The organism is Massilia sp. MS-15, assembly GCF_020176695.1.
GTDB classification, from domain to species: domain Bacteria; phylum Pseudomonadota; class Gammaproteobacteria; order Burkholderiales; family Burkholderiaceae_D; genus Telluria; species Telluria hydrophila.
In genome coordinates, this window is the sequence record NZ_JAIWIA010000005.1 from 1 (window position 1) to 57,671 (window position 57,671).

General features: G+C 64.4%; 47 protein-coding genes and 1 tRNA gene (1 of these 48 running past the window's edge). 21 read left to right on the forward strand and 27 right to left on the reverse strand.

The features are described 5' to 3' along the window. Nucleotides 1–176 precede the first annotated feature (176 nt). Both LCI23_RS02865 and LCI23_RS02870 read left to right on the forward strand, forming a co-directional pair. Entirely contained in the window at nucleotides 177–860 is a 684-nt protein-coding gene (locus LCI23_RS02865; RefSeq protein WP_374041138.1) for a serine protease, read from the forward strand. A gap of 133 nt (nucleotides 861–993) precedes the next feature. After that, nucleotides 994–1,605, forward strand: a complete 612-nt coding sequence (locus tag LCI23_RS02870) for an XrtA/PEP-CTERM system exopolysaccharide export protein (RefSeq protein WP_224943760.1) — start codon at nucleotides 994–996, stop codon at nucleotides 1,603–1,605. A gap of 204 nt (nucleotides 1,606–1,809) precedes the next feature. On the opposite strand, the gene LCI23_RS02875 is transcribed toward LCI23_RS02870, so the two are convergent. Then, nucleotides 1,810–2,679: a PEP-CTERM sorting domain-containing protein gene (locus LCI23_RS02875; protein ID WP_224943763.1), complete on the reverse strand. Its 870-nt coding sequence runs from the start codon at nucleotides 2,677–2,679 to the stop codon at nucleotides 1,810–1,812. A gap of 205 nt (nucleotides 2,680–2,884) precedes the next feature. On the opposite strand from LCI23_RS02875, the gene LCI23_RS02880 reads away from it, so the two are divergent. Further along, complete coding sequence (locus LCI23_RS02880) at nucleotides 2,885–3,754, forward strand: ThiF family adenylyltransferase (protein WP_224943766.1); 870 nt, start codon at nucleotides 2,885–2,887, stop codon at nucleotides 3,752–3,754. Here LCI23_RS02880 and LCI23_RS02885 read toward each other — a convergent pair. The 7 genes from LCI23_RS02885 to LCI23_RS02915 form a co-directional block, all read right to left on the reverse strand. Next, the gene (locus LCI23_RS02885) at nucleotides 3,747–4,610 is read right to left on the reverse strand and encodes a PEP-CTERM/exosortase system-associated acyltransferase (RefSeq protein WP_224943768.1); all 864 of its coding nucleotides are present in this window, start codon (nucleotides 4,608–4,610) and stop codon (nucleotides 3,747–3,749) included. The genes LCI23_RS02880 and LCI23_RS02885 overlap by 8 nt on opposite strands. 28 nt (nucleotides 4,611–4,638) lie before the next feature. Then, nucleotides 4,639–5,508, reverse strand: coding sequence for a PEP-CTERM/exosortase system-associated acyltransferase (locus tag LCI23_RS02890; protein ID WP_224943771.1), 870 nt, complete (start codon nucleotides 5,506–5,508; stop codon nucleotides 4,639–4,641). Between the two features lie 59 nt (nucleotides 5,509–5,567). Beyond that, nucleotides 5,568–8,345: an XrtA/PEP-CTERM system TPR-repeat protein PrsT gene (prsT, locus tag LCI23_RS02895; protein ID WP_224943774.1), complete on the reverse strand. Its 2,778-nt coding sequence runs from the start codon at nucleotides 8,343–8,345 to the stop codon at nucleotides 5,568–5,570. A gap of 228 nt (nucleotides 8,346–8,573) precedes the next feature. After that, entirely contained in the window at nucleotides 8,574–8,876 is a 303-nt protein-coding gene (locus tag LCI23_RS02900; protein ID WP_224943777.1) for a hypothetical protein, read from the reverse strand. Between the two features lie 145 nt (nucleotides 8,877–9,021). Continuing rightward, complete coding sequence (gene icmF, locus LCI23_RS02905) at nucleotides 9,022–12,321, reverse strand: fused isobutyryl-CoA mutase/GTPase IcmF (RefSeq protein ID WP_224943779.1); 3,300 nt, start codon at nucleotides 12,319–12,321, stop codon at nucleotides 9,022–9,024. Nucleotides 12,322–12,500: 179 nt separating this feature from the next. Next, nucleotides 12,501–16,073 (reverse strand): indolepyruvate ferredoxin oxidoreductase family protein, encoded by a 3,573-nt coding sequence (locus LCI23_RS02910; RefSeq protein WP_224943781.1) that lies wholly within the window; start codon nucleotides 16,071–16,073, stop codon nucleotides 12,501–12,503. A gap of 151 nt (nucleotides 16,074–16,224) precedes the next feature. After that, nucleotides 16,225–17,157 carry a LysR substrate-binding domain-containing protein gene (locus LCI23_RS02915; RefSeq protein ID WP_224943783.1) on the reverse strand — a complete coding sequence of 311 codons (933 nt, stop codon included), beginning with the start codon at nucleotides 17,155–17,157 and terminating at the stop codon, nucleotides 16,225–16,227. 107 nt (nucleotides 17,158–17,264) lie between these two features. Between LCI23_RS02915 and LCI23_RS02920 the strand changes: the two genes are divergently transcribed. Then, the gene (locus tag LCI23_RS02920) at nucleotides 17,265–18,485 is read left to right on the forward strand and encodes an HD-GYP domain-containing protein (RefSeq protein WP_224943785.1); all 1,221 of its coding nucleotides are present in this window, start codon (nucleotides 17,265–17,267) and stop codon (nucleotides 18,483–18,485) included. Between the two features lie 8 nt (nucleotides 18,486–18,493). Beyond that, a complete protein-coding gene (locus tag LCI23_RS02925; protein ID WP_224943788.1) occupies nucleotides 18,494–19,093 on the forward strand; it encodes a 2-hydroxychromene-2-carboxylate isomerase in 600 nt (199 codons plus the stop codon). A 9-nt stretch (nucleotides 19,094–19,102) separates the two neighbouring features. Here the strand turns inward: LCI23_RS02925 and LCI23_RS02930 are convergent, their stop codons facing one another. Beyond that, nucleotides 19,103–20,140 carry a GGDEF domain-containing protein gene (locus LCI23_RS02930; protein WP_224943789.1) on the reverse strand — a complete coding sequence of 346 codons (1,038 nt, stop codon included), beginning with the start codon at nucleotides 20,138–20,140 and terminating at the stop codon, nucleotides 19,103–19,105. A 339-nt stretch (nucleotides 20,141–20,479) separates the two neighbouring features. Between LCI23_RS02930 and LCI23_RS02935 the strand changes: the two genes are divergently transcribed. The 10 genes from LCI23_RS02935 (at nucleotide 20,480) to LCI23_RS02980 (ending at nucleotide 28,950) form a co-directional block, all read left to right on the forward strand. Beyond that, nucleotides 20,480–20,668, forward strand: coding sequence for a Flp family type IVb pilin (locus LCI23_RS02935; RefSeq protein ID WP_224943790.1), 189 nt, complete (start codon nucleotides 20,480–20,482; stop codon nucleotides 20,666–20,668). 61 nt (nucleotides 20,669–20,729) lie between these two features. After that, nucleotides 20,730–21,251, forward strand: a complete 522-nt coding sequence (locus LCI23_RS02940; RefSeq protein ID WP_224943791.1) for a prepilin peptidase — start codon at nucleotides 20,730–20,732, stop codon at nucleotides 21,249–21,251. Nucleotides 21,252–21,405: 154 nt separating this feature from the next. After that, nucleotides 21,406–22,245: a Flp pilus assembly protein CpaB gene (cpaB, locus tag LCI23_RS02945; RefSeq protein ID WP_224943792.1), complete on the forward strand. Its 840-nt coding sequence runs from the start codon at nucleotides 21,406–21,408 to the stop codon at nucleotides 22,243–22,245. Nucleotides 22,246–22,270: 25 nt separating this feature from the next. After that, on the forward strand, nucleotides 22,271–23,833 hold the full coding sequence (locus tag LCI23_RS02950; protein WP_224943793.1) for a type II and III secretion system protein family protein: 1,563 nt from the start codon (nucleotides 22,271–22,273) through the stop codon (nucleotides 23,831–23,833). Nucleotides 23,834–23,845: 12 nt separating this feature from the next. After that, nucleotides 23,846–24,133, forward strand: a complete 288-nt coding sequence (locus tag LCI23_RS02955) for a hypothetical protein (RefSeq protein WP_224943795.1) — start codon at nucleotides 23,846–23,848, stop codon at nucleotides 24,131–24,133. A 27-nt stretch (nucleotides 24,134–24,160) separates the two neighbouring features. Further along, nucleotides 24,161–25,336 (forward strand): AAA family ATPase, encoded by a 1,176-nt coding sequence (locus LCI23_RS02960; protein WP_224943798.1) that lies wholly within the window; start codon nucleotides 24,161–24,163, stop codon nucleotides 25,334–25,336. Nucleotides 25,337–25,363: 27 nt separating this feature from the next. After that, nucleotides 25,364–26,710: a CpaF family protein gene (locus LCI23_RS02965; protein ID WP_224943800.1), complete on the forward strand. Its 1,347-nt coding sequence runs from the start codon at nucleotides 25,364–25,366 to the stop codon at nucleotides 26,708–26,710. An 8-nt stretch (nucleotides 26,711–26,718) separates the two neighbouring features. Then, entirely contained in the window at nucleotides 26,719–27,696 is a 978-nt protein-coding gene (locus LCI23_RS02970) for a type II secretion system F family protein (protein ID WP_224943803.1), read from the forward strand. 15 nt (nucleotides 27,697–27,711) lie between these two features. Beyond that, nucleotides 27,712–28,653 (forward strand): type II secretion system F family protein, encoded by a 942-nt coding sequence (locus LCI23_RS02975; RefSeq protein WP_224943805.1) that lies wholly within the window; start codon nucleotides 27,712–27,714, stop codon nucleotides 28,651–28,653. Nucleotides 28,654–28,770: 117 nt separating this feature from the next. Next, the gene (locus LCI23_RS02980; protein ID WP_224943808.1) at nucleotides 28,771–28,950 is read left to right on the forward strand and encodes a hypothetical protein; all 180 of its coding nucleotides are present in this window, start codon (nucleotides 28,771–28,773) and stop codon (nucleotides 28,948–28,950) included. 48 nt (nucleotides 28,951–28,998) lie between these two features. Here the strand turns inward: LCI23_RS02980 and LCI23_RS02985 are convergent, their stop codons facing one another. Together LCI23_RS02985 and LCI23_RS02990 are read right to left on the reverse strand one after the other, a co-directional pair. After that, nucleotides 28,999–29,766 carry a GIN domain-containing protein gene (locus tag LCI23_RS02985; RefSeq protein WP_224943810.1) on the reverse strand — a complete coding sequence of 256 codons (768 nt, stop codon included), beginning with the start codon at nucleotides 29,764–29,766 and terminating at the stop codon, nucleotides 28,999–29,001. A gap of 227 nt (nucleotides 29,767–29,993) precedes the next feature. Continuing rightward, entirely contained in the window at nucleotides 29,994–30,854 is an 861-nt protein-coding gene (locus LCI23_RS02990) for a family 16 glycosylhydrolase (RefSeq protein ID WP_224943813.1), read from the reverse strand. Between the two features lie 797 nt (nucleotides 30,855–31,651). Here LCI23_RS02990 and LCI23_RS02995 point away from each other — a divergent pair. The 5 genes from LCI23_RS02995 to LCI23_RS03015 all read left to right on the forward strand — a co-directional run bounded on the left by LCI23_RS02995 (nucleotide 31,652) and on the right by LCI23_RS03015 (nucleotide 39,553). Then, complete coding sequence (locus LCI23_RS02995) at nucleotides 31,652–34,630, forward strand: TonB-dependent receptor (protein ID WP_224943816.1); 2,979 nt, start codon at nucleotides 31,652–31,654, stop codon at nucleotides 34,628–34,630. Nucleotides 34,631–34,709: 79 nt separating this feature from the next. Further along, nucleotides 34,710–36,269, forward strand: a complete 1,560-nt coding sequence (locus tag LCI23_RS03000; protein WP_224943819.1) for a tryptophan halogenase family protein — start codon at nucleotides 34,710–34,712, stop codon at nucleotides 36,267–36,269. A 60-nt stretch (nucleotides 36,270–36,329) separates the two neighbouring features. Further along, entirely contained in the window at nucleotides 36,330–37,040 is a 711-nt protein-coding gene (locus LCI23_RS03005) for a SapC family protein (protein WP_224943823.1), read from the forward strand. After that, nucleotides 37,015–38,037, forward strand: a complete 1,023-nt coding sequence (locus tag LCI23_RS03010; protein WP_224943826.1) for a cupin-like domain-containing protein — start codon at nucleotides 37,015–37,017, stop codon at nucleotides 38,035–38,037. The genes LCI23_RS03005 and LCI23_RS03010 overlap by 26 nt, the downstream gene beginning before the upstream one ends. A 10-nt stretch (nucleotides 38,038–38,047) precedes the next feature. Continuing rightward, on the forward strand, nucleotides 38,048–39,553 hold the full coding sequence (locus LCI23_RS03015; RefSeq protein WP_224943829.1) for a tryptophan halogenase family protein: 1,506 nt from the start codon (nucleotides 38,048–38,050) through the stop codon (nucleotides 39,551–39,553). A 65-nt stretch (nucleotides 39,554–39,618) separates the two neighbouring features. Here the strand turns inward: LCI23_RS03015 and LCI23_RS03020 are convergent, their stop codons facing one another. From LCI23_RS03020 to LCI23_RS03060, 9 genes are all read right to left on the reverse strand, one after another. Next, a complete protein-coding gene (locus tag LCI23_RS03020; protein ID WP_224943832.1) occupies nucleotides 39,619–40,923 on the reverse strand; it encodes a sugar MFS transporter in 1,305 nt (434 codons plus the stop codon). A gap of 15 nt (nucleotides 40,924–40,938) precedes the next feature. After that, complete coding sequence (locus LCI23_RS03025; RefSeq protein ID WP_224943835.1) at nucleotides 40,939–41,913, reverse strand: glucokinase; 975 nt, start codon at nucleotides 41,911–41,913, stop codon at nucleotides 40,939–40,941. Next, on the reverse strand, nucleotides 41,910–44,408 hold the full coding sequence (locus tag LCI23_RS03030; RefSeq protein ID WP_224943840.1) for a glycoside hydrolase family 3 protein: 2,499 nt from the start codon (nucleotides 44,406–44,408) through the stop codon (nucleotides 41,910–41,912). Before LCI23_RS03030 ends, LCI23_RS03025 begins: the two co-directional genes overlap by 4 nt. Nucleotides 44,409–44,443: 35 nt before the next feature. Further along, complete coding sequence (locus tag LCI23_RS03035; protein WP_224943847.1) at nucleotides 44,444–45,811, reverse strand: GH1 family beta-glucosidase; 1,368 nt, start codon at nucleotides 45,809–45,811, stop codon at nucleotides 44,444–44,446. Between the two features lie 87 nt (nucleotides 45,812–45,898). Further along, nucleotides 45,899–46,945, reverse strand: a complete 1,047-nt coding sequence (locus tag LCI23_RS03040) for a LacI family DNA-binding transcriptional regulator (RefSeq protein ID WP_224943850.1) — start codon at nucleotides 46,943–46,945, stop codon at nucleotides 45,899–45,901. 77 nt (nucleotides 46,946–47,022) lie between these two features. Beyond that, nucleotides 47,023–48,099, reverse strand: coding sequence for an ABC transporter ATP-binding protein (locus LCI23_RS03045; RefSeq protein WP_224943853.1), 1,077 nt, complete (start codon nucleotides 48,097–48,099; stop codon nucleotides 47,023–47,025). Nucleotides 48,100–48,102: 3 nt separating this feature from the next. Next, the gene (locus LCI23_RS03050; protein ID WP_374041139.1) at nucleotides 48,103–48,987 is read right to left on the reverse strand and encodes a carbohydrate ABC transporter permease; all 885 of its coding nucleotides are present in this window, start codon (nucleotides 48,985–48,987) and stop codon (nucleotides 48,103–48,105) included. A 29-nt stretch (nucleotides 48,988–49,016) separates the two neighbouring features. Beyond that, entirely contained in the window at nucleotides 49,017–49,895 is an 879-nt protein-coding gene (locus LCI23_RS03055; protein WP_224943856.1) for a carbohydrate ABC transporter permease, read from the reverse strand. Nucleotides 49,896–49,900: 5 nt separating this feature from the next. Next, nucleotides 49,901–51,184, reverse strand: a complete 1,284-nt coding sequence (locus LCI23_RS03060; protein WP_224943858.1) for an ABC transporter substrate-binding protein — start codon at nucleotides 51,182–51,184, stop codon at nucleotides 49,901–49,903. Nucleotides 51,185–51,467: 283 nt separating this feature from the next. Between LCI23_RS03060 and LCI23_RS03065 the strand changes: the two genes are divergently transcribed. After that, a complete protein-coding gene (locus LCI23_RS03065) occupies nucleotides 51,468–52,694 on the forward strand; it encodes a cation:proton antiporter (RefSeq protein ID WP_224943860.1) in 1,227 nt (408 codons plus the stop codon). A gap of 66 nt (nucleotides 52,695–52,760) precedes the next feature. Here the strand turns inward: LCI23_RS03065 and LCI23_RS03070 are convergent, their stop codons facing one another. From LCI23_RS03070 to LCI23_RS03100, 7 genes are all read right to left on the reverse strand, one after another. Then, nucleotides 52,761–53,570, reverse strand: a complete 810-nt coding sequence (locus LCI23_RS03070; protein ID WP_224943862.1) for an alpha/beta fold hydrolase — start codon at nucleotides 53,568–53,570, stop codon at nucleotides 52,761–52,763. A 225-nt stretch (nucleotides 53,571–53,795) separates the two neighbouring features. Beyond that, entirely contained in the window at nucleotides 53,796–54,344 is a 549-nt protein-coding gene (locus LCI23_RS03075) for a DVUA0089 family protein (protein WP_224943864.1), read from the reverse strand. 282 nt (nucleotides 54,345–54,626) lie between these two features. Continuing rightward, nucleotides 54,627–54,702, reverse strand: a tRNA-Thr gene (locus LCI23_RS03080). A 27-nt stretch (nucleotides 54,703–54,729) separates the two neighbouring features. Continuing rightward, entirely contained in the window at nucleotides 54,730–55,215 is a 486-nt protein-coding gene (locus LCI23_RS03085) for a ClpXP protease specificity-enhancing factor (protein WP_224943866.1), read from the reverse strand. A 125-nt stretch (nucleotides 55,216–55,340) separates the two neighbouring features. Further along, nucleotides 55,341–55,952 carry a glutathione S-transferase N-terminal domain-containing protein gene (locus LCI23_RS03090; protein ID WP_224943868.1) on the reverse strand — a complete coding sequence of 204 codons (612 nt, stop codon included), beginning with the start codon at nucleotides 55,950–55,952 and terminating at the stop codon, nucleotides 55,341–55,343. A 99-nt stretch (nucleotides 55,953–56,051) separates the two neighbouring features. Further along, the gene (locus tag LCI23_RS03095) at nucleotides 56,052–56,813 is read right to left on the reverse strand and encodes a cytochrome c1 (protein WP_224943871.1); all 762 of its coding nucleotides are present in this window, start codon (nucleotides 56,811–56,813) and stop codon (nucleotides 56,052–56,054) included. 28 nt (nucleotides 56,814–56,841) lie between these two features. Then, nucleotides 56,842–57,671, reverse strand: partial view of a cytochrome b N-terminal domain-containing protein gene (locus tag LCI23_RS03100; protein WP_224943874.1) — the 3' portion only. Its footprint extends 586 nt past the window's final position; 830 of the gene's 1,416 nt are visible here — the last part of the coding sequence; the start codon falls outside the window, past its right edge — the gene reads right to left on this strand; it ends in the stop codon at nucleotides 56,842–56,844.

Consider the following 57,671-nt stretch of genomic DNA (forward strand, 5'->3'; position numbering starts at 1 on the left):
CAAATTCCTATTTTAATGTTGAAGATGCAAAAGAGGCCACACAATTGGATGTTCATCAAATCAGCTTGAAGCGGCCCTCATGGGCCTGTGTGGTCCGCCTGACATGCATCACTTTCATCACATTAGCATGTGCGGGCAGCGCAACCGCGGCGACATCCGACCCCCTGCCAGGAAGTGTGAGCCGTATCAAGCCTTCGGTCGTCGGAGTTGGGACGCACCTCAAGACGCGGCAACCTGCGACGGTGTTCGTTGGTACTGGTTTTGTCGTTGGGGATGGCTTGAGCGTGATCACGAATGCCCATGTCATCCCGGAACGGCTCGACGCCGCGCGCATGGAGCAGATCGGGATCGTCGTCAGCACCGGACCCGAGAGCTTCACCTTCCGTCCCGCACGCCTGGCTGGGCTGGACCGCGAACACGACCTGGCGCATCTGCGCCTGGCCGGACCGCCATTGCCGGCCCTCGCACTCGACGAGGACGATACGGTAGCCGAGGGCCAGCTGCTTGCCTTCACCGGCTACCCGCTTGGCATGCGCCTGGGCCTGCACGCCGCGACCCACCGCGCCACACTCGCGGCGATCGCCCCGGCCGTGCGCCCATCGGCCAGTTCGCGCCAGCTCGATCCGCGCGCCATCAACCAACTCCAGCGCGATGCCTTCGGCATCTTCCAGCTGGACGGCACCGCCTACCCGGGTAACAGCGGCAGCCCCCTGTATCGGCCGGAGGATGGGGCGGTGGTTGGCGTCATCAATATGGTCTTCCTCAAGGGATTGAAGGAGAGCGCCGTCAGCAATCCGAGCGGGATCACCTATGCGATTCCGGTGCGTTATGTGCGTAGTCTGTTGCAAAGAAGCCCATAGTATTTCAACGGTGCACGAGGTTGCCGAAGTGCTATGATATAAAGATAGGCTCGATAATGTAGTAGCCAGCAGTGGCCGGAAAACGGGCCGCCGCCAGCTAAAACCAGGGGACTTTGAAGTGAGCTCGAAAACCATGCACAAGATCAAGCGGACAGCCCAGGCTGTCGCCGTCGGTTGCCTGTTCGCACTAGGCGGCTGCGCTACCCCACCTTCGCCGGTCGTCGACACGGCGGCCGTCAATCCGGAATACCTGATCGGACCGGGCGACAGCATCAACATCATCGTATGGCGTAATCCGGAAGTGTCGATGGCGGTACCGGTGCGCCCCGATGGCAAGATCACCACGCCGCTGGTCGAAGACCTGCCGGCTGCGGGCAAGACCTCGACCCAGCTGGCGCGCGATATCGAAGCCGCGCTCGCCAAATTCATCCAGCAGCCAGTGGTGACTGTCGTGGTGTCGAATTTTGTCGGCAACTACAGCGAGCAGATCCGGGTCATCGGACAGGCGGCACGTCCGCAGGCGCTGCCCTACCGTAAAGACATGTCCTTGATGGATGTGCTGATTGCCGTGGGCGGCGTGACCGAATTCGCAGCCGGCAATCGCGCCAGCATCATCCGGACGGTGGACGGCAAGCAGCAGAAGATGCAGGTGCGCCTCGACGACCTGATCAAGGATGGCGACATCTCCGCCAACCTGTCCATGCGTCCTGGCGACGTCTTGGTGATTCCAGAGAGTTTTTTCTAAGCGCTAAGCTTTTTTACTGAGCATAGCAAGCGGCTGGACCGGGCATCTTCGTGGATGCCTGGCCAGCCGTTTTCTGTTTGGTCCGAGTGGTCCGAAACGGCAGCCTGCGGCAAGCGCGCATAAAGACAAATGGCCGGTACCCTTGCGGGTACCGGCCATTTGCCGGTGACCTGCCTTCCGCACCGGGCGGAAGGCTGCGGTCGCTTACTTGGCAGCGCGGCGGCGGCGCAGGCCAGCCAGGCCGGCGAAGCCCAGGCCCAGCAGGGCCAGCGAACCAGGTTCCGGCACCTTGGCCATCACGTCGCCGCTGGCGTCAACGGTCCAGCCGGCGGCTGCCGATTGGCCGGTCTGGCCGTAGGTGACCTTCAGGAACATGTCGTGTGCCATGTTGTTCGGGTCAAACTGCATGTTGGTGTCGAACATGCGGGCCCACGAGCCACCGGTCACGTCCAGGTAAGCCTGGCTGCCGCCGGAAATGGTGTTGTTGGCGTAGGAAGTGGTATAGGTGTACTCAGGGAAGCCACCCAGCACGCCCTGGCCAAACACGGCCGACAGGGCCAGGGTGCCGCCAACATTGGTAATGCCCTGGTAGCCTTGATCGCCGATGCGGCCGCCCGGACCGAAGGAGCTGTTGTAGTTCTGGCCGGTCAGGTACATGTTCAGCCAGCCGCCGGTGCCCAGCGCCAGGGTCTGCGGCGTGAGGGAGCCGGTGACTTCGACATAGGTATCGCGGATGCCGCCGAACATGCCGGTCATGTACTCACCGTTCTGGCCGGCGGTAAAGATCAGGCTGCCATCGGACACGCGGCTGATACTTTGGACCGAGAAAATACCCCAGGTATCTTCGCCAGGCTGGCTGTTCGGCGCCTGCTCGATGCCGGGCACGGCGTTGCAGGCAGCGACGCTGGTGCACTTCACGCCACTGGTGTCGCCGTAGCGAATGGTGCCGGCGTCAAAGGCGTTGATGGTGATTTTCAGGTCACCGGCAACCAGGGTCACTGCGCTGGCTGGAGCGGACAGGCCTGCGGCCAGGGCGACACCAGCGACGATTCCCGAGATTTTCTTCATGTTCATTTGATCATTCCTCACAAGTTGTTGACAGGACTCCGACACCTAGGTCTATAGCAGGAGTCGTGCCAGCTCTAGAGGAAGAGCGCTAAGTTATTGATCTTATTTCACATTCTCATTAGCAATATTGAAATTGTGTCTTTCATATCTTCAACATGTAAGGCTTACCGACAGTGAGATAGCGCACACAAGCATCGCGTTTCAAGGGAAATTGCACTACGATACCTGCACGTTCACCGACCGAGACTTGCCAATGACCACTTTCAATTACGACACGTTTGTTACGCGAAACAAGGGCTATATTGCCGCCGACACCCAAAACAAAGTAAGCAACGCACGTCTCCTGTTGGCCGGTTGCGGGCTGGGCAGTAGCACGGCGATCTGCGCTGCCCGTACCGGCTTCCAGCATTTCGTGCTCATCGATGGCGATACTGTCGATGCCCACAATCTGAACCGGCAGTTCTTCGATTTCGACGACATCGGCAAGCCGAAGGTGGAGGCGCTCAAGAAGCAGATCCTGCGCATCAACCCGGAGGCGATGGTGGAGACCCATGTCGCCATGCTCGACAAGGACAATGCCGCCAGCCTGGTCGGCAGCGTCGACCTGATCTTCGACACCATCGATTTCGTGGACCTGGAGGCGGTGCTGGCCCTGCATGGCAATGCGGCTGCCCAGGGCAAGCCCATTTTCACGGCCATGAACATCGGTTTTGGCGCAGGCGTGATGTATTTCCCGCCGGGTGGCGGCAATTCCTTGCCGGCCATCCTGCAACGCGACGTGGAAGCGGCCGCCGCTGAAGGCAATCTCAGCTATACGGCAGTGTTCCAGCGTGTGATGGGGCGTATCGGCGCCCACCTGGACCGCCAGGTCATGGAAGAGGTGGCCAAGGCCCTGACGATCATGGAAGACGGCACCGCCTGCCCGGCCTCACAGATCGCCGTCGGCAGCTTCTCGGTGGCGGCACTGGCAATGGCGATGATGCACGACATGCTGGCGGGAATGGAGGTGCCGGCGGCGCCGCAGATGGTGATCCACAGCTTCCGCAATCACGTGACGAAGATGGTCAATATCGCTAGTTGAGATCGACCGGTACCTTGCCCAGTTCCCGCTTGCGCACTACATGCAGGCGGGACGGGTGGCTGTGTTCGACCACGGGCGGCTTCTCGTTGAACCAGGCTGCCAGGGTCGGGTTGCTCTGATTGAGCTTGCGGCTCAGGTCATGCAGGTCGAGCACGTAGGGCGTGACCGCACCATAGTAATTCGCTTCCGGGCCGATCGCCATGAAGCGGAAACCCATTTTCTTCAGGGCGTGCGCGAGCGAGCGTTCCATTGCGGCGTACCAGAAGCGGATGCCGTGCGACTGGCTGTGCCGGAACATTTCACGGTACATCCCCAGCAGCAGCATCGGTGAGCTGCGGTCGCGCCGGTCGACCGCCGGGTCGAAGGGGGGCGGCGCTTCGCTGTGGCCCATGAGGCCGGGAATGCCCAGCACGCTGTCGGCACGCCGGCGCCGGTGGGTCTTCTTGACCACCAGGCGCGAAATCTCGGCCGACTGCCCACGGTCGGGCATGTCGAAATCGCTGAAGACTTCGCAGTGCAGTTCGAAAGGGTAGGGCTTGGGTGCCTGCGGCTGGACCAGGCGCACGGCACCGACCAGCTTTTCATCCATGGTAAAGGCGGCGAAGTGGGTGGAGACGTCGTCGTAGTCGTCGAACTCCATGCCGTCCACGGACTGTTCGGGCTGAAGAAAGGCGCACTCCAGGCAATATACCTGGTGCCTCAGCCTGAAGATATCACCCGGCACGGCACTGCTGTTGCCGCCGCGGTAGGCCCGGAAGATCTTGCGGTTGACGTGGTCGACTGTTTCCTGGTGTGCCCCGAACTCTACGCGGGACAGGAAGGCGTCTGGATCGACGCGTGCTTTTCCATTGTCCATCAGTAATTTCGTCCAGTGTTGGACCCCGTTATTTTTTCCTGAAGCGGCCCTCCACATAGCTGGCGACCATGGTCTTGGCCATGATCCAGAATGGAATCGGTTCGTCGTTGAACCAGGCTGCAAGGAACTTGTTTTCTAATCGTAAACGCTCGAGCAATTCATCGAGGTCCGCCATGTGGGGAGTGACTGGACCGTAGTAATCGACCTGCGGTCCGATCGGTACAAACCTGAACCCCATCTTGTCGAGCGAGCGTGCCAAGGACCTTTCCATCGCGGCATACCAGTAGCGGATACCGTTCTGGCGGCTGTGGCGGTACATCTCACGGTACATGCCGAGCAATAATAGCGGACTATTGCCGCGCTTGTCGCGCCGCACGGTTGAACGCGGCTTGATCGTCTTCGTGCTGCCTTTTTCCACGAAGTCCTTCGAAATACCCTCCATCGAGTCACCACGACGCCGCCGGTAGGTCTTCTTGACCACCAGGCGCGAGATTTCGGCGGCATGGTCCCGGGGAGGATAGTCAAACCCCGGGAAAGGCGCGCAGTGCGTCTCGAAGGGATAGGGCTGACCAGGGTGCGGCTGGACCAGGCGCACCGTGCCGATCATGTCCTTGTCGAGGGTGTAGGCGGCAAAATGGGTGGCGCAGTCGTCATAGGCGTCCGTTTCCTGTCCATCCACGAATTCAGTTGCATCGAGATAATGTCGCTCTAGGCAATACACGTCATACCGTAATTTGTAGATCTGCCTGAGTACCTCGGATTCCATATTTCCCTTCAATACCTTCTGAAAGTAGAAATAGGGAATCAGCACATCCCGCTTGCCCTGCAATTGCGCGGCAAGCCGTGTGAAGAAACCAGCTGGCATGGGGTCGTAGTCTTGTTGGGTAACAGTGGTCATGGTCAGCTACCAGGGCAGCCGTGGCGGGAAGGCGGCGGCCAAGGCCGCCGCCACAAGACTTACAGCTGGCCCATCAAGGCCTTGGCTTCTTCCATGGAGGCGAAAGGCTTGCCCGAAGCGAGGCTCTTTTCAAGCTCCTTGCGCGCATTCGCCTTGTCGCCAGCCTTGGCCAGCCCGGCCGCCAGGTGGAAGCGGATGTCCTGTGCATCCGGCGCGCTGGCGATCGCCTTGCGCAGCAACTCCACGCCGCGCGCGGTTTCTCCCTTCTCCACCAGGATCCAGCCCAGCGTATCCATGACGGCCGGATTGTCGCTCGCCAGCTTGTAAGCCCGCTCGGCGGTCGGCAGGGCGCGCGCATCCTTTTCCTGCTGGTAGGCCCAGGCCAGGTTGTTGAGCGCGGCGGCATTGTCGGGGCTGGCCTTGAGCATGCCTTCCAGGCTGCCGATGGCCTGCTTGAACTGGCGCTTGGCGAGGTAGCTGTCCGCGACGAGCATGCCGACCATCTGGTCGTTCGGGTTGGCCGCATGGTACTTCGCCAGGCGCGCCTGGGCTTCTGCTTCCTTGCCGCTCTGCTTCAGGATTTCGCTGATCTTGATCAGGTGCACCGGTGCCTTGCTCAGGGCATAGGCTTTTTCATAGGCCGCCAGGGCCGGCTCCGTCTTCTTCTGGGCCAGCAGTATTTCCGCCTCCATCTGGAAGCCGAGATGCGATTTCGGCTCATCCTTCTGCAGCTGACGGGCAAGCGCCATGGCTTCGTCCGGTTTACCGGCACGCATCGCCAGTTCGACCTGGGCCAGGCGCGCCTGCACGAACTTCGGATCGAGCGCCAGCGCGCGTTTCAGGTTTTCACTCGCGGCTGCATCATTTTTGGTCAGCATGTTGGCCGCGGCCAGGCGCATCTGCACCATGGGCGACTTCGGCAACACGGCAGCCAGTTTGCCGTAGGATTCACGGGCGCCGGTATAGTCCTTGGTGGCAATCTGCGCCTGGCCCATCAGGTCCAGCAATTCCGGGCTGGATGGATTCACGGCGATCATCTTGCGCGCCAGGGCGAGGGCCTTGTCGGCCTGCTTGTTACGCAGGTAGTGCACGCCGAGGTTGGCGGCCGGGCCGACGGCTTCCGGATTCTCCGACTGCGCTTTTTCCAGCCAGGTGGTCGCGCCTTGCGGACGGCCAGCCTGCAGTTCCAGCGCCGCCAGCGCGCTCATCGCATCGATGTTCTTCTTGTCCTTCGCCAGCATGGCCTCGAAGCGCTTCTTTGCCGCGGCAGGATTCTTCTCTGCCAGGTCGAGTCGCGCGAGGTTCGCCACGGCGGGGAAGAAGGTCGGGTTCAGCGCCACGGCCTTTTCGAAGCTGGCGCGTGCGTTCTTGATGTCCTTCTTGCCGAGGTAGACGCCACCCTTCACGTTCTGCACGGCCGGGTTGTTCGGCTGGGCTTTCTCGAGCGACTGGACGGCGGCCAGCGCCTTGTCGAACTGGCCGCGACGCATTTCCGCCTGGACCAGGGCAAAGCCGGCATCGGCGGATTTCGGATCGAGCGTGGCGGCCTGTTCCAGCTCGCCGATCGCCTTGTCCATGTTGCCCTGGGCCATTTGCGACAGGCCGAGCGAGGTGCGGATGCTGGCCGCGCCCGGGGCCAGCGCACTGGCCTGCTCCAGGTAGGCCGAGGCCTTGGCGAAGTCGCGCGACTGCAGGTAGGACTGGCCCGTCAGCGCCAGCAGTTGCGGGTCCTTGGTATCCTTCATCGCGGGCGCCAGCACGGCGGCTGCATCGTCCGGCTGGTTCGACTTCAGCAGCACCTGGGCCAGCAGCTTGCGGGCATAGATATTGTTCGGCGCCGCTTCCAGGTACTTGCGCAGGTGCTGTTCGGCCTGCTTGTTGCCGCCCAGGTTCATTTCGACCGCGCCTGCCAACAGCAGACTCGGCAGGTGTCCGGGAGCGACCTTCAGGATCTTCTGCAACAGGTCCCGCGCATCGCCATGCTTGCCTTCCGTGTAGTTGAGCAAGGCCTGGGCATAGGTGACGTTCAGGTCGCCACCCCAGTTTTTCTTGGCAGCGTCGAGTTCGGTCTTGGCGGCGGCAAGATTCTTGTCGCCGATGTGGATATAGGCTTTTTCAACATGGGCGCTGCGATGGCCGGGATTGATCGCCAGTGTCTTGTCATAGGCGGCCAGGGCTTCCTTCGGCTTGCCGACGCTGCGCAACATATTGCCCTTCATCATCCACACTTCCGCATTGTTCGGATCGCGGGTGGACGCTTCGTCCATCAGGCGTTCGGCGCCAGCCAGGTCATTGCTGAGAATCGCATGGCGCGCCATGCCGACCAGGGCGTCGCCGGAATTCTGGTTGATCGCCAGCGCGGCTTCATAGGCTTCCTTGGCCTTGTCGCGTTCGCCCAGGCCGAGGAAGGCATCGCCGCGGCGGGACAGCAGTTCGGCCGAGCCCTTGGCTTTCTCGGGCGTGATTTCGTCGATGAGTTCCTGGAATTTCGCTTGCATCATCATCGACTGGGCCAGCTTTGGCAGGGTCTTGTCGGCAGCGGCACCGAGACTGAGCGCCTTGCGGAGCTCCTTGTCCGCGGAAAGTGCGTCACCGAGCGCCAGATGCAGGGTGCCCAGTCGCAGGCGCGCCTCGGCGTTATCCGGGTTCTGGGCGACGGCGTTCTTGAGCTGGATCAGTGCTGCTTTGCGGTCGCCTTTTTTTTCATATTGCTGTGCTTCCGCAATCAGTTCTTCCGCACTCTGCGAGCGGCTGCAGCCGGCCATGCCTGCACTGAGCAGGATGGCACTGGAAACGATGGCAACAGCAAGTTGTTTCTTGGTTAGAGTAACCGGCATTGTCTTTCCCTTTGATGAAGGCGCTTGCGTATAGATTAATTTTGGGTGCAAGCGAAGTTGCCCCACTGTTAATAATACTCTAAGGGATACGCTGGAAACCCCCTCTGCTGAACCGTACGCGCAAATTGCTTTTCTCTGTTGCTATTGTGCGAGCGGAAGCATGCAAAGTGTTGATTTGGGGAAAGATAACAGCTGTTGGCGGCGATTTGCAGCCACCAGGCAGCGGGATCAGGATTTGCGCAGGCGGCTGAGCAGGGCTTCGACGTTGTCGCCGACCGGCAAGCCGTGGCGCCGCAGCAGCTGCACATGCAGCACCAGATTCTCGAGGACCAGTTTGGCCGAGACGGCCAGCAGGGTCATCAACCGGTCTTCGGTACTGAAGTTTTCCATGGCGCCCGCCATTTCGCACAGGTGGGTAGCGACCAGCTCGCGCAGCGCATCTTCAGGGAAGGGCAGGTCGGCGAAGTCGATCGGGTCTTCCTGCTCGACTTCCCGCATCAGGGCGGTAAGTTGGTGGGGCTGGATGGGCATGCATGGACTCCATGGGCATCGGCGCCCTTATTCTAGGGCAGCGATGCACAGGATGGCCACGGGATTGGACAGGGCAAGCGCAGGAACCCGGTCCCGGGAAAAACCACGCCGCCCGCGCAATGAATGGACGCGGGCGGCGCTGGACTTACATATTGCGGCGATACTGCCCGCCGACCTCGAACAGCGCGGTCGTGATCTGGCCCAGCGAGCAGACACGCACGGCGTCCATCAGCCTGGCGAACACGTTCTCGTTGTCGATCGCCGCCTGCTGCAAGGCAGCCAGCGCGGCCGGGGCCCGGTCGGCATGACGCGTGTGGAAGTCTTCCAGGCGGGTCAGCTGCGACTGCTTTTCGTCGTCGGTCGAGCGGGCCAGTTCGATCGTCGCCGGGGCACCAGCGCCGTTCGGGTTGCGGAAGGTGTTCACGCCGATGATCGGCAGGGTGCCGTCGTGCTTCTTGTGCTCGTACAGCATCGACTCTTCCTGGATCTTGCCGCGCTGGTAGCCGGTTTCCATCGCGCCCAGCACGCCGCCGCGCTCGGCGATGCGCTCGAACTCCTGCATCACCTGCTCTTCGACCAGGTCGGTCAGTTCGTCGATGATGAACGCGCCCTGGTTCGGGTTTTCGTTCTTCGCCAGGCCCCATTCGCGGTTGATGATCAGCTGGATCGCCAGCGCGCGGCGCACCGATTCGTCGGTCGGCGTGGTGATCGCTTCGTCGTAGGCGTTGGTGTGCAGCGAGTTGCAGTTGTCGTAGATCGCGATCAGCGCCTGCAGCGTGGTGCGGATGTCGTTGAAGTCGATCTCCTGCGCGTGCAGCGAGCGGCCCGAGGTCTGGATGTGGTACTTCAGCTTCTGGCTGCGCTCGTTGGCGCCGTACTTGTCGCGCATGGCGACGGCCCAGATACGGCGCGCCACGCGGCCCAGCACCGTGTATTCCGGGTCCATGCCGTTCGAGAAGAAGAAGGACAGGTTCGGGGCGAAGTCGTCGATGTGCATGCCGCGCGCCAGGTAGGCTTCGACAAAGGTGAAACCGTTCGACAGGGTAAACGCCAGCTGCGAGATCGGGTTCGCGCCCGCTTCGGCGATGTGGTAGCCCGAGATCGACACGGAATAGAAATTGCGCACCTGGTGGTGGACGAAATATTCCTGGATGTCGCCCATCACCTTCAGCGAGAACTCGGTGCTGAAGATGCAGGTGTTCTGGCCCTGGTCTTCCTTCAGGATGTCGGCCTGCACGGTGCCACGCACGTTCATCAGGACCCAGTCCTTGATCTTCTGCGCTTCGTCGTCGGTCGGCTGGCGACCGTTATCAAGCACGAACTTGTCGATCTGCTGGTCGATGGCGGTGTTCATGAACATCGCCAGGATGGTCGGGGCCGGGCCGTTGATCGTCATCGAGACCGAGGTCGACGGGCTGCACAAATCGAAACCGTCGTACAGCACCTTCATGTCGTCCAGGGTCGCGATCGACACGCCGGAATTACCCACCTTGCCGTAGATGTCCGGGCGCAGCGCCGGATCGGCGCCGTACAGGGTCACCGAGTCGAAGGCGGTCGACAGGCGCTTGGCGTCCATGCCGGTCGACACGAGCTTGAAGCGCTTGTTGGTGCGGAAGGCGTCGCCTTCGCCGGCGAACATGCGGGTCGGGTCTTCGCCTTCGCGTTTGAAAGCGAACACGCCGGCGGTGTAGGGGAAGGAGCCCGGCACGTTTTCCAGCATCAGGAAGCGCAGGACTTCGCCGTGGTCCTCGAACTTGGGCAGCGCCACCTTGCGGATCGGGTTGCCCGACAGGGTCCTCGAGACCAGCCGGGTGCGGATTTCCTTGTCGCGGATTTTCACGACGTAGTCGTCGCCCGCATAGGCGGCCTGCATGTCCGGCCACATGGCCAGCAGTTTTTTCGCGCCGCCTTCCATGGCGTTGTCACGCTCGGTGATCAGGTCGTCCAAGACCACGTCGCGGTTGGCGGCGGCCAGCATGCGTTTGGTCTCGCTCAGCTGCTGGCGCTCGCGGGCGAGCTGCACCTGCTTCTTCACGTTGCGGTGGTAGCCGCGCACGGTGTCGGCGATCTCGGCCAGGTAGCGGGCGCGTGCCGGCGGAACGATCACGTTCTTGCCGCTCGAGTACTTCTGCGACGGGGCAGCGAGCCTGCTTGGCGCGACCTGCAGGCCCAGCTCGGCCAGCTTCGGCAGCAGGCCGTGGTACAGGGCGGTGACGCCGTCGTCATTGAAGCGCGAAGCCTGGGTGCCGTACACCGGCATCTCGTCGGGCTGGCGGCTCCACAGTTCGCGGTTGCGCTGGTACTGTTTGGAGACGTCGCGCAGCGCGTCCTGGGCGCCCTTGCGGTCGAATTTATTGATGGCGATGAAGTCGGCGAAGTCGAGCATGTCGATCTTCTCGAGCTGCGAGGCGGCGCCGAATTCCGGGGTCATCACATACATCGAGGTGTCGACGTGCGGCACGATGGCGGCGTCGCCCTGGCCGATGCCCGACGTTTCCACGATCACGAGGTCGAAACCGGCCACCTTGCAGGCGGCGATCACGCTGGGAAGGGCTTGCGAAATCTCCGAACCGGCTTCGCGGGTGGCGAGCGAGCGCATGAACACGCGCGCCCGCATTTCTCCCTGGTGGTTCCACGGGTTGATCGCGTTCATGCGGATACGGTCGCCCAGCAGGGCGCCGCCCGACTTGCGGCGCGACGGGTCGATCGAGATGACGGCGATGTTGAGGCGGTCGCCCTGGTCGAGGCGGATGCGGCGGATCAGTTCATCGGTCAGCGAGGACTTGCCCGCGCCGCCGGTGCCGGTGATGCCGAGGACCGGCGCCTTGACGCCGTCGGCCGCTTCCATGATCTGCCTGCGCAGGGCGTCGTCGGCCTTGCCGTTTTCCAGCGCCGTGATCAGCTGGGCCAGCGGACGGTGGCGCGCAACGATGTCGCCCTGTTGCAATGCCTCAATCGAGGTGGGGGCGTAGGAAGACAAATCGACGTCGCAGCTTTCCAGCATCGAGCGGATCATGCCGACCAGGCCCATGCGCTGGCCGTCTTCCGGGCTGAAGATGCGGGTGACGCCGTAGGCGTGCAGTTCCTCGATCTCGCTCGGGACGATCACGCCGCCGCCGCCGCCGAATACCTTGATGTGGGCGCCGCCGCGCTGGCGCAGCAGGTCGATCATGTACTTGAAGTATTCGACGTGGCCGCCCTGGTAGCTCGAGATGGCGATGCCCTGCACGTCTTCGGAAAGGGCCGCGGTGACGACTTCGTCGACCGAGCGGTTGTGGCCGAGGTGGATCACTTCGGCGCCGTTCGACTGCAGGATGCGGCGCATGATGTTGATCGAGGCGTCATGGCCGTCGAACAGCGAGGCGGCGGTGACGAAGCGCACCTTGTTGGCCAGCTTCGGCTGCTCCGGCAGGTCGAGTTTCGTGGCGAGGGTGATGTCGTTCATGGATGTGGGTCCTTGGGAATCGGGAGGACAGGAGGTATCTCGGTACGGTATATGACGTTAACGTTAACGTCAAGCCAGGCACGGTGGGGTTTGTAGGGTAGGCGGCTTGACCGCCCACGCGTTCAATCAACACATGCACTGACTGGACGCGTGGGCAGGAAACCTGCCCACCCTGCGACTCACGCGGCGCGGCGCTTGATGTTGCCGGACAGCAGTTCAGCCTTGCGTGCACGGAACTCGGCCACGGCCTTTTCCTTCACGTGGCCGAAGCCCCGGATCTGTTCCGGCAGCGCGGCCAGTTCGACCGCCTGCGCATGGTTGGCCGCATCCAGCTGCGCGACCAGGGCTTCGACCATCTCGCGGTATTCCACGATCAGGGCGCGCTCCATCTTGCGCTCGGCGGTCTTGCCGAAGATGTCGAAGGCACCGCCACGCAGGCCCTTCATCTTCGCCAGCAGCCTGAAGGCGCCGAACATCCACGAGCCATACTGCGCCTTGACCATGTGGCCCTTGGCGTCCTTTTTCGCGAACATCGGCGGCGCCAGGTTGAATTTCAGGGAGAAGTCGCCTTCGAACTGGGTCTTGAGCTGCTCGACGAAGCGGCCGTCGGTGTACAGGCGCGCCACTTCGTACTCGTCCTTGTAGGCCATCAGCTTGGCATAGTTCTTCGCCACCGCCATCGACAGCTTGTTGCCCAGGCCCTTCGCGGTCTCACGCTCGCGCACGCGTTTCACCAGGTCTTCATAGACGGCCGCATAGGCGGCGTCCTGGTAGCCGGTCAGGTGCTCGATACGCTTCTTGATCACGCTGTCCAGGCTTTGCGGCATCTGGATCACGACGGTCTGGCCTGGCGTGGCCTGCTTCTCGACGCGCTTGACGTCGACGGCGGCGCGGCGGCCCCACAGGAAGCTCATCTTGTTGGAGGCGACGGCCACGCCGTTCAGCTCGATCGCGCGCAGCAGGGCGGCTTCCGACAGCGGGATGCGGCCCTTCTGCCAGGCGTACCCCATCAGGAACAGATTTGTAGCGATCGAGTCGCCCATCAGCGCGGTGGCCAGCCTGGTGGCGTCGACGAAATCGGCACCCGACTCGCCGCCCACGGCTTCCAGGATCAGCGCGCGCACGTCCCCAAGCGGGAATTCCCAGTCGCGCTGCTGCGCAAAGGTGCCGGTCGGCTGCTCGTGCAGGTTGACGATGGCCAGGGTGCGGCCCGGACGCATCTTGGAGACCGCATCGGCGGCGCCGGTGGTGAGAATGTCGCAGCCCAGGATCAGGTCCGCTTCGCCGGTGGCGATGCGCTGCGCGCGCAGGCGGTCCGGGGTGGCGGCGATCTTCACGTGCGAGGTGACGGAACCGTTCTTCTGGCTCATGCCGGTCATGTCCAGCACCGAGGCGCCCTTGCCTTCCAGGTGGGCGGCCATGCCCATCAACGCGCCGACCGTGATCACGCCGGTGCCGCCGATGCCGTTGATCAGGATGTTGTACGGATGCTCGACGCTCGGCAGCGTCGGCTCGGGAAGCAGGCCCCAGCCGTCATCGGCGCCTTGTTTCGACACGCCGGCCTTGCTCTTCTTGAGCGTACCGCCTTCGACGGTCACGAAACTCGGGCAGAAGCCTTTCGCGCACGAGTAATCCTTGTTGCACGAGGACTGGTCGATCTGGCGCTTGCGGCCGAATTCCGTTTCCTTCGGCAGGATCGAAACGCAGTTCGACTGGATACCGCAGTCGCCGCAGCCTTCGCACACGGCTTCGTTGATCACCATGCGCTGGTTCGGGTCGGGGAACTCGCCTTTTTTCCTGCGGCGGCGCTTCTCGGCGGCGCAGGTCTGGTCGTAGATGATGACCGTGACGCCCGGCAGTTCGCGCAGTTCGCGCTGGACGTCGTCCATCTGCTTGCGGTCGTGCAGGGTGACCATGGCCGGCAGGTTGGAGCGGTCGGCGTAGCGCGACAGGTCTTCGGTGACGAGCGCGATGCGTTTCACGCCCTCGGCCGCCATCTGCTGGGCGATCATCGGCACCGAGGTCTGGCCGTCCACCGGCTGGCCGCCGGTCATCGCCACCGCGTCGTTGTAAAGAATCTTGTAGGTGATGTTCACCTTGGCCGCCACCGCCGCGCGGATCGCCAGGTAGCCCGAGTGGAAGTAGGTGCCGTCGCCGAGGTTCTGGAACACGTGTGGCACCTTGGAGAACGCGGCCTGGCCGATCCAGGGCGTGCCTTCGCCGCCCATGTGGGTGGTCAGCTTGTTCATCTCGGGGTAGATCGAGGTCGCCATCACGTGGCAGCCGATGCCGGCCAGCGCGAAGGAGCCGTCCGGCACCTTGGTCGAGGTGTTGTGCGGGCAGCCGGAGCAGTAAAACGCTGGGCGGAACGGCGTGGTGACCGCCTTGGCAAGCACGGCGTCCTTGGCTTCGAGGAAGCTCAAACGCGCCTTGATCAGGTCACGCGTCGCTTCGTCCTGGACCAGGCGCGCGATGCGGCCGGCGATCACGCGCGCCACCTGCGCCACCGAGAAGTCGGCTTTCGGCGGCAGCAGCCAGTCGCCGCGCGGCGCCACCCATTCGCCCTTGTCGTCGAACTTGCCGACGATGTGCGGGCGCACGTCGTCGCGCCAGTTGTACAGCTGTTCCTTCAACTGGTACTCGACGACCTGGCGCTTTTCTTCGACCACCAGGATCTCTTCCAGCCCCTGCGCGAATTCGCGCACGCCTTCCGGTTCGAGCGGCCAGATCATCGCCACCTTGTACAGGCGCAGGCCGACCTGCCCGGCCATGGCTTCGTCGATGCCCAGTTCTTCCAGCGCTTCCAGCACGTCCAGGTAGGATTTGCCGGAGGCGATGATGCCGAGTTTTGCGTTCGGGCTGTCGATGGTGGTCCGATTGAGCTTGTTCTCACGCGCGTAGGCCAGCGCCGCGTAGATCTTGTAGTCCTGCATCAGCGCTTCCTGGGCGCGCGCCTGCTGGCCCAGCGGAACGGACGACAGTTTCGTATTCAGCCCGCCTTCCGGCATCACGAAGTCCTTCGGATACCTGACTTCGACGCGGAAAGGGTTGGCATCGACCGAGGCACTCGATTCGACCGTGTCGGCCAGGGCCTTGAAGGCCACCGCGCAGCCGGAGTAGCGCGACATGGCCCAGCCGTGCACGCCCAGGTCCAGGTATTCCTGCACGTTGCAGGGGTAGAGCACCGGGATCATGCAGCTTGAAAAGATATGGTCGGACTGGTGCGGCAGGGTCGACGAATAGGCGCCGTGGTCGTCGCCGGCCACCAGCAGCACGCCACCGTGCTTGCTGGTTCCGGCATGGTTCATGTGCTTGAAGACGTCGCCGCAGCGGTCCACGCCCGGGCCCTTGCCGTACCACATGGCGAATACGCCGTCATACTTGGCCGGGCCGATCAGGTCGACGGTCTGGGTGCCCCAGACGGCGGTCGCGGCCAGGTCTTCGTTCACGCCCGGGACGAACTGCACCTTGTTCGCTTCAAGGTGGCCCTTGGCCTTCCACAGGGTCTCGTCGAGGCCGCCGAGCGGCGAACCGCGGTAGCCGGACACGAAGCCGGCGGTGTTCAGGCCGGCGGCGGCGTCGCGCTCGCGCTGGATCATCGGCAGGCGCACCAGGGCCTGGATGCCGGACAGGAAAATGTTGCCGGTCCTGGCGGTGTACTTGTCGTCGAGGGTGACCGAATTCAAGGCTGAAGAAACGGGGCGGGACGAAACGTCCGGCGTCGCCGCTTGTGGCGTGACGGTATCTGGCATGGGGGTCTCCATTATGTGGTTCGTGCTATGGCGCCGCCAGCCGGGTAGGCGAGGGCGCTTTTTGACCGCGTGGAGTGTAGGGATTTAGGCCAGCGGGGGCCAATAGGGAATGCGGATGGGGGTATAAGAAAAACTGATGGCCGTCATGCGCTCAAGCGATCAAGCGTGCTCCCGGCCAGGCGCCGTGAGCGCACAGGTCTTCCGTCACTTCGCGTACCAGCCTGCCGATCGCCGCCGCCGCATTCGTCAAGGGGATGTTACGCGACGCGCACAGGGTCACCCTTCGCGTCAGCGCCGGCTCGACCACCGGCCAGGCGGCCATGGCACCGCGTTCGATGTCGGCCAGCAGGGGGGCCACCGGCAGCAGCGTGGCGCCGAGGTCGGCCAGCAGGGCCGAACGCAGGATCGCCAGCGAGTTGATCTCGAGGATGGCGCCGAGCGCCAGTCCGGCGCCCTGCGCGGCCTGCTCCACCAGCGGCCGCACGCCATGCTGGCGCGCCGGCAGGATCAAGGTGCTGGCCAGCGCGTCCTGCAAGCCGAGGCGGGGACTCGCCGGGGCCAGGCTGGAGCCTGCGCGGCAGATGAACATCAGGTCTTCCTCGACCAGCGGCGTGGCCGTGAAGTGCCCGGCCGGGACCGGGTCGAACAGCACCGCCAGGTTCAGGCGGCCCGACTTGAGCTGTTCGGTGAGGCTGCCCGAGATTTCCTCGGTCAGTTGCAGGGTGATCTCCGGATACCTGGCGCGGGTGGCCTCCAGCAGCGGCAGCGCCAGCGCGCCCGAGATACTATGCGGCAGGCCCAGCGAGACGCTGCCCGATGGCCGGGTGGTGGACTGGACCACCGCCGAGCGCGCATCGGCCACCTGCTTGAGGATGGCCTGGGCGTGCTCATAGAAGATCTTGCCGGCGTCAGTGCTGACCACGCCGTGCGCTGAACGGTGCAGCAGCTGCGCGCCCAGCTCTTCCTCCAGCTGGCGCAGCTGCTGCGTCAATGCCGGCTGCGCCACATGCAGGACCACAGCGGCGCGTGACAGCGAACCGTGGTCGACAATGGCGACGAAATAGCGGAATTGACGAAGCTCCATCTTTTTGGGTGTATCCTGTGGGCAACAAATTAGCCGTTCGGCGTATTGAAGTTGTTATACTGCAATGCGACCCGGCGCCCCGACATTATTACAGAGCAGAGAACGACATGTTAAAAAAGGTGGATGCCTCACAACTGAAGGTTGGGATGTTCATCCATGACCTCGATTGCGGCTGGATGGAACACCCCTTCGTACGCAACCGCTTCCTGTTGAGCTCTGACGAGGAAATCCTCAAAATCCGCAATGCCCGCATCCACGGCGTCGTCATCGACTGCGGCAAGGGACTGGACGTGGACGATGCGCCGACCCTGGCCCAGGCCGAAGCCGCAACCGAGGCGGAAGTCACGGCGATCGCTGCCCGGCCGCTGGTGGTGACGCGCGTCTCGCTGGGCGAGGAACTGGCACGCGCCGCCAACATCCGCAAGCAGGCCGCCGGCCTGGTGCGCACCGTGATGGCCGACGCCCGCCTTGGCAAGGCAGTCGAGATCGAACGGGTCGGTCCGGTGGTCGAGAGCATCACCGAATCCATCCTGCGCACTTCCGGCGCGCTGCTGGGGCTGTTGCGCATCAAGAACAAGGACGACTACACCTTCCTGCATTCGGTTAGCGTGTGCGCGCTGCTGGTGGCCTTCTGCCGTTCACGCAACATGGATGCGGAGACGATCTACCAGGCCGGCCTGGGCGGCCTGCTGCACGATACCGGCAAGGCCCTGGTGCCCGATGCGGTACTGAACAAGCAGGGCCGCCTGACCGACGAGGAGTTCGAGATCATCAAGCGCCATCCGCGCGATGGCTACGACATCCTGTCGAAGACCCCGGAAATCGGCAGCATTCCGCTCGACATCACGCTGCACCACCACGAGCGGCGCGATGGCAGCGGCTATCCGGACCGCCTGGCCGAGGGCGGCATCAGCGAGCTGGCGCAGATGGCGGCGATCGTCGACGTCTACGATGCCATCACGTCCGACCGCTGCTATCACAAGGGCATGTCGGCGGCGGAAGCGCTGCGCAAGATCTACGAGTGGAGCAAGTTCCACTTCAGCCCCACGCTGGCCCAGGAATTCATGCGCTGTGTCGGCATCTACCCGGTCGGCACCCTGGTGCTGCTCGAATCGGGACGCCTGGGGGTGGTGACCGAACCGCACGAGACCAGCCTGCTCACGCCGAAGGTCAATGTGTTCTTCAGCACCCGCAACCAGTCCTACATCAAGCCGCAGAGCCTCGACCTGTCCAAGCCGCTCGGCTTCGGCGGCGGCGACAAGATCGTGCGCCACGAGTCGCCCGAGAAGTGGAACGTCAACCCGCTGCGCTTCATGCACATCGCCTGAGGTCCGGCATGCCGGCGCCCATCGAATTCTGGTTCGAGTTCGGCAGCAACTACAGCTACCTGGCGCTGATGCGCATCGAAGAAGAGGCGCGCCGCGCCCAGGTGCCGCTGCACTGGAAGCCCTTCCTGCTCGGCCCCATCCTGCGCGAACTCGGCTGGCAAAGCTCGCCCTTCGTCGACCAGAAGGAAAAGGGCGAGTACGTCTGGCGCGACATGGCGCGGCGCGCGGCCAGGTACCGGCTGCCGTTCAGGCGGCCATCGGACTTTCCGCGCCGGGCAGTGCTGCCGATGCGGGTGGCGCTGCTGGGCAGCGCTCAGCCGTGGATGGGCGAGTTCTGTCGCCGCGTCATGCTGCGCAACTGGGCGCAGGACGCCGCCATCGACAACGACGACTGCGTGCTGGCGGCGCTCGCCGGACTGGTCGCCGATCCGTCGGCCATCCTGTTCCAGGCCCGGCAGGAACAGGCCCGGGACGCGCTGCGCGCCCAGACGGCCGAGGCGCGCCGGCTGGGCATCTTCGGCGCCCCGACCTTCATGGTGGCGGGCGAGATGTTCTGGGGCGACGACCGGCTGGAAGACGCGCTCGACCACGCGCGCAGCCTTGGCTGAGGAGCCGGTTCAGAAGAATTCGGCGGTGTCGTTGGTAGCGATGGTCTGCAGCAGGCCCATGGCCACCAGTTCCTCGTAGTGGCAGGCGCGGTTGCGGCCATTCGCCTTGGCGAAGTACAGGGCCTGGTCGGCATGGCCCAGCGTCACCACCGGCGAATCGGCGGCGCTGATGCAGGTGAAGCCGACGCTCACCGTGACCCGTCCCACCTGGGGGAAGGGATGCGCTTCGACGTTGGTGCGGAAGCGGTCGATGATCTTGCGCGCGTTTTCCAGCGTGGTCGAGCGCAGCAGCACGACGAATTCCTCGCCGCCGAAGCGGAACACCCGGTCCTGCGAGCGGAACGAGGACTGCAGCAGGTTGGCGACCAGGATCAGCACCTCGTCGCCGTACAAGTGGCCGAAGCGGTCGTTCACACCCTTGAAATGGTCGACGTCGATCACGGCCAGCCACTGTTTTTCCTCGCCCACGTGCTGGCGCCGCTCGGGCTGGCCCGGCACGCGCAGCTCGGCGTCGCCCGCCTGCAGCATGCGCGCCAGCTGGTCGTCGAAGGTCTTGCGGTTCAGCAGGCCGGTGAGCGAATCACGCTCGCTGTAGTCGAGCAGGTTCTGGAAGTTGCGATACACGCTGACGATCCCGCTGATGGTGTGGATCGATTCGGTCGTGAAACCATGTTCGTGCGTGATCTCGAGGCAGGTATGCGCCTTGTCGCCTACCCAGATCGGCAACCACAGGCGCCGCAGTCCGTTCGGCGCGACGCCTTCGGCGCGCGCATCGTGCGCATCCAGGCAATGTGCCAGTTCGGGATGGGCGCCAATCGGTTCCCCAGGGGTGCTGCCGTCCTGCGCTTCTTCAGGACAGGCCACGCCGCCGGCGCGGATGCAGGCGCGCGAGCGCACGAAACGCTGTCCGCATACGGTGGCGATGCTCAGAACACGGGTCTGCAACGCACCCGACAGTTCCTGCACCGCCGAAATCACGGAAACGTCCAGCATCGTGTGATCGCGGTGGCCAGTCATGTCCACCATGTGTCTCAGCAGGGAATCCATGTCTTTCACAGAAACGAGTCAAGCAAAAAGCACGGCGTGCTTACGCCAGGTGGTGCCGGATTTTCAAGCGCATAAGTGGTATAGGATAAATTGTTTTTGCATTAAAGGCAACTATTCTTAACAGAATTTATCTTTATGCCGGATGAATGAAGCGACCGGCATTGGGCGAACGCATCGAATCGTGATGCAATTTTTGGTGGAAATTGTAGGAGGTCAATTGGCCTCCCGAAGCAGTCGCTACAGTGAATTGGCTTGCAGGCGTGGTTTGCAGAAGTCGAAGACGGGACACCGTCGGCCTGTGGGTACCGTAGCCATCCTCAACCATCAAAAGGAGTTTCAATGGGTATGATCGTTTCCAAAGTAAAAGCCTTCATCGCCGATGAAGACGGTGTGACTGCCATCGAGTACGGACTGATCGCAGCGCTGATCGGTGTCGTCATCGTAGCCAGCGCCGGCGACATCGGCACGCGCATCAAGAAGACCTTCGAGTTCATCCGCGATTCGCTGCCGGCCAACCCGGGCAAGTAAGTGCGGGCGCCCCCTGGAGCTGCATGTCCGGGGGGCTTTTCCTTGTGACGAGGAGCGCACCATGCCTGTCGCACCCTATCTCGATACCCTGCTGCTGCTGATGGTGACGGCGGCCGCGATCAATGACCTGAACAGCCGCAAGATTCCCAACCGCCTGCTGCTGGGCGCATTGTCCGGCGCGCTGCTCTTGCACGCCTTGTCGCCGACTCCTGGCCAGTCCCTGCTGTCCGCGGCGGGCGGGGCGCTCACCGGGCTGGCCATCTTCCTTCCCTTTTACCTGCTGCGCGGCATGGCCGCTGGCGACGTCAAGATGATGGCGACGGTGGGTGCATTCACCGGGCCTGCGACCGTGCTGGACATCGCCGTGCTGGCCTGGTGTGCCGGCGGGGCGATGGCGCTTGCCATCCTCGCCTGCCGCGGCCGTTTGTGGCTGGCCCTGCTGAACCTGTGGCACCTGCTGCGCCTTACCCTGCTGCGACTGCCCGCCACGCTGCCACCGTCCCGCAACAGCGCCGGCTCGATGCCCTATGGCCTGGCGATCGCCGCCGGCACGATGGTTTTCCTGATCGGCCGCTACAGCTGAATTCCCGGCACCGCTTCCTTGGCGGGAGTCAAACGGATGGGAAAGGGCGGTGGCTAGAATCAATTTAATCACGGTAAGGCAATGGGTATCGAGGCCTGGGGCCGCCTGTCAGCTGCCGTGCCGGCAATGCAGTTCGTAACCTGGGAGAGACCCGATGAAAGACAAGCGTGCCGTGATTGTCATGGCGCTCGCGATCCTGTCCGGCCTGGCCGCGGTGGTGCTGGCCGGACTCTGGCTGCTGCGGCAGCCGCCGGCCAAGGCTGGGCGCATCGTGGTGGCGGCCAGCGACATCAGCATCGGACAGCGCCTGACGCCCGAGATGCTGAAGCTGGCCGACTGGCCGGCCAACAGCGTGCCGAAAGGGGCCTTCGACGACCCGCGCAAGCTTGGCGGCCGGGTGCTCCGGACCAGCATCGTCGCCGGCGACCCGGTGAGCGAAGCCAAGCTGGCGCCGGCCGGCACCCTGGGCGGCCTGTCGGCCCTGATCACCGAAGGCAAGCGCGCCATCACGGTACGGGTGAACGACGTGGTCGGGGTGGCCGGATTCGCCCTGCCGGGCAACTACGTCGACATCATCGTCAGCACCGAGACCGAAGCGCAGCCGCAGGACGCCAGCGCACGCGAGCGCAGCATCTCGAAGATCGTGCTGGAGCGGATCCTGGTGCTGGCGGTGGCGCAGGAAGTGAACCGCGACGAAACCAGGCCGAAGGTGGTGAACGCCGTCACGCTCGAAGTCACGCCGGAGCAGGCCGAGCAGCTCGACCTTGCCCGTAGCGTCGGCACGCTCTCGCTGGCGCTGCGCAACCAGGTCGATCCGGCTGCGGCGCGCACCCTGGGCGCCACCAAGCAGGACCTGCTGCCGCCCCCGGCCGCACCGGTCAAGCCGGTCGCGCTGGCGGTGCGCAGCCCGCGGCCCCAGGCGCCCGGGCCGGCGCCGCGACGCGATTGCGTGAAGGTCATCAACGGCCTGCACGCTTCCAGCGAATGCTTCTGACCCCACCGATGCGGAAATGGATGCCATGAACAGACGCCCCACATTCGGCGGGATCGCCGCCGGCCTGATGCTCGCCACCCTCGTGCCGGTGCATGCCACCGCGGCTGCAGCCGCAAAAAAACCTTCCGCTGCGCCGGTCACGCGCAGCCAGCCCGCAGCCGGCTGCAGCAGCGCATCCGCGCGCCCCACCACGCTCTCGCTCGCGATGGGCAAGTCGACCATGCTGCGGTTGCCGGAAAAAGTGGCGCACCGCAGCGTCGGCAATCCCGCCATCGTGCAGGCGATGCTGGTGGCGCCGGACACCCTGTACGTGGCCGGCATCGATGTCGGCACCACCAACATGATCGTGCAGGGCAGGAGCGGCTTGTGCAGCGTGATGGACATCGTGGTGGCGATGGATCCGGCCGCGCTGCAGGCGACCCTGGCTGCCGCGCTGCCGGAGGAGAAGGACATCCGGGTGATGACGGCCGCCGATTCCCTGGTCCTGGCCGGCACCGTCAGCGACGCCGGCGCGATGGCGCGCGCGCTGGAGCTGGCCGGTGCCTATGTGCGGCGGCCGCTGCGCCAGCTGCCATCGGTCGGCACCGACGGCGAGGCCGGTGGCGTCGTCGCCCTCGGCAGCGGTGCTGGCGGTGGTGCCGTCCAGGGCGCGGAAACGCGCGTGGTCAACCTGCTGAGCGTCAGCGCGCCGCAGCAGGTACAGCTCGAGGTCAAGGTGGCCGAGGTCTCGAAAAGCCTGCTCGAACGTCTCGAGACGCGCGCCCGCTTCAGTTTCGGCTCCGGCAACTGGATGACGACCCTGGTGTCGAATTTCCTGAGCGGGCGCGCGCTGCCCGGCGAAGAGACGCTGCGCACCAGGGGCGGCCGGCTGGTGGGCGACACCGACAAGAAGGACAGCCTGGTGCGCGTGCTGGCCGAGCCCAACGTACTGGCCATCAGCGGTCAGGAGGGCAGCTTCCTGGCCGGCGGCAAGTTCTACATCCCGGTGGCCCAGGACGACAATCGCATCACGCTCGAGGAAAAGGAATTCGGCGTCGGCCTGCGCTTCACCCCGACGGTGCTGGCGGGCGGACGCATCAACCTGCGGGTGGCGCCGGAAGTGTCCGAACTGTCGCGCGAAGGGATCGGCGTATCGGCCCTCGGCTTCAACGGCGCCGCGATCCTGCCGGTGCTGACCACGCGGCGCGCCAGCACCACGGTCCAGTTGTACGACGGCCAGAGCTTCGCCATCGGAGGCCTGGTCCGCAACAACCTGGTGGCCAATCTGAAAGGACTGCCGATGCTGGGCGAAGTGCCGATCCTGGGCGCGCTGTTTCGCAGCACCGATTACCAGCAGGACCGTACCGAGCTGGTGTTCGTGATCACGGCGCGCCTGGTCAAGCCGCTGCCTGGCGCCGCTTATTCACTGCCGACCGACAAGGTCGGCATTCCGACCCGCGGCGAGGTGCTGCTCGGAGGACGGCTGGAGGGCGCCCCACCGGCCAGCACCACGGCAGCCGCATCATCCGTGTCGTCCGCGTCGTCCGCATCGTCCGCATCGGCGCCGGCGGCCACCCGTGCCAGCGCGGCCGCCGGCGTCGAACCCTAACCAGGAGCTCCCGTGAGTACCATCCGCAAGATACCGCTGGCGCTCGTGCTGGCATCCTTCGGCGCCTGCCTGCATGGCTGCGCGCACACGACGCCCGAATGGGACCGGCAATTCGGCGCAGCCACGCGCGCCAACCTGGCGGCCCAGGTACTCGACCCCGGGGCGGCGGCCAACCGGCAGCCCGCCACCGGCATCGATGGCCGCGCGGCCAAGGGCGCGCACGACCGCTACCAGCACAGCTTCGCCGAGCCCGAGCGCATGCCACCGGCGATCTTCATCAGCGCTGGCGGCGCGCGCTGAAACCTGCCGTCCACCAGCCTGCCCGCCATGAAAGCCTTGCTCATCAGCCGCGCCAGCCAGCTCCATGCGGAGATCGCCTCCCTGGGCGCTGCGCGCGCGCCGCTGCTGGAGGTCTGCGCCGTACGCGCCAGCCTGCGCGAGGCGCTCGACCGGCCGGAAAGCGCCAGCCTCCAGTTGCTCATCGTCGACGCCAGCGAGATCGAACCCTCGGAAGCGGCATTGCTCGAACGCCTCGGACGCCAGTATCCGGGCACGCAGCTGATGCTGCTGGCCGACCAGCATCACCCGGAACTGCTGATCCGCGCCATGCGCGCGGGCGTGCGCGACGTCCTGCAGCTGCCGCTGGTACAGCGCGCCTTCCATGAGGCACTGGACCGGGCCGCCGCCGCCGCCGGCATCTCGACCCTGCGCGAGGGGAAGGTACTGGCCTTCATCGCCTGCAAGGGCGGCAGCGGCGCCACCTTCATCTCCACCAATTTCGGATACGCGCTCGCCACCCTGTCGGCCAAGCGGGTGCTGCTGATCGACCTGAACCGGCAATTCGGCGATGCCGCGCTGTACGTGTCCGACCAGAAGCCGGCGATGACCCTGTCCGACGTCTGCGCCCAGATCGCGCGCGTGGATGGGCCTTTCCTCGAATCGTGCGTGGTGCACGTGACTCCCGGCTTCGGCGTGCTGGCGGCGGCCGACGACGCGGCCCACGCGAAAGAGGCCAGGCCGGAACACATCGACAGCATCCTGCGCGTGGCGCGCCAGCACTACGATTACGTGCTGCTCGACATCGGCCGCCAGATCGACGCGGTTTCGCTGCGCGCACTGGACGTCACCGACACCATCTATCCGGTGTTGCAGCTGGCCCTGCCCGATATCCGCGACGCGCGCCGCCTGCTCGACATCTTCCGCTCGCTCGGCTACGCGCTGGACGACATCCGCCTGATCGTCAACCGCTACGAGAAGGGCGGCAAGCTGCGCCTGCAGGACCTGCACACGGCGCTCGGCTGCGAAGTCGTGCATACCTTCCCCAACGATTACGTCGCCGTCACCGATTCGGTGAACCAGGGCGTGCCTGTACTGCAGCTGTCGCGTGCCAGCGCGGCGGCGCGCAGCCTGGTCGAACTGGTGGAACTGGTGACCGGCAGCCGCGTCCAGGAGAGCCGCGGCCTGCTCGAGCGCCTGTTCGGGCGCGGCGAGCCGAACGACTGAACGCCATGCCATCTTCCGGAGCAAGCCATGTCAATACGTGAGCGCCTCGCGGGCGCCGTCCAGGAGAGCCAGTCCGGCTCCCTGGCAATGGAAACCGGCACCCAGGCCTACCAGGACCTCAGGAGGCTGATGCACCAGATGATCCTGGAACGCATCGACCTCGAACGCCTCCAGCGCCTCACCGCCGAGCAGCTCAAGCACGAACTGGCCCTGCTCATCCAGCGCATCATCGAGGAAGAGCGGATCGTGCTGAACCAGCACGAACGCCACCAGCTGGTGCGCGACATCCAGAACGAGATGCTGGGCTTCGGTCCGCTCGAGCCGCTGCTGAACGATCCGGCGGTCTCCGACATCCTGGTCAACACCGCCAGCCAGGTCTATGTCGAGCGCCGCGGCAGGCTGGAGCTCACCGCCGTCAGTTTCCATGACAATGCCCACCTGATGAAGATCATCGAGAAGATCGTGTCGCGCGTGGGGCGGCGGGTGGATGAATCGAGCCCGATGGTCGATGCGCGCCTGCCGGACGGTTCGCGCGTGAATGCCATCATCCCGCCGCTGGCGGTGGACGGGCCGCTGCTGTCGATCCGCCGCTTCGGCGCCACCCCGTTGGCGGTGCAGGACCTGCTCGACTACAAGAGCCTGACGCCGCCCATGCTCAAGGTGCTGGAATGCCTGGGCGTGGCGAAGGTCAACATCCTGATCTCGGGCGGTACCGGCAGCGGTAAGACCACGCTGCTGAACCTGATTTCCGGTTTCATCCCGGCCAGCGAGCGGATCGTGACGATCGAGGACGCGGCCGAGCTGCAGCTGCGCCAGCCGCACGTGGTGCGCCTGGAAACGCGGCCGCCGAACATCGAAGGCAAGGGCGAAGTGAACCAGCGCGCCCTGGTGCGCAATGCGCTGCGCATGCGGCCCGACCGCATCATCGTGGGCGAGGTGCGCGGCGCCGAGGCCTTCGACATGCTGCAGGCGATGAACACCGGCCACGAAGGCTCGCTGGCGACGATCCACGCGAACTCCCCGCGCGACGCGCTGGCGCGCCTGGAAAACATGGTCAGCATGGCCGGCATGAACCTGTCGGTGCGCGCGGTGCGCCAGCAGATCGTGTCGGCGGTGACAGTGGTGCTGCAGATGACACGCCTGACCGATGGCGCGCGCAAGCTGGTCAGCCTGCAGGAAATCACCGGCATGGAAGGGGAGGTCATCTCGATGCAGGAGATCTTCCGTTTCGAGCAGACCGGCGTGGCGCCCGATGGACGGGTCACGGGCCGCTTCAGCGCCACCGGGGTCCGTCCGCGCTTCGCCGACCGCTTCAGGATGTATGGCGTGCCGGTGCCGGAAGACAGTTTCGACCCCGACCGCAGCTTCGAGTAGGGAGGCGCATGGACGCACTATTCTATGCTTTCGTGGTGTTCCTGTTCGCGGCGGCGGTGCTGGCGATCGAGGGCATGTACCTGTGGTGGGTGGGAAGCCATGGCGCGGCCGCGCGCCGGGTGGCGCGCCGCCTGCAGCTGATGTCCGGTGCGCCGGCGCGCGGCGGCGAGCGGATCTCGATCCTCAAGCAACGGCCCTACAGCGGCAACGCCGGCATCGACCGCTTCCTGCACCGCTTCACGCTGGCGCAGCGCATCGATGCCTTGCTGGTACAGGCCGGCGCTACACGGACGGTCGCGCAGTTCCTGGCCTGGTCCGCCGCCTGCATGCTCGGCGCCGCCCTGCTGTCGCTGGCGTGGCTGCTGCCGGCGCCCGTACAGGCAGCGGCTGCGGCGCTTGGCCTGGTGCTGCCATGGCTCCTGCTGCGCCGGATGCGCCAGCGGCGTTTGATCCGCATCGAGCAGCAGCTGCCCGATGCCGCCGACTTCATCGCGCGCTCGCTGCGCGCCGGCCACTCTTTCGGCAATGTCCTGCAGATCGTCGGCAACGAGCTGGCCGAGCCGCTGGGCGGCGAGTTCCGCATCGCGCGCGAGCAGATCAACTATGGGGTGCCGGTGAACGAAGCGCTGCATGCGATGGCGGCGCGCATTCCGCTGACCGACCTGCGCTACCTGGTCATCGCAGTGCTGATCCAGCGCGAATCCGGCGGCAACCTGGCCGAGATCCTGGCGAGCATCGGTGCCATCATCCGCGCCCGCCTGAAGCTGGTGGCGCACGTGCGCGTCCTGTCGGCCGAAGGACGGCTGTCGGCGCTGATCCTGACCATCCTGCCCTTCGTGGTGCTGGCCCTGATGCTGGCGACCAATCCGCAGTATGTCAGCCTGCTGTGGACCGATCCGCAGGGCCAGCGCATGCTCGGCTTCGGCCTGGCCATGATCGTGGTCGGCATCGTCTGGCTGCGTCGCATCATCCGCATTCGCATCTAGAGCCCGGAGCCAAGCATGACTTCGCCGCAGCTGATCTTCCTGCTCATCGTCCTGTGCGTCGTATCCGGCCTTGCCTGGCTGGCACTGGTGCTGTTCGCCCCGCTGGCCCTGCGTGCCCGCCTCGGCCGTTTCCCTGGTGCCGCCGAGCCGGTGCCGCCGGAACCGTCCAGCGGGTGGGTGGAGCGCGTCGCCAGCGCCGCCCAGCCGCTGACCAAACTGTCGGTGCCCGAGGAAGGCTGGGAAAAATCCGGCCTGCGCACCCGCTTCATGCATGCCGGCTGGCGCAGCGCCTCCGCGCCGGCACTGTACTTTGCATCGAAGACGGCGCTCGCGCTGTTGCTGCCCGCTATGGCCGCGCCCATTTCCATGCTGTCCGGGGCGGGGCTGAAGGGCGAGCAGTTCATGGCGCTGCTGCTGGTCGTGGCGGCGCTCGGCTACTACCTGCCGAACCTGGTCCTGGCCCATGTCGCGCAGCGGCGCCGGCGCGAGATCTTCGAGACCATCCCCGATGCGCTCGACCTGCTGACGGTCTGCGTCGAAGCCGGCCTGAGCGTAGAGCGGGCCATGGTGAAGGTGGCTGCCGAAATCCACCTCAAGAGCGTGGTCCTGGCGCAGGAGCTGCAACTGGTGCTGATCGAGATCCGCGCCGGCTTCAGCCGCGAAAAGGCGCTGCGCAACCTTGCCTTGCGCTCCGGCGTCGAAGACGTCGACAGTCTGGTGGCGATGCTGATCCAGTCGGAACGCTTCGGTACCAGCGTCGGCGATGCGCTGCGCGTGCATTCCGACACCCTGCGCCACAAGCGCCGCATGCTGGCCGAGGAACGCGCCGCCAGGATCGGCCTGAAACTGATGTTTCCCCTGATTTTCTGCATCTTTCCGATGCTGCTGACAGTCCTGCTGGGCCCGGCGATGATCCAGGTGATACGTACCCTGGACACCTTGCCCATCTCACGCTAAAGCCGGATCAGAGCCGGATTCAGCGAAAAAGCTCCGTTTGCACGTTTGTCGAAAATCAAACGAGGTAGATGCGGCCTCGCGAGAATGGGCAAGTCCGCCTGCTCCCGGGAGCCTCCCATGAAGCTTTCCTACCGTACCCACCTGATCCTGCTCGGGGTGCTCCTGGCCATCCTCAGCGCCTGCGCCCCTTCGGATGCATACCGCAGTACCAGGGCAAGCACCGATCCCGCCTCCCTCACCGCGCACGCAGCCCCCAGCGTCAAGGACGTGCGCAACAGCATGGTGTTCAGAAAATAGCGCTGAGGTATTGGAAGGAACGGATGCCTGGCGGGTGCGGATGAAAATTTACTTCCAGGCTAGCTTTCCCATGCCGCTGGTATTGACGTTGCGGGTGGCCGGATTGCCATACACGGTGGCCGAACCCATGCCGCTCAAATCGACGGCGGCCGCGCGCACGGCGTGTACCGTGGCACCGCCCAGGCCGCTCATATCAAGGTTGACCGACTCGGCGCGCAAGCCCTGCGCTTCGAGGCTGCCGACGCCGCCCAGCTTGGCGCGCAGCAGCTTGCTTTCGCCATTGACGCTGATGCGGCCGGCGCCGCGCAGGTTCAGGTCGACGCGCTCGGCGCGCACGCCATTCAGGGCCAGGCCGCCGACCCCACCAAGGCGCGCATCGATGTTGCGGTAGTTGCTGTTCAGCGTGACCGAGCCGGCACCATCGAGCGCGACCTGGATCGCATCGCCCGAGAATCCGCTGATGGTCGAGGTACCGACGCCCTGCGAAGTCAGTTCGGCCAGGTTCGGCACGGTCAGTTCGGCGCGCAGCTTCTCCTGCGTGTCGCCATGGCGGCTGTTGAAGGATTGGGTGCCGATCTCGAGCGTGTCAACGCGCTGCGAGGTGGTGATGCGTTGTACGTAGCGGCGGTCGCCCGATACCACCAGCGAGGGCGTGCTGCCCTGGCGCACAACGAGATCGACGATGCCGTCCAGTTTCACCTTCGTCACCCTGGCATCGACGCTGCGGTTTTCACGCACGATATCGTTGGCAAGGGATGGGCTGGCAACCAGTGCGAAGGTGGCGGCGACGGCGGCGGTACTCAACAGTTTCTTCATGCTTGTTCTCCGGTATGGGTGGTGATGGAGCCACTATAGGATGCCGCTCGACACCCTCCGAGCCGATTGCGATGAACTGCGCAATCCGCGGTCTGGAATGTAAGAAGCCGGAATGGCGAGAGGGGAGAAAAAGGTACGGATACACAAGACCGCTTGGTGTCGACTGTGACGGCAAGTCCTCGGGCTGCCCGCGCGGCGGACAGGCCATGGCATGTCGTCGTGCTGCGTCAGCGGGCCGGTGCCGTTCGTTTGTAGACGCGCACGTAATCCACCAGCATCTGTTGCGGCAACACCGTGCTAGCGTCCGGATTGCCCGGCCACAGTCCGCCGACAGCCAGGTTCAGCAGCACGAAAAAAGGATGTTCGAACACCCATTCACCTTTGACCAGGTCGGGACGCGCCGTGTGATAGTGGATGCCGTCGCGGTACCAGCGGATCTCGCCGCGCTCCCATTCCACCGCGAACACATGGTAATCGTCGGCGAAGATGCCGTGCTCCAGTGGCGAGGCTTGGCTGAAGGCCTTGTCGCCCGAATACCCCGGTCCGTGCAGGGAACCGTACACGGTCGCCGGCTCCTTGCCAATGATCTCCATGATGTCGATCTCGCCGCTATGCGGCCAGCCCACGGTGCCAATGTCGGCGCCCAGCATCCAGAATGCCGGCCAGATTCCCTGGCCGCGCGGAACCTTGATGCGGGCTTCGAAGCGGCCGTGCATCTGCTCCATCAGGCCCGCAGTCTTCAGACGCGCCGACGTGTAGTCGTTGTCGCCATAGCGTTCGCGGCGCGCCTCGATGACGAGCTTGCCCTCGACCACGCGCACGTTTTCTGGCCGGCCGGTGTAATGCTGCAGCTCCTTGTTGCCCCAGCCATGGCCGCCAGTCTCCACGACCCACTTGGTCCGATCGAGCGCGCCGCCGTCGAACTCGTCGCTCCAGAGGAGCGTCCAGCCGGCTGGGGAGGGGGGCGCTGGCACGGCGGATGCCGGCGCAGATGCGGACGTAGTAGGGGAGGTCGAGGCGGAAGGCGTGGCGCAGGCGCTGGCAACCAGCGCGATCACACTGGCAAGGACGAGGCGGCTCGGTTTCATGGATCTCCTTGTGGTTCAACGGGTGACAGGCGGGCGGGCCTGCCGTTGCCTGAGGTGTTTCATGATGTCGAAGAAGGAATCGGTACTGGCCTGCCGGCTTCTGGGGCCAGGCAGCGTAGCCGTTTCTCGGGGGACTGGCCAGAGACGCTGGGGTCGTCGCCGCCGCCGACCTTGATGCGGGTTTTCGCATCGCGTCATCCACCCCTTTTCGATCGGCGTTGGAAACGTTACCATAACGTCAAGCTGACTATAGCACTCGCGATTTTGGGGTGTCAATCAAAGCGTGTTCTCCGCACATGCAGGAAGAAGCCCGGGGTTTTCAACAAGCGCTTCAAGGTGTTGCAAATCAGCCTCATTTCAACTCATACCCTCATGGAATATTCCGTTGACAATTTTTTTTGCTAACTCTAATATTCCAACAACTTGTATGGAAACGTTTCCATCCGCTGGGCAGTTTGCTTGAACAAGAACGCATCTGCGGATGCGGTACTGAGCGATTGCAGATGAACCAGCGAAATGCGCAGGCTTTACCCGCACCTCGTCAGCGAGGACATTGGCGTGGCCACATGTCCTCGCGCTGGCGCATGGAAAGGGGGCAGTGCGGCGTGCCGGAAGCCGGTCGCTGCCTGGCTAGTACGTGTCCAGAAACAGGGATGATGCAGGACGACAGCATGACGCCGGCAGCATGCGGTCTAGACCCGCCGGCGTAGGTGGTGGAGACACCGTCGGATGGGTGACGGTCATATTTAAAAAAACAGGAGAGCACCATGTATTACCCCAAGGCTAAACAGACATTGATGAGCCTGGCAGTAGCCAGCGCGTGCGCGGCATTCATGCCGGCCCACGCCCAGGATGCGTCGGGCGCCGCCACGACCACCGACCAGGCCGCCGTCACCCCGCAGGAAGGCAGTACCCCATCCACGCCGGCCGGCGTCCAGACCGTCGTCGTCACCGGCCTGCGCGCCAGCCTCGAATCGTCGATGGCATTGAAGCGCAATGCGACCGGCTTCGTCGACGGTATTGTTGCCGAAGACATCGGCAAGTTCCCGGATACCAACCTGGCCGAATCGCTGCAGCGCATCAGCGGCGTCTCGATCGACCGCACCATCGGCGAGGGCTCGAAGATCACCGTGCGCGGCGTTGGCCCCGACTTCAACCTGGTGCTGCTCAACGGCCGCCAGATGCCGACTTCGGACCTGGAAAACCGTCCGGGCCGCGCGTTCGACTTCGCCAACATCGCTTCCGAAGGGATCTCGCAGCTGCAGGTGTACAAATCGGCGCGTGCTGAAACCCCGACCGGCGGCATCGGCGCCACCATCAATGTCCTGACCGCGCGTCCGCTGTCTCGTCCCGGCCTGCAGGCCACCATCGGCATCAAGGGCGTGCACGACACCTCGGCCGAAAACATTCCGGGCGACCTCCAGCGCGGCGGCAAGATCACTCCCGAACTGTCTGGCCTGTACAGCAATACCTCGGCCGATGGCCGCTTCGGCATCGGCCTGTCGGCCAGCTACCAGGAGCGCAACCTGGGCTACAACGTGGCCTCGGTGTCGAACGGCTGGCGCGGCCCGTTCCGCGGTGATGAAAACAACTGGGGCACCATCCCCCAGCCGGGCACTGATGGTTCGGAACGCATCACCAACCGTCCGGATCCGAGCGACATCTACCAGGTGCCGCAGAACCTGAACTACGCCATGAACGGCATCCAGCGCCAGCGCACCAACGGCCAGCTGGTGTTCCAGTTCGCCCCGACCAAGGCGTTCACCACCACCCTCGACTACACCTATTCCGAGAACAAGGTTCAGACCCGCCGCAACGACGTCTCGGCCTGGTTCAACTTCGGCCCGTCGTCGAGCAGCTGGACCGACGGTCCGATCGCCGGCCCGCTGGTCTACACCGAGCTGATTCCGAATGGTACCAGCGACATCGCGATGGGCGCCGCCGACTACGCCACCAAGAGCGAGAACAAGTCGCTCGGCTTCAATGCCGCCTGGCGTGTCAACAGCGACCTGCGCCTCGAGGTCGACGCCCACCGCTCGACCGCCGAGTCGAAGCCGGACAGCCCGTTCGGCTCGAGCAACGTGCTCGGGACGGCCAGCTTCAGCCGTGGCGACACCAGCGTCGACTTTTCCAAGGACTTCCCGGTGCTGAGCATCAAGGGCGCCGATTTCGCGCGCGCGCCGCAGCAGGTCACCGGCTCGGTGTTCATGAACGGCTACGTGAAGAGCGAGGTCAAGCAGCTGCAGACCCATGCCAGCCTGAAAATGCTGGAAGCGTCCGAGCTGAAGTTTGGCGTGGCCCATACCGACGTGCACAACCGCTCGGCATTCTCGGTGCAGCAGCGCGACACCTGGGGTGGCGCCACCGTGCCGTCGGACTACCCGGCCAGCTATTTCCATCGCGAGAGCCTGCGCCAGTATTTCGATAATATCGACGGCAGCGACAACCCGAACCTGTTCAATACCTTCTATACCTTCAACTTCGACGCGGTGCGCCAGTTGGCGGCCAAGGCTTCGGGCCGTCCCGACCTGTACCTGCCGAAGAGCACCTACGATACCGACCAGCGCACTCGCGAAAAATCGAAGAGCCTGTACCTGCAGTTCAACACCGACTGGGATACCGCGCTGCCGCTGCATACCTCGGTGGGCGTGCGCTACGAGAAGACCGACATCACCTCGACCGCGCTGGTGCCGACCGCGACCGCCATCACCTGGGTGTCGCAGAACGAATTCCCGGTCACCTTTGGCCAGCCCAACTTCACTACGCTGACCGGCAAGTACCACCACCTGCTGCCGAGCTTCGACGCCGACCTCGACCTGCGCTCGGACATGAAGGCCCGTTTCAGCTACGGCGAGACCATCGGCCGCGCCCGCTATGACCAGCTGACCGGCGGCCAGGTGCTGAACACCCTGGCGCGTGTCAACGGCGGAACTGGCTTCCAGGGCAACCCGGGCCTGCTGCCGGTCAAGTCGAAGAACATCGACCTGGCCTACGAGTGGTACTACGGCAAGTCGAGCTTCCTCTCGCTCGGCCACTTCCGCAAGAGCCTCGAGAACTACGCCGGCCAGTCGAAGATCATCGCCACCCCGTTCAACCTGCGCACGCCGGTCGGCGGCGCCTACTGGAACGCGGCGCTGGCCAATGGCTGCGCGAATGCCGACACCACCTGCATCCGCAACTACATCTTCCGCAACTTTGCCGGCCGCCCTGGCGTGGCACGCGGCCCGGACGACGTCAACGGCAACGCCACCGGCGTGATCACCGGCCAGCCGAACGATCCGCTCGCCCAGTTCGAGATCACCACTTTCTCGAACCAGAAGGCGGCGCGCCTGCGTGGCCTGGAGTTCAACGTGCAGCACATGTTCGGCGCCAGCGGCTTCGGTGTGTCGGCCAACTACACGTACGTCAACTCTGGCCTGAAGTTCGACAACCGGAGCATGGGCGAGCAGTTCGCGCTGGTCGGCCTGAGTGACTCGGCCAACCTGGTCGGCATCTTCGAGAACGACAAGTGGAACGTGCGCGCGGCCTACAACTGGCGCGACAAGTTCCTGGCCGGTACCTTCGACGGCTCGGGCCCGAACCCGAACTATGTCGAAGCCTATGGCCAGCTGGACCTGAGCGTCGGCTACAACATCAGCAAGAACCTGAGCCTGCAATTCGAGGCCATCAACCTGACGGACGAGATCAAACGCATCCACGGCCGTACCGAGCGCAACCTGCTGTTCGTCGAACAGTCGGGCCCGCGCTACATGATGGCGGCGCGCTACAAGTTCTGACCGGCTCGACCGAGGCCGCGGCCCTGCCGCGGCCTTTTTCAGTTAGACTCGTCCCGCATCTGTCTTTTTGGAAACAACCATGGTGAGCACCGCCATCAGGCACGTCGTGATCGTCGGCGGCGGCTCGGCCGGCTGGCTGACTGCCGCCGTGCTGGCCTCCACCTTCCGGCAACAGGAACATGGTGGCCTGCGCATCACCCTGATCGAGTCGCCGGACGTGCCGATCATCGGCGTCGGCGAGGGTACCTGGCCTACCATGCGCGACACCCTGCGCGCGGCCGGACTGTCCGAAGCCGCGTTCTTCCGCGAATGCGACGCCGCCTTCAAGCAGGGCTCGCGCTTCGAGCGCTGGGTTACCGGCGCGGCCGGCGACCATTACTTCCATCCCTTCGCACTGCCCCAGGGCTGGGGCGATGCCGACCTTGCAGGAGCTTGGCTGGAGTGCCACCGGGACGTTCCATTCGCCGACCTGGCGACCTATCAAGCCCACCTGTGCGTGAACGGCCGCGCGCCCAAGCAGGCGGCCACGCCTGAATTCGCGGCGGTTGCCAATTACGGCTATCACCTCGACGCCGGCAAGTTCGGGCTGTTCCTGAAACAGCATTGCCTGGAGCAGCTGGGCGTGCATTACGTGCCTGACCACGTCACCGGCATCCGTTCGCACGACAATGGCGACATCGCCGCCCTGCAGACCCGGGTGCACGGCGAGTTGGCGGGCGACCTGTTCGTCGACTGCACCGGCATGCAGTCGCTGCTGCTCGGGAAGCACTACGGCGTGCCATTCCTGCCCCAGCGCGGAATCCTGTTCAACGACCGCGCGCTGGCTGTGCAAGTGCCCTACGCGCGCGAGACCGATCCGATCGCCTCGCAGACCACCTCCACCGCGCAGCAGGCCGGCTGGATCTGGGACATCGGCCTGCCGACCCGGCGCGGCATCGGCCACGTGTATTCCAGCGCGCACACCAGCGACGAACAGGCGGAGGCCGCGCTGCGCGCCTACATCGCCGCCAGCGGCGGCCCGGCCGACATCCCGGCGCCGCGCAAGCTGTCCTTCGAGCCGGGCTACCGCGAGCGTTTCTGGCACCGCAACTGCGTCGCCATCGGCCTCTCGAGCGGCTTCATCGAGCCGCTGGAAGCTTCGGCCCTCGCCATGGTCGAACTGTCCGCCGCGATGCTGGCCGAGGAAATGCCTGCCACGCGCGCCGCAATGGACATCAGCGCGCACCGCTTCAACGCCACCTTCTCGTATCGCTGGGAGCGGGTGATCGACTTCCTCAAGCTGCACTATGTCCTGAGCCGCCGCGAAGGTGAGTACTGGTGCGACAACCGCCGCGCCGAGACGATCCCGCAGCGCTTGAGCGACATGTTGGTGCTGTGGCGCCACCGCCCGCCCTCGCGCGCCGACTTCGACCGCATCCAGGAGCTGTTCCCGGCGGCGAGCTACCAGTATATTTTGTACGGGATGGGCTTTTGCCCTGAACCCGGCCTGGCCCGGCGCGAACGCATTGGCGAACCCGGTGCCGCGGCGGCGGACGGATTCTTCCGCCAGGCCGCCGACCTGACGCGCAGGATGCTGCCCGCGCTGCCGGACAACCGCACGCTCATCGCGCACATCGTGCGCCACGGGCTGCCGCGCTAGGACCGGCACGCGGCCGCGTCATGCGACACCACACCAACGATAACTGAAAGAGACAACCAGATGGCCAACCCCGTACTGCTGAACAATGTCGAGCACAAGGACCTGCGCGTGATTACCCGCCACGGCAGCGACATGGACGAGAGCCACCCCTTCGTGCCGACCTTCCCGGCCGAATTCCGCCTGCTGCAGGCCCACTATCCGATCATCTTCCGCAAGGAGACCGAGGATGCGCCGTTCGAGCCGATCGCCCTGTTCGGCTTCGAGGCCGACGAAAACCTGTTCCTGGACGAGAAGGGCTGGGACGCGGCCACCGTCCCGCTGCTGGTCGACCGCCTGCCGTTCCTGATCGGCCGCGACGGCGACGAGCTGATGATCCACATCGACCTCGACAGCCCCCGCATCAGCAAGCTTGACGGCGAGCCGATCTTCCTGCCGCATGGCGGCATGAGCCCCTACCTCGAGAGCGTGAACCAGATGCTGGTCACGGTGCACCATGGCATGGGGTCGAACGCCGCATTCGTCGCCGCCCTGGTGCAGAACGAGCTGATCGAAAGCTTCTCGCTCGACGTGACTCTGGACGACGGATCGCAGAACCGCCTGGCCGGCTTCTATACCATCAACGAGGAGAAACTGGAAGCCCTGGACGGCGCCGTGGTCGCCGAGCTGCACAAGGCTGGGTACCTGGCGCCGATCTACTACCAGCTCGCGTCGCTGTCGAATTTCCGCGCGCTGATCGACCGCAAGAATGCCCGCCGTGCTGCCCGCAGCTAAGCCCATTCGCGAACTAAGCGGCCTGACGCCGCGCGACCTCGGCCCGCAGGTTCTGGAATCCACCGAGCCGGTGGTCCTGCGCGGCCTGGTCGCGGGGTGGCCGATGGTGCAGGCCGCGCGCGCATCAAACAGCGCGGCCGACGCCTACCTGCGCCGCTTCTACCGGGACGCCACCGTCAACGCGATGCTCGGCCCGCCCGAGATCGCGGGCCGCTTCTTCTACAACGAGGCAATGGACGGCTTCAACTTCGCGCCGCTGCGGGTGCGCCTGGACAAGGTGCTGGACGAGCTGGCACGTTACCGGGGCGTCGACCAGCAGCCGGCCATCTACGTTGGCTCGACCACTATCGACACCTGCCTGCCAGGCTTCCACGACGAGAACGTCATTGACCTGGGCGGACGCGACGCGCTGGGCTCGATCTGGATCGGCAACCGCACCCGCATCGCCGCCCACTACGACCTGCCGGACAACCTGGCCTGCGTGGTGGCGGGCCGGCGCCGCTTCACCCTGTTCCCGCCCGATCAGGTCGGGAACCTGTACATTGGCCCGCTTGACCTGACCCCGGCCGGGCAGAGCATCAGCCTGGTCGATTTCCTGGCGCCTGATTTGACGCGCTTCCCGCGCTTCGCCATCGCGATGGAACATGCGCTGAGCGTGGAAATGGAAGCGGGCGACGCCCTCTTCATTCCCAGCATGTGGTGGCACCACATCCAGGCGCTGGAAGACTTCAACGTGCTGGTGAATTACTGGTGGCGCCAGTCGCCGCCCTGGATGGACACACCGATGAACGCGCTGATGCACGCATTGATGAGCGTGCGCGACCTGCCGCCGGCGCAGCGCGCCGCCTGGGCCGAATTGTTCCGCCACTACGTGTTCGAGGCGGACGTGGAAACGGCAAGCCACATTCCGGCCGCCGCACGCCGCTCGCTGGCGCCGATGGACGCCGACACCGTGCGCACCATCCGCGCCCAACTATTAAAACGAATGAATCGCTGAGGAGACCAGCATGGACAAGGGAACGAACGGAATCGGCAAGCCCATACGCCGCGTCGTGATCGCCGGCGGTGGCACCGCCGGCTGGATGGCGGCCGCCTGCATCTCAAAGGTGCTGGGCAAGCGCCTCGACATCAAGCTGGTCGAGTCCGACGAGATCGGCACCGTCGGCGTGGGCGAGGCCACCATCCCGACCCTGCTCAACTTCCACAACATCCTCGAGATCAATGAGCAGGAATTCATGGCCGAGACCAAGGCCACCTTCAAGCTTGGCATCAGCTTCGAGAACTGGCGCAACGTGAACGAGCACTACATCCACTCGTTCGGCCTGACCGGTACCGACCACTGGACCGCCGGCTTCCAGCACTTCTGGCACAAGGGCCGCGAGCGCGGCCTGGCCGGTGACTATGGCGATTATTGCCTGGAACTGCGCGCTTCCCAGGAAAACAAGTTCGCTCACCTGCCGGGCAACGGCATGAACTACGCCTACCACCTGGACGCCAGCGCCTATGCGCGCTACCTGCGCAAGTTCAGCGAGCGCTTCGGCGTGCAGCGCATCGAAGGTAAGATCGTCGACGTCAGCATCAGCGCAATGAGCGGCCAGGTGCGTTCCATCACGCTCGATTCGGGCGTGGACATCGAGGGCGACCTGTTCATCGACTGCACCGGTTTCCGCGCCCTGTTGATTGGCCAGGCGATGGGCGTCGAGTACGAGAACTGGTCCGAGTGGCTGTTCAACGACAGCGCCGCGGCGCTGCAGACCACTTCCATGGGCGATGCAGTCCCGCTCACCCGTTCGATCGCCCATCCCTTCGGCTGGCAGTGGCGCATTCCGCTGCAGCACCGGGTCGGCAACGGCATCGTGTTCTCGAGCCGCTATGTGGAAGAGGGCGCCGCGATCGAAGCCCTGCTGGGGAACATCGAAGGCGAAGCCTTGATGAAGCCGCGTGTGATCAAGTTTACGCCGGGCCAGCGCAAGCAGGTCTGGAAGGGCAACGTGGTCGCGGTGGGCCTGTCGAGCGGCTTCCTGGAACCGATCGAATCGACCAGCATCCATCTGATCCAGCGCAGCATCCTGCGCTTGATGCAGATCTTCCCGACCAGCGGCATCGTGCAAAGCGACGTCGACGAATTCAACCGTCAGGCCTGGAGCGAGATCGAGCACATTCGCGACTTCATCATCCTGCACTACAAGGTCAACAACCGGATCGACGCGCCTTACTGGCGTGACGCCCGCAACATGGCTGTGCCGGCCTCGCTCCAGCACCGCATCGACCTGTTCCGCGAGACCGGCCGCGTGTTCCGGGTCCCGAACGAGCTGTTCGCCGAAAATTCGTGGATCCAGGTGATGCTGGGGCAAGGCATCCTGCCCTACCGTCACCACCAGACGGCCGACCTGATGGGCGACCAGGAGCTGTCGCACTTCCTCGGCGGGATCAAGGCGCAGATCGACCGTACCGTGGCTGGCCTGCCTTCGCACCAGGCCTACATGGAGCGCTACTGCGCGGCCCCGAAATAGGCCAGCCGCGCAAACAAAAAACCCGCTTCGGTGAAGCGGGTTTTTTTTTACCAAATGGCCAGGATTCAGCTTGCCGTCACCGGTTGCCTGTGCAGGTTCGCGTACTTGATGCCGAAGTAGAGGATGAACAGGTAGCACACGGCCGGCACCAGGAAGGATGGCTGCAGGCCGATGGTATCGGCGAACATGCCCTGGATGAAGGGCACGATGGCGCCACCGACGATCGCCATGCACAGGATGCCCGAACCCTGGCCGGTGAACTTGCCCAGACCGTGCAGCGCCAGGCTGAAAATGGTCGGGAACATGATGGAATTGCACAGGCCGACCGCGATGATCGCCCACATCGCCAGCTTGCCTTCGCTGAAGGTGGCGGTGAGCACCAGCAGGATCGAGCCGAGCGCGGTGACGGCCAGCGACTTGCCCGGGCTGACGTAGCGCATCACGGCGAAGCCGACGAAGCGGCCGACCAGGGCACCGCCCCAGTACAGGCTGACGTACTGCGCCGCATCCGCATGGCTCAGGCCCGCGATGTTGCCCTCGCCGAGGAAGTTGATCAGGAAGCTGCCGATGCTGACTTCCGCACCCACGTACAGGAAGATCGCGACCGCACCCAGCACCAGGTGGCGGTAGGCCATGGCGCCGCCCTTGCCGTCCACGGCCGGCTTGCCGTCGGCGGAGTGGTCGATCCTGGGCAGCCTGGCCAGCGCGAACAGCACCGCCAGGATTGCCAGCGCCGCAGCCAGGCCCAGGTAGGGACCCTGCACGGCGGCGGCTTCGGCGGCCTTATGGGCGGCCTGCTCGGCGGCCGTCATGGCGGCCAGCTGGTCGGCGCTGAGGACAACCGTGGACAGGATCAGGATGCCGCCCAGCGAAGGTGCGACGGTGGTGCCGAGCGAGTTGAAAGCCTGGGTGAGCGTAAGACGACTCGATGCGGTGCGCGCCGGCCCGAGTACGGTGACATAAGGATTGGCCGCCACCTGCAGGATAGTGATGCCCGAGGCCAGCACGAAGAAGGCGAACAGGAACAGACCGTAGCCGCCTTTGGACGCCGGATAGAACAGGGCGCAGCCGGCCGCCGCGATCATCAAGCCGGTGACCGCGCCTTTCTGGTAGCCGATGCGGCGGATCAGGGCGCCGGCCGGCAGCGAGACGATGAAGTACGCGCCGAAGAAGCAGAACTGCACCAGCATCGCCTGCAGGTAGGTAAGGGTATAGATCGACTTCAGGTGCGGGATCAGGACGTCGTTGAGCGACGTGAGCAGGCCCCACATGAAGAACAGGATGGTGACGATGACGAGCGCGCCGGTGTGCGGGTTGTGCTCGGCTTCCGTGGCTGGTGCCAGTACCGGATTGGGTGCCGCGTTTTGCATGGTGTCTCCGTATTGTTATTGCATTGCTGCGATGTGGTCCGAGAGCATGGCGGATACGCCGCGCAGCGCCGGGTACTGCTCGGTGATGAGGTAGGTCGGGATGCGCGCCAGGTAGGGGCTGAGACGCCCCTTGTCCTCGAAGCGCGCGCGAAACGCGGATTCGGTAAACAGTTTACCGAGACGCGGCACGATGCCGCCGCCGATGTACATGCCGCCGGTCGCGCCCAGGGTCAGGGCGACGTTGCCGGCCACGCTGCCCAGCACCGCGCAGAAGGTCTGCACGGTCTTGATGCAGTCGGCGCAGGAACCGTCCAGCGCGGCGCCAGTGATGCTGGGCGCGTCGATACGCTTGCCGGTCAGCGCCCAGTGGATCAGCTCCAGCCCCATGCCCGACAGCAGGCGCTCGGCCGACACGTGGCCGTATTCTTCCCACAGCGCGTCTAGGATCGCCACTTCTTCCTTGCTGGATGGCGCGAAGCTGACGTGGCCGCCTTCTCCGGCCAGCGCGATCCAGCGGTTCCCGGCCGGGATCACGCCGGAGACGCCCAGGCCGGTACCGGGGCCGATCAGGCCAATGGGCCGCCCAGGTCGCCCATCCTGCAATTCGATGCCGCCGCCGATGCGCTCGCGCCCGTCGGCCGCCAGGTGCGGCAGCGACATCGCCAGCGCGGCGAAGTCGTTTACCACCAGCAACGTTTCCAGGCCCTGCTCCTGGCGCAGGCCCTCGATCGAGAAGCTCCAGTGGTGGTTGGTCATGCTGACCCGGTCTTCCTCGACCGGATTGGCGATCGCGATTGCGGCATGGTGCACGCCCTCGACAGCAAAGCCGCGCGCGGCGGCCTTGCCGAGGTAGGCCTGCATCGCCGCGCCCAGCGTCGGGTAATCGGCGCAGGCCAGCACCTCGATGTCGTCGAAGCCCGCGCCCGACTGCAGGGCGAAGCGGGCGTTGGTGCCGCCGACATCGGCCAGCAATTTCAGGCTGCCGCTCATTTGAGTTCCTCGCAGCGCACAGCATCCGGTTCGCTTGCGGCGCCGCCGGCGATCTCGATGTTGGTGAAGGCGGCGGCGAAGGCGGCATCGCTCGCCATGCTGAACGGCGCATCGACCTTGGAAAGATCCGTGCCCTTGGCCCTGAAGCAGCTCAGCGGAATCCTGACGGTCTGCTTGCCCTTGCCGGCCAGGCGCTTGAACAGGGCCGTGGTATCCAGGACCCCGCTGCCCATCGCCATGCTGACCTTGCCGGCCGGCGCCCTGTACACGATGGTATCGAAGCGCAGCGCCGCGTTGGCGCTGGCGCTTGGGGGCAGCACCATGGCGCGGGCACCGCGCGCCTCGACGGTGGCCGGCCCGGACCAGGTCACCAGCTTGGCGTCCTGCTGGGTATTGACCTGCGAGGTCTGCACCGTCACACCCGGCAGGGTGAAGGTCGTATTCAGGTCGGCGCCCAGGACCAGCTGCTGGGAACCGCTTCGGATGGTCAGCGGGAAGCTGGCGCGGTCGGACTGGCTGAACACCGGGAAGCTGTTGCTGACGCCGCAGCCGCCGGCCGGGTAGGTCGCATCCAGCTTGCCTACCCTGGATCGCGTGGCCGCCTTCAAGCCGTAGCCATAGGCGAACAGCGGCGCGTAGTTCTTGTCGCCGACATTCAGATCGCTCTGGCAGGCCGACTTCGGCCACGAGAACGGCAGCTTGCCGGTGAATTCATGGCGCTTGGGACCGGCCACCAGGAGGTCGGACACACCCTTGCCCTCGGTGCCCGGCAGCCAGGCCGCCACGAACACGTCCGAGAGGTTGAGCAGGTCGTTCACGTAGAGCGGACGGCCGGAGATGAACACGGTAACCACCGGCTTCCCCTTGCCGGCTACCGCCTGCAGCACGGCCAGGTCTTCCGGATAGCGGCTCGAATGGCGCAGGGTGCCGTTGGGGCCGATGTCGCCGTCGCCTTCGGCATACGGGCGCTCGCCGATCACCGCCACCACTGCATCGAACTGCGACACGTCCACGCCCTTGGCGTCGATGCTGAAGCTGACCTTGTCCTTGCCTGCCGCTTCGCGGATGCCGGCCAGGATCGTGTCGGCGTTCGGGAAGTCGGCATTGGTCGTGGCCGTGCCCTGCCAGGTGATCGACCAGCCGCCGGACTGGTTCGACAGGTCGTCCGCGCTCTTGCCGACCACCAGGATCTTCTTGCCGCGCGCGATCGGCAGCGCCAAGCGGTCGTTCTTGATCAGGACCAGCGATTCGCGCACCGCGCGGCGGGCCAGCGCGCGCGCCTGCATCGCATCGTCCTTGCCCGCATAGGCATTCTGCGACGGACTCTTGTCGAACAGGCCGGCGCGCAGTTTCACGCGGATGATGCGGCTGACCGCATCATCCAGGCGTGACATCGGTATCTCGCCGCTCTCGACCTGCCTGATGGTGTTGGCAATAAAGGCCTTCCAGTCGTCGGGCACCATGACCATGTCGTTGCCGGCATTGATCGCGGCCGCGCAGCTGTCGTTGCTGCAGCCTGGCACTTCGCCGTGCCCGTTCCAGTCGGTGACGACGAAACCGTCGAAGCCCATTTTCGTTTTCAGCACGTCGGTCAGCATGGCGCGGCTGCCGTGCATCTTGCCGTAGTCGGTGCCGCCCGCCACGTCGTTCCAGGAGTTGAACGAGGACATCACGGTCTGGGCGCCCGCCTGCAGGGCAGGGTAGTAGCCGGCGCCGTGGATGTTGACCATCTCGGCCTTGGTCGACTTGTTGACGCCGCGGTCCTTGCCGTGCTCGGTGCCGCCGTCGCCGATGAAGTGCTTGGCGGTGGCGATGGTGTTGGCGTCGTTCTTCAGCGCGCCCTGCATCCCCCGCACGTAGGCGCCGGCATAGCTGGCGACAACTTCCGGATGCTCGGCATAGCTTTCGTAGGTGCGCCCCCAGCGGTCGTCGCGCACCACGGCCAGGGTCGGGCCGAACACCCAGGCGATGCCGCTCGCGCGCGTGGCTTTCGCCGTGGCCGCGCCGATCTCTTCGAGCAGCTTCGGATTGCGCGCCGCGCCCAGGCCGATGTTGTGCGGGAAGAGGGTGGCGCCGAATACGTTGTTGTGGCCATGGACCGCATCCGTGCCCCACACCACCGGCACCTTGATCGCCATGTCGGTGGCCATCGAGGCCTCGTAGTAGCGCTGGGCCAGCGCCAGCCACTCGGCGGCCCTGGCATGCTTGTTGTTGTTCGGCCAGCTGCCGCCGCCGTTCAGGACCGAGCCGAGGTAGTAACGCCTCACGTCTTCCGGGGTGACGGTCTTGATCTCGCCCTGGGTGATCTGGCCGACCTTTTGCGCCAGCGTCATCTTGCCGACGATCTCGCGCACACGTTGCTCGATGGCGGCATCCTTGCCGATGGCGCTGCGGACCTGAGGCCAGTCGGCCAGGGGCGTTGCCGCATTGGCGGTCAGGGGCAGGGCGAGCGCGATGGCCAGCGCCAGAAGCGGGTTGCGAAGCTTGGGTGTCATGGGTCGTCTCGCTATCTTGTTATGTTGTGCAGGTCTTATTCGCCGCGCAGGAAGGAGCGGTACCACTTGCCGCTGCCCTTCAGGCGGCGCTGCTGGGTGGCATAGTCGATGTGGGTCAGGCCGAAGCGCTTGAGGTAGCCCTCGGCCCATTCAAAGTTGTCGAGCAGGCTCCAGGCGAAGTAGCCTTTCACCGGCACGCCGTCCCCGATTGCCGATTTCAGGGTGGCGAGATGGCGCATCAGGTAGCGGCGGCGCTCGACGTCGTCGATCTCGCCTGCGCCGTCGACTTCGTCCGCGTAGCAGGAACCGTTTTCGGTGATGTACATCGGGCCCGGGTGGTAGTCCTTCTCGATGCGCAGCAGCAGTTCGGCCAGGCCCTGCGGCGCCACCTCCCAGCCCATGTAGGTGGTCTCGGCGCCGGGTGGCGGCGGCAGCACGCGCGCGCCCAGGGGCGCATGGCCGGGGGCATCCTGGATGGTCTCGGGGAAGTAATAGTTCACGCCCAGGAAGTCGGTCGGCACCGCGATCGCTTCCAGGTCGCCCGGCAGGACGACCGGCGCGGCGTCGCCGATGGCATCCAGGGTCGCCTGCGGGTAGCCGCGGCCGTAGAGCGGGTCGAGGAACCAGCGGTAGCGCAGGCCGTCGTGGCGCTCGGTGGCGGCGATGTCCTCCGGTTTGCTGGATGCAGGGCGCACCGGATGCAGGCTGAGGGCGATGCCGGCCCTGGCATTGGGCACGTTGGCGCGGATCAGCGGCACCGCCTTGCCGTGCGAGAGCAGCACGTGGTGTGCCACCTGCAGCGCGGTCTTGAAATCGGTGTTGCCGGGTGCATGCCAGCCTTCGAAGTTGCCGATGATCGATGTGCACCATGGTTCGTTGTGGGTGATCCAGTGCTGTATGCGGTCGCCAAGGCGGCGCGTCATCGCATCCACGAAAGCGAGGTAGGCGTCCACGGTGGCGCGTTCGTTCCAGCCGCCGCGGTCCTGCAGAAACTGCGGCAGGTCCCAGTGGTACAGCGTGGCCCAGGGCTGCAGGCCGCGCTCCAGCATGCCGTCCACCAGGCGGGAGTAAAAATCCAGGCCCTTTGGATTCGGCTTGCCGCCCACTTCGGAGAAGATGCGCGGCCAGGCGATCGAGAAACGGTAGGCGTTCAGGCCCATGTCGCGCCCGATGTCGAAATCTTCCGGCCAGCGGTGGTAGTGGTCGCACGCGACCAGGCCGCTCGAGCCATCCTTGATCTTGCCGGGGGTGGCGGCGAAACGGTCCCAGATCGACTCGACCCGGCCGTCTTCCCGGCCTGCACCTTCGATCTGGTAGGAAGAAGTCGCGCAGCCCCACAGGAAGTCGGGGGCGAAATCGCCGCGCGTCGGAGTCTTGGGCTCGGGTCGGTTGGTTATCGTCATGATGGGTCTGGTTGAATCGTTACGCTAGGATATTTGGAAAGCTTTCCAATTGCAATCTAAAAAAAAGAGGCCGGCAAGCGGCCCAGCCTATTTTTTCCTGCTCCGCGTGGCTTTGCCGGAGCTGTCGCTCGGCGCCTTTCCCAGCGAAGCGCGCAGCGTGACGCTGACCGGGAATGTGCGGGTGACCGGGCGCTGCAGGTCGTAGCAGCGGTTGAGCAGGGCATTCAGGCCGTTGAGTGTCATCTCGCGCCATGGCATGTGCACCGAGGTCAGGCGCGGCGCCGAGAAGGCGGCGCTGGGTGTATCGTCGTAGCCGATCACCGACAGATCGCGCGGCACGCTGATGCCGGCTTCCTGGAAATAGGCCAGCGCGCCGACCGCCATCTCGTCGTTGGCGCAGAACAGGGCAGTGCACCTGGTGCTGGAGTCGATCAACGCCTTCGCCGCCGACCAGCCGCCCTGGGGCGAGAAGTCGCTCTCGAGCGTCCAGACCTTGCTGGTGTCGATGCCATCGGCTTCCAGTTCGCGCATGAAGCCGTCCACCCGCGCCACGTTATCGGCCAGCGCCGCCGGTCCGGAGATCACGGCGATGTCGCGGTGCTTGTAGTCGAGCAGGGTGCGTGCGGCCAGGCGTCCGCCGAGCGCGTGGTCGACCGTGAAGCACTGCTCGGGAATCTGGCTGAACTCGTGGTTCAGCGCCACGATCTGGTTCTGCTTGCCGCCAAGGGTGGAAAGGTCGTCGTCGGTCAGGGCACTGGTCATCATGACGATGCCGTCGCAGCCGCGTTCGATCAGGAATTCGATGCCCTCGATGGCCTGGCGCCGTGCGTCGCCGAGGCCAACGCCGAAGGCCACCACCATGTGCAGCCCGGCGGCGCGCAGCTCGGTGTCGATGATCTGCAGGATCGGCGTGTAAAAGGTGCCGGAGAGGACCGGGATGTAGACGCCGACCATGCGGCTGGTACCGGACAGCAGCGCGCGCGCCGCGTGCGAGGGGCGGAAGCCCAGCTCGTCGATTGCCTTGCGCACGCGGGCCAGGGTCGCCGGCGACACCGAGCCCTTGCCGCTGACCACGCGCGAAGCAGTACCGAGACCCACGCCAGCCAAACGCGCTACGTCCTTGATGGTTGCCACTGACGATCCTTGTCCTGTTGTTTAGTTAGCGATGAACACTGAAGCATACTGCATTGACGAAGTACTGGCACCTGTCTTCAGAGCCGTTTGCCGTCGGTCGGGTCGAACAGCGAGACCCGACCGACATCGATACCGAAGCGCACCGCCTGCCCGACGCGCAATGGCCTCGGATCGTGCACGATGCTGGCCAGTTGGTGACCGCCGCAATCCAGCCACACGACCTGGTGGTTCCCCATCGGTTCGACCAGGGTCACGTCGGCGTGCAGCATGCCATCCGCCGTCAGGTGGATGTCTTCCGGCCGCACGGCAATGGTTACCGGGCCCGGCGGCGCGATGCAGTCCGGCGCCAGGTCGAGCATCAGCGCGCCGGCGCTAAAACGGCGCTTGGTACTGTTGGCCGTGTGCAGCTCTCCTTCCAGGCGTCCGTCGACGAAATTCATCGAGGGTGAGCCGAGGAAGCCGGCGACAAAGCGGTTGGCCGGTTTCTCGTAGACCTCGCCCGGGGTGCCAATCTGCTGGATGCGGCCGCCCTGCATCACGACGATGCGGGTGGCCAGGGTCATCGCCTCGGCCTGGTCGTGGGTCACGTAGATCATGGTCGAGCCCAGCGTCTGGTGCAGCAGTTTCAGTTCGCGCCGCAGTTCGGCGCGCAGCTTGGCGTCGAGGTTCGACAGCGGCTCGTCGAACAGGTAGACGCCCGCTTCGCGCACCAGCGCGCGGCCGATCGCCACGCGCTGGCGCTGGCCGCCGGAGAGCTGGGCTGGCTTACGGTCCAGCAGGGCTTCCAGCTGCAGCATTTCCGCCGCCTTCCGCACGCGCCGCCCGATCTCGGCCTTGGGTGCGCCCGAAATGCGCAGGCCGAAGGACATGTTCTTCTCGACCGTCATGGTCGGGTACAACGCATACGACTGGAACACCATGCCGATCCCGCGCTCGCTCGGGTCGGCATGGCTCATGTCGCGCCCGCCTATCTCGATGGCGCCGCCGGCCAGGTCGATCAGGCCGGCGATGCTGTGCAGCAGGGTCGACTTGCCGCAGCCCGAAGGACCGAGCAGGACCAGGAACTCGCCCGGTTCGATGTGCAGGTCGAGGTCGCGGATGACCTGGTTGCTGCCGCGGGTGATGCAGAGCTTGCGCAGGACGACGTTGGACATGGCTTAACCTTTCACCGCGCCGGCGGCGATGCCGCGCACGAACCAGCGTCCGGAGATGAAATAGACCGCCAGGGGCACGCTTGCCGTCAGAATGGTCGCGGCCATGTTGACGTTGTACAGACGGATGCCGGTGGTGGTGTTGATCACGTTATTCAGCTGCACCGTCATCGGCGCGTTGTCACGGCCCGCGAACACCAGGCCGAGGATGTAGTCGTTCCATACGCCGGTGACCTGCATGATGGCGGCCACCACCACGATGGGCAGCGACATTGGCAGCATCACCTGCAGGAAGATGCGCCAGAAGCCGCCGCCATCGATGCGCGCGGCCTGGAACAGCTCGTGCGGCACCGAGGCATAGTAGTTCCGGAACAGCAGCGTCATGATCGGCATCCCGAAGATGACGTGCACCAGCACGATCGCCGGCAGCGAGCCGAACACGCCGGCACGCGCCATCATCCACACCAGCGGATAGATCATGACCTGTACCGGGATGAAGGCGCCGGCCAGCAGCACCCCGAACAGCAGATTCGCGCCGCGCGGCTTCCAGAACGACAGCGCATAGCCGTTGATGGCGCCCAGCAGTATCGGGATAAGGGTGCTCGGCACCGTGATCGCCACCGAATTCCAGAAGCCGCCGCTGACCTGGCTCCAGGCATTCCGCCAGGGCTCGACCGTGGCCGCCAGCGGCAGGGCGAACACGTTGCCGTTCCTGATCTCGTCCATCGGCTTGAAGGAGGTGATGATCATGACATACAGCGGCAGCAGGAAGTACAGCGCGGCGCTGAACAGGAAAGCGTAGACGCCGATGCGGGCCACCGACAGGCGCTTTCTGCGCATGGCCGGCGCCGCGGGTGCCGCGGGAATGACAGGACGGGTGTCGAAGGACATGCTTGGCGTGACCTGCAGCGTGGGTGGGCTCATGCGCGTTTCCTCCGGCTGCGTGCGTAGGCATAGGGCGCCAGCAGGGCCAGTACCGGAATGAGCAGGGTGACCGCGCCGGCCGAGGCCAGCCCGATGTTCGAACGCAGGAACAGGTGGTCCATGATGAACTTGGCCGGCACCTCGCTGGCGATTCCCGGCCCGCCGCCGGTCATCGCGACCACGGCGTCGTACAGTTTCACGACGGCGGTGCACAGCAGCAGGAACACCGTGGCGATCGTCGGACCGAGCATCGGCAGCACGATCTGCAGGTAGACCCGCCACGCCGGAATGCCGTCCAGGCGGGCGGCTTTGTAGATCTCCGGGTCGACGCCGCGCAGGCCGGCCAGCATCATCGCCATCACCAGGCCCGAGGCCTGCCAGACGGCGGCGATCACGATGGTGTAGATGACCATGTCCTGGTCGATGATCCAGTCGAAGCTGAAGTGCGGGAAGCCGAACTGGCGCACCGCGCCTTCGATGCCGCTGCCCGGCGCCAGCATCCACTGCCAGACCAGGCCGGTGGCGATGAAGGACATCGCGTACGGATACAGGAAGACCGTGCGCAGGAAACCTTCGCCGCTGACGTTCTGGTCGATGAATGCGGCCAGCAGGAAGCCCAGCACCATGCAGGCGAGGATGAACAGGGCGCCGTAGACGGCCAGGTTGTTCAGTGAGATCAGCCAGCGCTCGTTGTCGAACAGGCGGATGTACTGGGCCGCGCCGATATAGTTGCTTGATGCGAAGGTGCGGGAAGCGGTGAACGAAGTGCGGAAGGTCCACAGCGCCGCGCCGAGGTAGGCGACCAGCACGGTCAGCGCCATCGGGATCAAAGCGATGTGAGAACTGATCTTGTGGGTGCGGAGCTTGGCCAGCATGGCGTTCAGTATTTGAGTGCGTTGGCGATGCTCTTCTGGGCCCGTTCGGCCGGCATGGCCGTGTTCCAGTAGGCGGTCAGCACGTCCTGCATGGCGCCGTTCTGGTCCGGTGTCAGGTAGATCTCGGTCACGCCGGCCTGGCGCGCGCGGTCCTTCATGATCTCGATGCCCCTCCGGGCGCACAGGTCGAGCGCCGAGGCATCGACATCAGGGCGTGCCGGGATCGAGCCTTTCAGCTTGCTGAATCTCACCTGCAGGTCGGGCTGCGAAACCACCTTGGCCAGCAGCTGCTGGGCGCGCACGACGTGGCCGTTCTCGGTACGCGGGAACACGAACACGTCGCCCTGGATCAGGTAGGGCGTGCTGGCGCTGAAGCCCGCCATGCAGCCGTAGTGCTGGCCGGCGCTTTGTCCCGCGTTGGTAAATTCGCCCTTGGCCCAGTCGCCCATCACCTGGAAGCCGGCGCGGCCAGCGATGACGAGGGCAGTGGCGTCGTTCCAGTTGCGGCCCGGCGAGCCAGCGTCCACATAGGATTTCAGGCGCTTGAATGCCTGCAGCACCTTGCGGAATTCGGGACCGAGGAGGGTAGCCTGGTCGCGGTCGCGGATCGCCTTCAGGTACAGCTCCTTGCCCCCCATGTTGGCCAAAATCGCCGAGAACAGCACGGTCTCCTGCCACGACTGGCCGCCGTGGGCGAGCGGGATGATGCCAGCCGCCTTGAGCTTGTCGAGGGCGGCGAAGAATTCCTCCATGCTGGCCGGTTCCTTGGTGATGCCGGCCTTCCGGAAGGCCGACTTTGAATACCAGAACCAGGTCTGCATGTGGATGTTCAGGGGCACCGCGTAGTAGTGGCCCTGCACCTTGATCACGTCGATGATCGGCGGGGGCAGCGTCTGGTCCCAGTTCTGGGCCCGCGCGATGTTGTCGACGTTGTTGAGCATTCCCGCTTCGATCACGTCGAGAAACTGCTTGGAAGTGTTGAACTGGGCCGCAGTGGGCGGGTTGCCGCCGACGATGCGGTTGATGGTGACGGCGCGCGACTGGTCGCCGCCGGCGATTGCGGTGTCGATCCACACGCCGCCCGCATTGCGGTAGGCCTGGGCCACCTGCTTGACGGCGGCCGACTCGCCGCCTGAAGTCCACCAGTGGATGACTTCCGCCTTGGGCGCCGCGCGGACGGATGCATACGTGGAAGCACGCGCGGGAACGGCTGCCGTCAGGACGGCGGCCGCCAGGGCAAGGGCGAGCCCTGTGAGGGCCGCCGCCGGGGGGCGTGCTGATGTGAACATCGTGTCTCCGTGTGCGCCGCTCTCTTTCGCTACGTCTCCCATGATTTGGAAACGTTACCAACGGCTTTGCCGGACTATAGCATTGGGTGAAATCAGGGTCAAACAAATATTGCAATCCAGATTCTGACACACTCCGATGCCTGTCAACCGTGTTTTCGCGTGCATCCTACGCTGACAAAGGAGGCTGCAGGCTCTCGTGTACTTGGTGGGATAGGCTGTGGTATCGTTTCCAAATGTTGCATACAGAACAGCCACGAGAGCAACAGCGAGTTCAGGAGACGAGATGAATACGACCGAGGTTTTCCTCATAGCGATGCTGCTGATTTTTGTCGCCCCTTATCTGGTGTGGCGACTCGGAAAAACCGACTATGTTGCGCCGTTGGCAGTGGTCCAGATCATCATGGGCGTCCTGCTCGGGCCGGGCATTCTGGGGGCCGTCTATCCCGACTATCACAAGTTCGTATTCAACCCCGACGTCGTCAAGACGCTGAATGGCATCGCCTGGTGGGGCGTGATGCTGTTCGTGATGCTGGCCGGGATCGAACTCGACCTGAAGAAGGTATGGCAGTACCGCCGCGAGAGCGCGACCGCCGCCGGCCTGTCGCTCGGCATGCCATTACTCTTCGGCTGCGGTGCGGCCCTGGTGCTGGCGGGCTACCAGGGCTGGATGGGCGCCCAGGCCGCCGAGTGGCAGTTCATGCTCGGCATCGGCATGGCTTGCGCGGTGACGGCGCTGCCGGTGCTGGTGCTCTTGATGGAAAAACTCGACATCTTGCGCCAGCCCATGGGCCAGCGCATCCTGCGCTACGCCAGCCTGGACGACGTCGCGATCTGGGGCGTGCTGGCGCTGATCATGCTCGACTGGGAGCGCGTTGGCCGCCAGCTTGGTTTTCTCGTGGCATTCGGCGTGTTGACCATCCTGTTCCGTCGCCTGATGCTGCGCCTGCCGCAGAATGACCGCTGGTATGTCGCCCTGATCTGGCTGATCGCCTGCAGTTTCGGCGCCGACTGGGCCGGTCTGCACTACATGGTCGGCGCCTACCTGGCTGGCGTTGTCATGGATGCGGACTGGTTCGATCGCGAACAGCTCGATGGACTGTTCAAAAACGTGCTGCTGGTGCTGATGCCGGTGTTCTTCCTGAGTACTGGACTGCGCACCAAGTGGGATATGGGCAGCTATCCGGTGTTCTTCGTGGCCGGGCTGCTGCTGCTCGCTTCGGTCGGCGGCAAGCTGGCCGGCGCCCACATTGCGGGCAAGGCGCTGGGCTGGAAGAAAGGCGAGGCCACGATTATCGGCTGGCTGCTGCAGACCAAGGGCCTGATCGAGATCATCTTTGCGAACATCCTGCTGGACAAGCAGATCATCACCAGCGAGATGTTCACAGCGCTGCTGTTGATGGCGGTGTTCAGCACCATGCTGACAGTTCCGGTTGTGCATCCGAAGCTGAATCGGACGCAGAACCGGGGGCTGGTAGAGCAGGCCACTTCCCAGGCGCATCGGCGGCCGTGATCAGCAATGCGCAGGCGGCATCGTCGAACAGCAGCTCGCTGCCGGGGAGGGCAGGGGACACGGCATTCAGCGCAGGGTCTGCGCCAGGAAGTCGTCGATCGCGCGTGAACTCTTGGTGGGTGCGCTCATGTGCGGGCAGTGGCCGACGTTCTCGATGATGTGCAGGCGGCTGGCCGGCAGGTGGCGGTGCAGGAACTCGCCCACGGCAAGCGGCGCCACCAGGTCGTCGCTGCATTGCAGGATCAGGGCCGGCACGCCCGACTTCGGCACGTCCGCGCGGTGGTCGGAGGTAAAGGTGACGCGGGCGAAGTGCTTGGCGATGTCAGGATCGTTGCGGCAGAAGCTACTGGTCAGTTCCTCGCGCAGGTCGGGCCGGCTGGGCGCGCCCATGATGGCGGGCGCCATATTGCTCGACCAGCCGAGGTAGTTCGCATCCATCGTCTCCAGCAGTTCCTCGATGTCCTCGTGGCTGAAGCCCCCGACGTAGTCGCCGTCGTTGATGTAGCAGGGCGAGGGGCCGACCATGACCTGGGCCGAAAGCGCTTCCGGCGCCTTGATCGTGGCCAGCAGGCCGATCATGGTACTGACCGAATGGCCGATGAACACCACCGGGCCGGTCGCGAAGGCGTCGATGATCTCGAGCAGGTCGTCGGCGTAGCCGTGCAGGCTGCCGTATTTGGTGCGGTCGTAGGCGCCCAGGTCGGAGCCGCCACTGCCAACCAGGTCGAAGGACACCGTGCGGTAGCGGTCCTGGTAGACCGGCGCCAGGAAGCGCCACATGGTCTGGTCGCAGCCGAAGCCATGGGCGAACACCATGGTGGCCGGGCCATCCCCAGTCACACGAACGTTGTTGCGTTGCTGGATACGGGAGCTCATCGGAGGATAATGAAAAAACATTAACACGGCGATTATAGCCAGTTAATGCCATGCGTAACCGCTCACCTGACCCTCACTGTCCTGTCCTGGAAATTGTTGGAAGACTCAGCGAGCGTCAACGGCCTGCACCGACGCACAGGCCGTTCTGCCGAGCAATGAAGCATCTCAAGAATCACTGGCTGCAGTCAGGGTGGCAGCCAGTGAGGGTGTCAAGGCCAGGCTGAATCAGGCTTGCTTGCGGCGGCGTGCCAGACCGAGACCGATAGCAGCCAGGCCCAGCAAACCCAGGCTTGCCGGTTCAGGCACGTCGGTGCTGTCGACCTGGCTGAGGTTGATCGTATACGCGCCGTTCGGACCACGGATGCCTGGTGCATTGGCAAAGCCTGCGAGGTTTCCGCCGTAGTTATAGGAATACGCATTAATCGCGAGCATGTACTCGCCTGCGCTCAGGGTCCGGTTGATATACGAAGCCAGGCCTGAATAATCGTCATTGAAGGCAAGCGTGTCGCCGTTTTGATCGAAGAGGAACAGCATCGTATCAAAGGTGATGTTCGTCGTCGATGCGGCGAAGCTGCCGCCATTCCACTTGAACTTGAAGAGATCGACCGAATCCGCGGTGCTCAGGGCACCCTTGATCTGCGTCGTACCGTTCTTGACCGATTGCGCGGTCAGCGCGGTATGACCCGCATCGCCGTCTTCATTATAGGTGGTGGCATGCGCCGCAGCCGAACTGAGAGCGGTAGCGACAATCATTGCGCTGATCATTTTCTTCATTTGGAATCCCTAGGGTGTAGTTTTGAAATTGCTTTTTTCTAAAAGCAATAACCATGCCTAGGAAAAATATTTTTCAAAATCAATGATTTACTGAAATATGGAAAAATACACAATGCATTGTGTAAAATTTTTCGACAGGACTCATTCGGGTGGATGTGTACGCCGTCCAGGCAAGGCCCGTGTTTGGATGTCTCACTGCCGAGCAAATCCGGATTGACGCGCGCATATTGGCCAGAAAGCAAAAAGCCCAACCATGAAGGCTGGGCTAGTGCTTGATGATACTGGTGCCGACTGCAGGACTCGAACCCGCCACCTGATGATTACAAATCAACTGCTCTACCTGATGAGCTAAGTCGGCTGTGCTCTGAAGAACAAGAATTATACGCTATTTAATACGCGTCAAGGTCGGCCGTCCGCCCTTCTTCGGCGGCTCGTCATCGCCATCCGGCGTTGTAGCGCCCGGTTCGGTCGGCGAATCCGCCCCGGTGCCCGGTACCGCCGACAGGGATGGTGCCGGGGCCCCGTCGCCCGAGTCGAGCGGCGCCATCTCCGCCGCCGTCGCGTTCACCTCGAAGGCCATGCCCTGGCCATTCTCGTTGGCATAGATCGCCAGCACGTTCTGCACCGGAATGTACAGCTCGCGCGAGACGCCACTGAAGCGCGCCCGGAAGTGGATCGCATCGTTGTCCATCTTCAGGCCCGAGGTGGCGCCATAGCTGATGTTCAGGATGATCTCGCCCTTGCGCACATATTCCATCGGCACCGTGGTGGCGGCATCGACCTTGACGGCAAGGTAGGGCGTGTAGCCGCTGTCCGTGCACCACTCGTAGATGGCGCGCAGGAGGTAGGGCTTGGTGGAGATCTCTGACATGGACGTGATTAACAAAGCAAAGCTGTACGCCAGTGTAGCGGATTCGCCGCGAGGGCGTCCGCAACCGGCGCATGAAGTATCGTCGAATGCGGCATGCGGGCGAGGCGGCTCGCCCGCAGCGGGCATCAGCGGCGCATCACCTTCTCGGACGGGGTCAGCGCTTCGATGTAGGCCGGGCGCGAGAAGATGCGCTCGGCGTACTTCATCAGTGGCGCCGCGGTCTTCGACAGTTCGATGCCGTAGTGGTCCAGGCGCCAGAGCAGCGGGGCGATCGCCACGTCCAGCATCGAGAACTCGTCGCCCAGCATGTACTTGTTCTTCAGGAACAGCGGGGCCAGCGTGGTCAGGCGGTCGCGGATTTCATTGCGCGCCTTGTCGTGGCTCTTGTCGTTCGCCTTGTTGCGCTCGCTTTCCAGCACGTGCACGTGGACGAACAGTTCCTTCTCGAAGTTGAACAGCATCAGGCGGGCACGGGCGCGCATCAGCGGGTCGGCCGGCATCAGTTGCGGGTGCGGGAAGCGCTCGTCGATGTACTCGTTGATGATGTTCGACTCGTACAGGATCAGCTCGCGCTCGACCAGGATCGGCACCTGGCCATAGGGATTCATGGTCGAAATGTCTTCCGGCTTGTTGAACAGGTCGACGTCGCGCACCTCGAAGTCCATGCCCTTTTCGAACAGGACCAGGCGGCAGCGTTGGGAGAACGGGCACGTGGTGCCGGAGTAGAGAACCATCATGGTTTGTAGTTCCTCAAGAAACAATGGGGTGAAGCGCCTAGCGATTCACCCCGAAAAATGATTGCCCGTATTATAGCCAACCGGGCAATGAAAGCGAATTTACTTCACTTCTTTCCAGTACGACTCGTTCAGGCGCCAGGCCAGGAAGGCGAAAATCGACAGGAAGAGCAACACAATAACCCCCAACTTCTTACGTTGGTCTTGCGCTGGCTCAGCCATCCAGCTCAGGTAGGCAACCAGGTCGGCGGTAGCGGTGTCGAATTCCTGCGGGCTCATCGTACCGGGGGTGACCGTTTCGAAGCCGACGAACTTGTGGACGGTCTTGCCCTGCTCATGCGGGTCGGCCACTTCCTGGAACTTGGCCTGGCGCACGCCTTGCTGCTGCCACATCACGTGCGGCATGGCCACGTTCGGCAGCACCATGTTGTTCCAGCCGGTCGGGCGGTTGTCATCCTTGTAGAAGGTGCGCAGGTAGGTGTACAGGTAGTCCGCACCCGAGCCCGCAGGCGAGGATTTCGCGCGCGCGATCACCGACAGGTCCGGTGGCACCGCGCCGAACCAGGCTTTGGCGTCGTCCGGGCGCATGGCCGTCGTCATCATGCCGCCAACCTTGTCTTGCGAAAACAACAGGTTGTTCTTGATCTGCTCTTCGGAGAGACCCAGGTCGCGCAGGCGGTTGTAGCGCATGCTCGATGCCGAGTGGCAGTTCAGGCAATGGTTGATGAACAGCTTGGCGCCGTTCTGCAGCGACGACAGGTCGCTGCGTTGCGGCGCCGGCTCGAGTGGGAAGCCGCCTTCGGCAGCGAATGCCAGTCCCGGCAGCAGGGCCAGGACGGCGATCAGTTTCTTCGCAAGTTTCATGTTCTTGTCCTTGTGCTCTGGTCCGCGATTAGTGTGGCGTGAAGGTCAGGCGCGTCGGGACCGGCTTGAACCGGCCCATCGTGCTCCACCACGGCATCAACAGGAAGAACGCAAAGTACAGCAGGGTCGCCACTTGCGAGATGATCGTGTAGGCCGGGGTCGGCAGCTGGGTACCGAGGTAGCCCAGGGCCACGAAGCACAGGCCGAACACGATGTACACCCACTTGTGCCAGTCCGGACGGTAGCGGATCGAGCGCGCCGGCGAGTGGTCCAGCCACGGCAGCAGGGCAATGATCACCACCGACGAACCGAACAGCACCACGCCCCAGAACTTCGCATCCAGCACCTGCGGCAGCATGCCGACGATCAGGACCAGGCCGATCACGGACACGATCATCTTGGCCTTGTGCGACAGGCGCGATTTCATCCAGATGAAGACGACATAGGCGGCGACCGCGATCATCAGGACGTACATGAAGTCGGCCGTGGTGGCGCGCAGCACCGAGTAGAACGGCGTGAAGTACCAGGTCGGCGCGATGTGCGGCGGGGTCTTCATCGAATCGGCCGGCAGGAAGTTGTTGTATTCCAGGAAGTAGCCGCCCATCTCAGGTGCGAAGAACACGATCGCCGAGAAGATCAGCAGGAACACCGACACGCCGAAGAAATCCTTGGTCGAGTAGTAGGGGTGCGACATGATGCCGTCCACCGGGTGGCCGTTGGCGTCCAGGTTGTCCTTGATCTCGATGCCGTCCGGGTTGTTCGAGCCGACTTCGTGCAGCGCGATCAGGTGCGCCGCCACCAGGCCCAGGATCACCAGCGGCAGGGCGATGACGTGGAAGGCGAAGAAGCGGTTCAGGG

Excerpts from the sequence above, each read along its gene's own strand:
- LCI23_RS02910 (WP_224943781.1), bottom strand. The coding sequence starts at position 16,073 with ATGCCAGATACCGTCACGCCACAAGCGGCGACGCCGGACGTTTCGTCC.
- LCI23_RS02995 (WP_224943816.1), top strand. The coding sequence starts at position 31,652 with ATGAGCCTGGCAGTAGCCAGCGCGTGCGCGGCATTCATGCCGGCCCAC.
- LCI23_RS03045 (WP_224943853.1), bottom strand. The coding sequence starts at position 48,099 with ATGTCCAACGTCGTCCTGCGCAAGCTCTGCATCACCCGCGGCAGCAAC.
- LCI23_RS03055 (WP_224943856.1), bottom strand. The coding sequence starts at position 49,895 with ATGCTGGCCAAGCTCCGCACCCACAAGATCAGTTCTCACATCGCTTTG.
- LCI23_RS02985 (WP_224943810.1), bottom strand. The coding sequence starts at position 29,766 with ATGAAGAAACTGTTGAGTACCGCCGCCGTCGCCGCCACCTTCGCACTG.
- LCI23_RS03075 (WP_224943864.1), bottom strand. The coding sequence starts at position 54,344 with ATGAAGAAAATGATCAGCGCAATGATTGTCGCTACCGCTCTCAGTTCG.
- LCI23_RS03050 (WP_374041139.1), bottom strand. The coding sequence starts at position 48,987 with ATGTCCTTCGACACCCGTCCTGTCATTCCCGCGGCACCCGCGGCGCCG.
- LCI23_RS03065 (WP_224943860.1), top strand. The coding sequence starts at position 51,468 with ATGAATACGACCGAGGTTTTCCTCATAGCGATGCTGCTGATTTTTGTC.
- LCI23_RS02950 (WP_224943793.1), top strand. The coding sequence starts at position 22,271 with ATGAACAGACGCCCCACATTCGGCGGGATCGCCGCCGGCCTGATGCTC.
- LCI23_RS02940 (WP_224943791.1), top strand. The coding sequence starts at position 20,730 with ATGCCTGTCGCACCCTATCTCGATACCCTGCTGCTGCTGATGGTGACG.
- LCI23_RS02915 (WP_224943783.1), bottom strand. The coding sequence starts at position 17,157 with ATGGAGCTTCGTCAATTCCGCTATTTCGTCGCCATTGTCGACCACGGT.
- LCI23_RS03015 (WP_224943829.1), top strand. The coding sequence starts at position 38,048 with ATGGACAAGGGAACGAACGGAATCGGCAAGCCCATACGCCGCGTCGTG.
- cpaB (WP_224943792.1), top strand. The coding sequence starts at position 21,406 with ATGAAAGACAAGCGTGCCGTGATTGTCATGGCGCTCGCGATCCTGTCC.
- LCI23_RS02960 (WP_224943798.1), top strand. The coding sequence starts at position 24,161 with ATGAAAGCCTTGCTCATCAGCCGCGCCAGCCAGCTCCATGCGGAGATC.
- icmF (WP_224943779.1), bottom strand. The coding sequence starts at position 12,321 with ATGAACGACATCACCCTCGCCACGAAACTCGACCTGCCGGAGCAGCCG.
- LCI23_RS02925 (WP_224943788.1), top strand. The coding sequence starts at position 18,494 with ATGCCGGCGCCCATCGAATTCTGGTTCGAGTTCGGCAGCAACTACAGC.
- LCI23_RS02920 (WP_224943785.1), top strand. The coding sequence starts at position 17,265 with ATGTTAAAAAAGGTGGATGCCTCACAACTGAAGGTTGGGATGTTCATC.
- LCI23_RS03025 (WP_224943835.1), bottom strand. The coding sequence starts at position 41,913 with ATGAGCGGCAGCCTGAAATTGCTGGCCGATGTCGGCGGCACCAACGCC.
- LCI23_RS03035 (WP_224943847.1), bottom strand. The coding sequence starts at position 45,811 with ATGACGATAACCAACCGACCCGAGCCCAAGACTCCGACGCGCGGCGAT.
- LCI23_RS02870 (WP_224943760.1), top strand. The coding sequence starts at position 994 with ATGCACAAGATCAAGCGGACAGCCCAGGCTGTCGCCGTCGGTTGCCTG.
- LCI23_RS02885 (WP_224943768.1), bottom strand. The coding sequence starts at position 4,610 with ATGGACAATGGAAAAGCACGCGTCGATCCAGACGCCTTCCTGTCCCGC.
- LCI23_RS03095 (WP_224943871.1), bottom strand. The coding sequence starts at position 56,813 with ATGAAACTTGCGAAGAAACTGATCGCCGTCCTGGCCCTGCTGCCGGGA.
- LCI23_RS02980 (WP_224943808.1), top strand. The coding sequence starts at position 28,771 with ATGAAGCTTTCCTACCGTACCCACCTGATCCTGCTCGGGGTGCTCCTG.
- LCI23_RS02975 (WP_224943805.1), top strand. The coding sequence starts at position 27,712 with ATGACTTCGCCGCAGCTGATCTTCCTGCTCATCGTCCTGTGCGTCGTA.
- LCI23_RS03000 (WP_224943819.1), top strand. The coding sequence starts at position 34,710 with ATGGTGAGCACCGCCATCAGGCACGTCGTGATCGTCGGCGGCGGCTCG.
- LCI23_RS03060 (WP_224943858.1), bottom strand. The coding sequence starts at position 51,184 with ATGTTCACATCAGCACGCCCCCCGGCGGCGGCCCTCACAGGGCTCGCC.
- LCI23_RS03090 (WP_224943868.1), bottom strand. The coding sequence starts at position 55,952 with ATGATGGTTCTCTACTCCGGCACCACGTGCCCGTTCTCCCAACGCTGC.
- LCI23_RS03070 (WP_224943862.1), bottom strand. The coding sequence starts at position 53,570 with ATGAGCTCCCGTATCCAGCAACGCAACAACGTTCGTGTGACTGGGGAT.
- LCI23_RS02935 (WP_224943790.1), top strand. The coding sequence starts at position 20,480 with ATGGGTATGATCGTTTCCAAAGTAAAAGCCTTCATCGCCGATGAAGAC.
- LCI23_RS03020 (WP_224943832.1), bottom strand. The coding sequence starts at position 40,923 with ATGCAAAACGCGGCACCCAATCCGGTACTGGCACCAGCCACGGAAGCC.
- LCI23_RS03030 (WP_224943840.1), bottom strand. The coding sequence starts at position 44,408 with ATGACACCCAAGCTTCGCAACCCGCTTCTGGCGCTGGCCATCGCGCTC.
- LCI23_RS02990 (WP_224943813.1), bottom strand. The coding sequence starts at position 30,854 with ATGAAACCGAGCCGCCTCGTCCTTGCCAGTGTGATCGCGCTGGTTGCC.
- LCI23_RS02970 (WP_224943803.1), top strand. The coding sequence starts at position 26,719 with ATGGACGCACTATTCTATGCTTTCGTGGTGTTCCTGTTCGCGGCGGCG.
- LCI23_RS02890 (WP_224943771.1), bottom strand. The coding sequence starts at position 5,508 with ATGACCACTGTTACCCAACAAGACTACGACCCCATGCCAGCTGGTTTC.
- prsT (WP_224943774.1), bottom strand. The coding sequence starts at position 8,345 with ATGCCGGTTACTCTAACCAAGAAACAACTTGCTGTTGCCATCGTTTCC.
- LCI23_RS03085 (WP_224943866.1), bottom strand. The coding sequence starts at position 55,215 with ATGTCAGAGATCTCCACCAAGCCCTACCTCCTGCGCGCCATCTACGAG.
- LCI23_RS03010 (WP_224943826.1), top strand. The coding sequence starts at position 37,015 with ATGCCCGCCGTGCTGCCCGCAGCTAAGCCCATTCGCGAACTAAGCGGC.
- LCI23_RS02930 (WP_224943789.1), bottom strand. The coding sequence starts at position 20,140 with ATGGATTCCCTGCTGAGACACATGGTGGACATGACTGGCCACCGCGAT.
- LCI23_RS02965 (WP_224943800.1), top strand. The coding sequence starts at position 25,364 with ATGTCAATACGTGAGCGCCTCGCGGGCGCCGTCCAGGAGAGCCAGTCC.
- LCI23_RS03005 (WP_224943823.1), top strand. The coding sequence starts at position 36,330 with ATGGCCAACCCCGTACTGCTGAACAATGTCGAGCACAAGGACCTGCGC.
- LCI23_RS02900 (WP_224943777.1), bottom strand. The coding sequence starts at position 8,876 with ATGCCCATCCAGCCCCACCAACTTACCGCCCTGATGCGGGAAGTCGAG.
- LCI23_RS02875 (WP_224943763.1), bottom strand. The coding sequence starts at position 2,679 with ATGAACATGAAGAAAATCTCGGGAATCGTCGCTGGTGTCGCCCTGGCC.